The 57446-nt window shown below is 68.4% G+C and carries 46 protein-coding genes and 6 pseudogenes (2 of these 52 running past the window's edge); 17 read left to right on the forward strand and 35 right to left on the reverse strand.

What is annotated here, in order from left to right; genetic code table 11:
- From OG306_RS39585 to OG306_RS39625, 9 genes and pseudogenes are all read right to left on the reverse strand, one after another.
- A protein-coding gene (locus tag OG306_RS39585; RefSeq protein WP_371666188.1) for an alpha-galactosidase crosses the window boundary here: on the reverse strand, positions 1 to 1811 show its 5' portion. It extends 250 nt beyond the left edge of the window; the window shows 1811 of its 2061 coding nt (coding positions 1-1811); the start codon lies at positions 1809 to 1811; its stop codon lies off the left edge, out of view.
- A gap of 222 nt (positions 1812 to 2033) precedes the next feature.
- Positions 2034 to 4097, reverse strand: a complete 2064-nt coding sequence (locus OG306_RS39590) for a discoidin domain-containing protein (RefSeq protein WP_266751477.1) — start codon at positions 4095 to 4097, stop codon at positions 2034 to 2036.
- 449 nt (positions 4098 to 4546) lie between these two features.
- On the reverse strand, positions 4547 to 5083 hold the full coding sequence (locus OG306_RS39595; RefSeq protein WP_323187774.1) for a hypothetical protein: 537 nt from the start codon (positions 5081 to 5083) through the stop codon (positions 4547 to 4549).
- Positions 5084 to 5165: 82 nt separating this feature from the next.
- Positions 5166 to 5621 (reverse strand): annotated as a pseudogene (locus OG306_RS39600) (transposase); the annotation flags it as partial.
- A 476-nt stretch (positions 5622 to 6097) separates the two neighbouring features.
- Positions 6098 to 6517: a DUF6207 family protein gene (locus OG306_RS39605; RefSeq protein WP_371666189.1), complete on the reverse strand. Its 420-nt coding sequence runs from the start codon at positions 6515 to 6517 to the stop codon at positions 6098 to 6100.
- A 194-nt stretch (positions 6518 to 6711) separates the two neighbouring features.
- Entirely contained in the window at positions 6712 to 7338 is a 627-nt protein-coding gene (locus tag OG306_RS39610) for a hypothetical protein (RefSeq protein ID WP_327350248.1), read from the reverse strand.
- Positions 7339 to 8018: 680 nt separating this feature from the next.
- Positions 8019 to 8270: pseudogene (locus tag OG306_RS39615) on the reverse strand (hypothetical protein); the annotation flags it as partial.
- Positions 8271 to 8315: 45 nt separating this feature from the next.
- Positions 8316 to 10100, reverse strand: coding sequence for a reverse transcriptase/maturase family protein (locus tag OG306_RS39620; protein ID WP_266751484.1), 1785 nt, complete (start codon positions 10098 to 10100; stop codon positions 8316 to 8318).
- A gap of 537 nt (positions 10101 to 10637) precedes the next feature.
- Positions 10638 to 11345, reverse strand: a pseudogene (locus OG306_RS39625) (ISL3 family transposase); the annotation flags it as partial.
- An 18-nt stretch (positions 11346 to 11363) separates the two neighbouring features.
- Here OG306_RS39625 and OG306_RS39630 point away from each other — a divergent pair.
- Positions 11364 to 11962, forward strand: a pseudogene (locus OG306_RS39630) (GntR family transcriptional regulator).
- Positions 11963 to 12032: 70 nt separating this feature from the next.
- Here OG306_RS39630 and phnE read toward each other — a convergent pair.
- The 5 genes from phnE to OG306_RS39655 all read right to left on the reverse strand — a co-directional run bounded on the left by phnE (position 12033) and on the right by OG306_RS39655 (position 18166).
- Positions 12033 to 12851, reverse strand: a complete 819-nt coding sequence (phnE, locus tag OG306_RS39635) for a phosphonate ABC transporter, permease protein PhnE (protein WP_266904210.1) — start codon at positions 12849 to 12851, stop codon at positions 12033 to 12035.
- Positions 12848 to 13561, reverse strand: coding sequence for a phosphonate ABC transporter ATP-binding protein (locus tag OG306_RS39640; RefSeq protein WP_266751590.1), 714 nt, complete (start codon positions 13559 to 13561; stop codon positions 12848 to 12850). The genes phnE and OG306_RS39640 overlap by 4 nt, the downstream gene beginning before the upstream one ends.
- The gene (locus OG306_RS39645) at positions 13561 to 14469 is read right to left on the reverse strand and encodes a phosphate/phosphite/phosphonate ABC transporter substrate-binding protein (protein WP_266751591.1); all 909 of its coding nucleotides are present in this window, start codon (positions 14467 to 14469) and stop codon (positions 13561 to 13563) included. The genes OG306_RS39640 and OG306_RS39645 overlap by 1 nt, the downstream gene beginning before the upstream one ends.
- A gap of 224 nt (positions 14470 to 14693) precedes the next feature.
- Complete coding sequence (locus tag OG306_RS39650) at positions 14694 to 16853, reverse strand: alkaline phosphatase D family protein (protein WP_266904208.1); 2160 nt, start codon at positions 16851 to 16853, stop codon at positions 14694 to 14696.
- Positions 16854 to 17086: 233 nt separating this feature from the next.
- On the reverse strand, positions 17087 to 18166 hold the full coding sequence (locus OG306_RS39655) for a zinc-binding dehydrogenase (RefSeq protein WP_266751595.1): 1080 nt from the start codon (positions 18164 to 18166) through the stop codon (positions 17087 to 17089).
- Between the two features lie 300 nt (positions 18167 to 18466).
- Here OG306_RS39655 and OG306_RS39660 point away from each other — a divergent pair, with 300 nt between their 5' ends.
- Complete coding sequence (locus tag OG306_RS39660) at positions 18467 to 19195, forward strand: GntR family transcriptional regulator (RefSeq protein ID WP_266751597.1); 729 nt, start codon at positions 18467 to 18469, stop codon at positions 19193 to 19195.
- A gap of 37 nt (positions 19196 to 19232) precedes the next feature.
- Here OG306_RS39660 and OG306_RS39665 read toward each other — a convergent pair whose 3' ends face one another.
- Complete coding sequence (locus OG306_RS39665; protein ID WP_266751599.1) at positions 19233 to 19988, reverse strand: SDR family NAD(P)-dependent oxidoreductase; 756 nt, start codon at positions 19986 to 19988, stop codon at positions 19233 to 19235.
- Positions 19989 to 20202: 214 nt separating this feature from the next.
- Between OG306_RS39665 and OG306_RS39670 the strand changes: the two genes are divergently transcribed.
- On the forward strand, positions 20203 to 20898 hold the full coding sequence (locus tag OG306_RS39670; RefSeq protein ID WP_266751601.1) for a FadR/GntR family transcriptional regulator: 696 nt from the start codon (positions 20203 to 20205) through the stop codon (positions 20896 to 20898).
- A gap of 77 nt (positions 20899 to 20975) precedes the next feature.
- Here OG306_RS39670 and OG306_RS39675 read toward each other — a convergent pair whose 3' ends face one another.
- The 4 genes from OG306_RS39675 to OG306_RS39690 form a co-directional block, all read right to left on the reverse strand.
- A complete protein-coding gene (locus OG306_RS39675; RefSeq protein ID WP_266751602.1) occupies positions 20976 to 24701 on the reverse strand; it encodes a glycoside hydrolase family 2 TIM barrel-domain containing protein in 3726 nt (1241 codons plus the stop codon).
- A 139-nt stretch (positions 24702 to 24840) separates the two neighbouring features.
- Positions 24841 to 25875, reverse strand: coding sequence for an ABC transporter permease (locus OG306_RS39680; protein WP_266751604.1), 1035 nt, complete (start codon positions 25873 to 25875; stop codon positions 24841 to 24843).
- A complete protein-coding gene (locus OG306_RS39685; RefSeq protein WP_266751605.1) occupies positions 25872 to 27467 on the reverse strand; it encodes a sugar ABC transporter ATP-binding protein in 1596 nt (531 codons plus the stop codon). Before OG306_RS39685 ends, OG306_RS39680 begins: the two co-directional genes overlap by 4 nt.
- A 116-nt stretch (positions 27468 to 27583) precedes the next feature.
- On the reverse strand, positions 27584 to 28624 hold the full coding sequence (locus OG306_RS39690; RefSeq protein WP_371666190.1) for a substrate-binding domain-containing protein: 1041 nt from the start codon (positions 28622 to 28624) through the stop codon (positions 27584 to 27586).
- A gap of 326 nt (positions 28625 to 28950) precedes the next feature.
- Between OG306_RS39690 and OG306_RS39695 the strand changes: the two genes are divergently transcribed.
- The 5 genes from OG306_RS39695 to OG306_RS39715 are packed head-to-tail and all read left to right on the forward strand — an operon-like array spanning position 28951 to position 34050.
- The gene (locus OG306_RS39695; RefSeq protein WP_266904204.1) at positions 28951 to 30711 is read left to right on the forward strand and encodes an IlvD/Edd family dehydratase; all 1761 of its coding nucleotides are present in this window, start codon (positions 28951 to 28953) and stop codon (positions 30709 to 30711) included.
- A gap of 9 nt (positions 30712 to 30720) precedes the next feature.
- Positions 30721 to 31665, forward strand: a complete 945-nt coding sequence (locus OG306_RS39700; RefSeq protein ID WP_266751610.1) for a dihydrodipicolinate synthase family protein — start codon at positions 30721 to 30723, stop codon at positions 31663 to 31665.
- The gene (locus OG306_RS39705; RefSeq protein ID WP_266904202.1) at positions 31662 to 32615 is read left to right on the forward strand and encodes a sugar kinase; all 954 of its coding nucleotides are present in this window, start codon (positions 31662 to 31664) and stop codon (positions 32613 to 32615) included. The genes OG306_RS39700 and OG306_RS39705 overlap by 4 nt, the downstream gene beginning before the upstream one ends.
- 50 nt (positions 32616 to 32665) lie before the next feature.
- Positions 32666 to 33286 carry a bifunctional 4-hydroxy-2-oxoglutarate aldolase/2-dehydro-3-deoxy-phosphogluconate aldolase gene (locus tag OG306_RS39710; protein ID WP_266751614.1) on the forward strand — a complete coding sequence of 207 codons (621 nt, stop codon included), beginning with the start codon at positions 32666 to 32668 and terminating at the stop codon, positions 33284 to 33286.
- A gap of 11 nt (positions 33287 to 33297) precedes the next feature.
- Positions 33298 to 34050, forward strand: a complete 753-nt coding sequence (locus OG306_RS39715) for a FadR/GntR family transcriptional regulator (protein WP_266751615.1) — start codon at positions 33298 to 33300, stop codon at positions 34048 to 34050.
- Positions 34051 to 34552: 502 nt separating this feature from the next.
- On the opposite strand, the gene OG306_RS39720 is transcribed toward OG306_RS39715, so the two are convergent.
- From OG306_RS39720 to OG306_RS39745, 6 genes are all read right to left on the reverse strand, one after another.
- Positions 34553 to 36442 (reverse strand): phosphocholine-specific phospholipase C, encoded by a 1890-nt coding sequence (locus tag OG306_RS39720; RefSeq protein WP_266751617.1) that lies wholly within the window; start codon positions 36440 to 36442, stop codon positions 34553 to 34555.
- Positions 36443 to 36446: 4 nt separating this feature from the next.
- A complete protein-coding gene (locus tag OG306_RS39725; protein ID WP_266751619.1) occupies positions 36447 to 37136 on the reverse strand; it encodes an HAD family hydrolase in 690 nt (229 codons plus the stop codon).
- Positions 37137 to 37269: 133 nt separating this feature from the next.
- Positions 37270 to 38406, reverse strand: coding sequence for an ABC transporter ATP-binding protein (locus OG306_RS39730; protein ID WP_371666191.1), 1137 nt, complete (start codon positions 38404 to 38406; stop codon positions 37270 to 37272).
- Positions 38403 to 39230, reverse strand: coding sequence for an ABC transporter permease (locus tag OG306_RS39735; RefSeq protein ID WP_266751622.1), 828 nt, complete (start codon positions 39228 to 39230; stop codon positions 38403 to 38405). The genes OG306_RS39730 and OG306_RS39735 overlap by 4 nt, the downstream gene beginning before the upstream one ends.
- The gene (locus OG306_RS39740) at positions 39218 to 40150 is read right to left on the reverse strand and encodes an ABC transporter permease (RefSeq protein ID WP_371666192.1); all 933 of its coding nucleotides are present in this window, start codon (positions 40148 to 40150) and stop codon (positions 39218 to 39220) included. Before OG306_RS39740 ends, OG306_RS39735 begins: the two co-directional genes overlap by 13 nt.
- Entirely contained in the window at positions 40147 to 41307 is a 1161-nt protein-coding gene (locus tag OG306_RS39745; RefSeq protein WP_371666310.1) for an ABC transporter substrate-binding protein, read from the reverse strand. The genes OG306_RS39740 and OG306_RS39745 overlap by 4 nt, the downstream gene beginning before the upstream one ends.
- A gap of 214 nt (positions 41308 to 41521) precedes the next feature.
- On the opposite strand from OG306_RS39745, the gene OG306_RS39750 reads away from it, so the two are divergent.
- Complete coding sequence (locus tag OG306_RS39750; protein WP_266751623.1) at positions 41522 to 42280, forward strand: GntR family transcriptional regulator; 759 nt, start codon at positions 41522 to 41524, stop codon at positions 42278 to 42280.
- Positions 42281 to 42728: 448 nt separating this feature from the next.
- Here OG306_RS39750 and OG306_RS39755 read toward each other — a convergent pair whose 3' ends face one another.
- Entirely contained in the window at positions 42729 to 43193 is a 465-nt protein-coding gene (locus tag OG306_RS39755) for a RidA family protein (RefSeq protein WP_266904192.1), read from the reverse strand.
- A gap of 73 nt (positions 43194 to 43266) precedes the next feature.
- Entirely contained in the window at positions 43267 to 44382 is a 1116-nt protein-coding gene (locus tag OG306_RS39760; RefSeq protein WP_266751627.1) for an alanine racemase, read from the reverse strand.
- 240 nt (positions 44383 to 44622) lie between these two features.
- Here OG306_RS39760 and OG306_RS39765 point away from each other — a divergent pair, with 240 nt between their 5' ends.
- Complete coding sequence (locus tag OG306_RS39765; RefSeq protein WP_371666193.1) at positions 44623 to 45216, forward strand: cupin domain-containing protein; 594 nt, start codon at positions 44623 to 44625, stop codon at positions 45214 to 45216.
- A 36-nt stretch (positions 45217 to 45252) separates the two neighbouring features.
- Here OG306_RS39765 and OG306_RS39770 read toward each other — a convergent pair.
- From OG306_RS39770 to OG306_RS39785, 4 genes and pseudogenes are all read right to left on the reverse strand, one after another.
- Positions 45253 to 45938, reverse strand: a pseudogene (locus OG306_RS39770) (IS5 family transposase); the annotation flags it as partial.
- A gap of 16 nt (positions 45939 to 45954) precedes the next feature.
- A complete protein-coding gene (locus OG306_RS39775) occupies positions 45955 to 46959 on the reverse strand; it encodes an IS3 family transposase (RefSeq protein ID WP_266745038.1) in 1005 nt (334 codons plus the stop codon).
- Positions 46960 to 46979: 20 nt separating this feature from the next.
- Positions 46980 to 47363 (reverse strand): hypothetical protein, encoded by a 384-nt coding sequence (locus tag OG306_RS39780; RefSeq protein ID WP_266745039.1) that lies wholly within the window; start codon positions 47361 to 47363, stop codon positions 46980 to 46982.
- Between the two features lie 79 nt (positions 47364 to 47442).
- Positions 47443 to 47616: pseudogene (locus OG306_RS39785) on the reverse strand (transposase); the annotation flags it as partial.
- A gap of 319 nt (positions 47617 to 47935) precedes the next feature.
- Between OG306_RS39785 and OG306_RS39790 the strand changes: the two are divergent.
- Positions 47936 to 48319, forward strand: coding sequence for a hypothetical protein (locus OG306_RS39790; RefSeq protein ID WP_266745039.1), 384 nt, complete (start codon positions 47936 to 47938; stop codon positions 48317 to 48319).
- A gap of 20 nt (positions 48320 to 48339) precedes the next feature.
- Entirely contained in the window at positions 48340 to 49344 is a 1005-nt protein-coding gene (locus tag OG306_RS39795; RefSeq protein WP_266745038.1) for an IS3 family transposase, read from the forward strand.
- Between the two features lie 116 nt (positions 49345 to 49460).
- Here OG306_RS39795 and OG306_RS39800 read toward each other — a convergent pair whose 3' ends face one another.
- Complete coding sequence (locus OG306_RS39800; protein WP_371665020.1) at positions 49461 to 50207, reverse strand: vWA domain-containing protein; 747 nt, start codon at positions 50205 to 50207, stop codon at positions 49461 to 49463.
- A gap of 67 nt (positions 50208 to 50274) precedes the next feature.
- Here OG306_RS39800 and OG306_RS39805 point away from each other — a divergent pair, with 67 nt between their 5' ends.
- Entirely contained in the window at positions 50275 to 51009 is a 735-nt protein-coding gene (locus OG306_RS39805; protein WP_266904186.1) for a DUF6308 family protein, read from the forward strand.
- 32 nt (positions 51010 to 51041) lie between these two features.
- On the opposite strand, the gene OG306_RS39810 is transcribed toward OG306_RS39805, so the two are convergent.
- Complete coding sequence (locus tag OG306_RS39810) at positions 51042 to 52661, reverse strand: TerD family protein (RefSeq protein WP_371665019.1); 1620 nt, start codon at positions 52659 to 52661, stop codon at positions 51042 to 51044.
- A gap of 331 nt (positions 52662 to 52992) precedes the next feature.
- Here OG306_RS39810 and OG306_RS39815 point away from each other — a divergent pair, with 331 nt between their 5' ends.
- Entirely contained in the window at positions 52993 to 53667 is a 675-nt protein-coding gene (locus OG306_RS39815; protein WP_323187897.1) for a hypothetical protein, read from the forward strand.
- Between the two features lie 46 nt (positions 53668 to 53713).
- Here the strand turns inward: OG306_RS39815 and OG306_RS39820 are convergent, their stop codons facing one another.
- Entirely contained in the window at positions 53714 to 53893 is a 180-nt protein-coding gene (locus tag OG306_RS39820) for a hypothetical protein (protein WP_432762225.1), read from the reverse strand.
- Positions 53894 to 54407: 514 nt separating this feature from the next.
- Complete coding sequence (locus OG306_RS39825) at positions 54408 to 55766, reverse strand: MFS transporter (RefSeq protein ID WP_371665018.1); 1359 nt, start codon at positions 55764 to 55766, stop codon at positions 54408 to 54410.
- Between the two features lie 109 nt (positions 55767 to 55875).
- On the opposite strand from OG306_RS39825, the gene OG306_RS39830 reads away from it, so the two are divergent.
- From OG306_RS39830 to OG306_RS39840, 3 genes are all read left to right on the forward strand, one after another.
- Positions 55876 to 56361, forward strand: a complete 486-nt coding sequence (locus OG306_RS39830; RefSeq protein ID WP_266751787.1) for a MarR family winged helix-turn-helix transcriptional regulator — start codon at positions 55876 to 55878, stop codon at positions 56359 to 56361.
- Positions 56362 to 56423: 62 nt separating this feature from the next.
- Positions 56424 to 57356 (forward strand): hydroxymethylglutaryl-CoA lyase, encoded by a 933-nt coding sequence (locus OG306_RS39835; protein WP_266907959.1) that lies wholly within the window; start codon positions 56424 to 56426, stop codon positions 57354 to 57356.
- A 30-nt stretch (positions 57357 to 57386) separates the two neighbouring features.
- A protein-coding gene (locus tag OG306_RS39840) for an enoyl-CoA hydratase/isomerase family protein (RefSeq protein WP_266751791.1) crosses the window boundary here: on the forward strand, positions 57387 to 57446 show its beginning. 711 nt of this gene lie beyond the right edge of the window; only the first 60 of its 771 coding nucleotides appear in the window; it begins with the start codon at positions 57387 to 57389; the stop codon falls past the right edge of the window.

The following is a 57446-nucleotide window of genomic DNA, read 5'->3' on the forward strand; positions in this document are numbered from 1 at the left end:
TACTGGACGCCGCCGTGCACCACGGGCCGGATCCGCTTGTACTGCTCGACCAGCATGCGGGCCCAGGCCAGATCCTCCTCGCTCCAGTTCCGCAGGTCGCCGCCGATGCCCAGCGCCCCCGCCATCGAGACATGGAAGCGGTACCGGACCGAGGTCGGGCGGGCGCTGAAGCTGTGCGGGCTGTCGGTGACCCAGGCGCCCATGGTCCGGGCGGGCAGCAGCTGGCCGTGGCCGTGCTGGATCGCGACCCGGTCGGCGGCGTCGGTGTTGTCCGACGTCCAGACCTGGTCGGCGCGGGCCAGCACGCCCAGGTCGGCCCGGCCGCCGCCGCCCGCGCACGATTCCAGGTACAGGCCGGGACGGGCGGTACGCAGCCGGTCCATCACCTCGTAGACGCCGCGCGTGTGCTCGATCCAGACCCGGTCGGGGTCGGCGGCCCCAGGCTGCCCTGCCTCGCTGAAGGGCCGGTTCATGTCCCATTTGAGGAAGACCACGTCCAGCTCGGTGACGGTCCTGACCAGCCAGTCGACCGCCCATTCCCGGACGTCGCGGCGGGCGAAGTTCAGCACATGCTGGTGGCGGCGCCGGGTGCGGGTACGGCCGTCCTGGCAGAGGATCCAGTCGGGGTGCGCACGGTAGAGGTCGCTGTCGGGGTTGACCGCCTCGGGCTCGACCCACAGGCCGAAGCCCATGCCCAGCGTGCGGACGTGGTCGGCGAGCGGGCCCAGACCATACGGGAAGCGGTCGGGGTTGGGCCGCCAGTCGCCGAGCCCGGCCATGTCGCTGGTGCGGGCGCCGAACCAGGCGTCGTCCACGACGAAGACCTCGACGCCGAGACCCGCGGCCAGGCCGGCCAGCTCGGTCTGCTGCTTCTCGCTGATGTCGAACTCGGTCGCCTCCCACGAGTTGAAGATCAAAGGGCGTTCGGCGCGATGGGCGGGCAGCACCTCGCGTTCGACGTAGGCGTGCCAGCGGCGGCTGGTGCCACCGAAGCCGTCGGGGGCATACAGCCCGGTGAAGACCGGGGTCTCCAGACGCTCGCCGGCGGTCAGCTTCCAGACCAGGCCCTCGTGGCCGAACCCGCCCGTCCAGGAGGCGCGGCCGTAGGTGTCGCGGCGCAGGGTGATCCGGCGACTGCCGCTCCAGGCCAGGGCCGCGCTCCAGACCTCGCCGTGCTCCTCGGCGGCGTCCTGCGCGTCGAGCATCAGCCACGGCCCGGCGTGCTGTCCCGTGATGCCGAGGCGGCTGGTGAACACGGTCTCCCCGACGGGCACCCGGTCGCGCCGGAGTTGGAACTCCCGGCCCCATTCCCCCACCACATGACTGACCCGGTAGTCGTCGCGGGCGGGCAGCGTCCAGGCGGCGGAGTCGAACCGCAGGACGTCAACCGGCTCGTCAGCGGTGAGGACGGCCCAGCGCTCGATCTGGTCATGGCCGTCCCGGAGCCGGTAGTGCAGGTCGAGACCGAGGGAGCGGACACGGTCGGTGAAGGAGAGCGTGAGCAGGTCGTCCTCGACCGTGTGCGAGAGGAACCGCCACTCGAAGCCACGGACACCGTCGTCGAACCGGACGGTCAGCGACGGCGCCCCGAACCGCAGGCCGCCCTCGACCACGTACTCCTCACCCCCAGGGTCGTCGCCGCCGGGGTCCTCGTCGGGCAGGTCGGCCGCGATCACGACGGCCTGCTCCGGGGTCAGCGGCCGGCCCCAGTGCACGTGCCGGGGGACGTCGTCGGCGTCCAGCCGGAAGGCGTACGAGGTGCCAGGGGTGCTCAGGAGCCAGAGGCGGGCTTCGGAGTGGTGAGTGATCACGAAAATCCTCAAACGTGAGTAGGGCTCATGTTCTGCTCATACGTTAGGCATGCGAGCCCGCAACGCCAAGCCCCTGACGGGGGCTATCGAATTTCGCGGCGTGTGGTTCCCTGCGCTCTGCGCGGCTCGGTCGGCGAACGCGCCGGAAAGTCAGCCGGGGCCGGCCGGATCAGGAGAGCTGATTCGGCCGGCCCCGGCCCTGGACACCGCCTCACGGGTGCGTCAGTTGGCGTAGACGCCGACCTCGCGAAGTGAGTAGCCCCACTGGGTGCCGCGCTCCAGCCCCTTGATCCGTATGTAGCGCGCCGGAGTTCCGGCGAAACGCGCCGTGTCCAGGCCACCGTCACCGGCGGTCGTGGACCAGACCGTCTTCCAGGCCGTGCCGTCATCCGACAGCTCGACGCGGTACGACTTCGCGTACGCCGCCTCCCAGTCGAGGGTGACACGCTCGACCGGCTTCGAGGATCCGAGGTCGATCCGCAGCCACTGGTCGTTGTTCCACTCGCTGGCCCAGCGGGTGCCGTTGTCGCCGTCCACGGCCTTGCCGGGCGCGAAGCTGACGAACGGGTTCCACCATTCCGACGAGGACGCCGAGGCGGTGGCGCCCGAGGCCAGGTTCGCCCCGGACGTGTGCTGCTCGGTGTTGCCCCAGGTACGGAGGTAGGACTCGGCGCCCGAGAAGAGGTCGTCCACGACCCCCTGGCCGCCGACGATCCGGATGTCCTCGATCCAGTCCGGGACCATGCCGTAGTGCGCGGCGCCATCGGTGTTGAAGTCCCATGTGCGTTCGCCGGCGGTCTGCTTGTCGATCACCGAGCCGCCGTCCGTGCTGCGGAAGGGGTACTTGACCGGGTTCGGGGTGTCCCCGCCCCGCGGGGCGGGCCAGCCGCCGACACCGTTCATGTCGGTGCCGTAGCCGTAGCCGACCTTGTACTTCTCGCGCAGCGCGTCCGTGCGCTCGGCCTCCGCGCTGAACGCCTCGGAGCCGCTCATGTACTGGGCGGCGAACCCGCCGAGCTTGTAGAGCCGCTCGGTCCAGCCCAGGTCCATCCAGCTGTGCGAGGAGATGGCGCCCGGGTACGACTCGGACTCCAGGATGTCGAAGGCCTGATCCGCTGCCTTGACACTCATGTGGTCGAGCTCCAGCATCATGTGACGTTCCATCATGCCGCGCACCGCGTACGCACCCAGGCCGGTCAGCCCGCGAGTGTTGCACTGCGCGTCCGAGGCGTACGAGGGGACGGCCACCCCCGCCGGCAGCTGCTTCTCCGCCCCGGGTGCCTTCGCGTTGCCGATGGGGTTGTCGTGCTGCGGGCCGCGGCAGGTCTCCGTCTTCCAGAAGGTGCCGGTCGACAGGAACTGGCCCACGTTGATGGCCGTACCGAGGGCGCCGGAGTCGTAGCGCACCCCGCACAGGGCGTTGTCGAACTTGTGACACAGGAACATGCTGCGCACGCCCAGTTGGTGCAGCTCGTCCAGGCCGCGGTCGATGTCCTCCTTGCTGCACTGCGCGACGTCCAGGATCTGCTTGCAGCCGAACGGCTCGGAGGTCTCGACCCCCAGGACGACGGCCAGCTTGCCCTGCTTGATGACCTCGCGGGCCTGCGCGCTGTCGGTGACGATCCGGAACCAGCCCTTGCCCGGGCCGCCGTACATCTTGTCGATGAAGGCCTGCATGTCGTACGTCTTCTGCGCCTCAAGACGGATGGCGGTCATCTCGTCGCAGCTGCGGTCCTTGAAGAAGTAGACCGAGCAGATCACGCCGTTGGTGACCAGGTCGTTGACCAGCACCCGCTGGCCGCCGCGCCAGGCCCGCTCGATCCAGGCGTAGTAGTTCTGTTGGTGGGTCAGCGAGTCGTGGGCGGGCCAGTCCTTGAACGTGGGCCACCCGTTGGGGTCGTGCTTCCCGTCGCCCTTGGTGATGAAGTCGAAGACGGCGCCCGTGCCGTCGGGGTAGTGCTCGGGGCAGTCCTTGAGCGCGTCGGCGACGCCCTGCTCCGAGAACGGCTTGCCGCAGATCAGCCGGCCGCCGAAGCCCTCGTTGGACATGATGTGGTCGTGGGCGTCGACGAAGCCCCTTACACGCCCCTGGGCGTCGGCGCCCTTGAAGGGCTCGCCCGTGACGCCGATCTGCGCGTCGGGTGCGGGCCGGGCGGTCGGATCCCACCAGTTGGGCTCCGCCGCGGAGCTGGGCATCGGGCCGAGTGCCAGGGTCATCACGGCGAGGAGCAGGGATACCACCGTGAGGGATCTGAGTCTGCGGTACGGAGGTTGAACCGTGGTCATCGCATAGATCCTTAAATGTGAGCGGGACTCATGTTCTGGTCATAACTTAGGGATACGAGCCCGCAACGCCAAGCCCCTGACGGGGGCCATCGTCGGGAAATGAGGAAGAGCACCCCACCGGAAACGGGGTGCTCGCACGCCTGCTGTCGAGATCACGGAGCGCACGGGTGCCTCGGACATGACGGGCGCGTACGCAGGCACCTGCGGGGACGGGCGTGACTGCGGCGCGGGCAGCCGCTGCGCCGTGACCCATCGTCCGAGGTCTTCGCCCTACACGAGCCGGGTGTAGTGCAGCCTGTGCTCTTGACCTGCGGCATCACGGCGCGGGACGGCCGGTGTACAACTACGCGCAACCGGCTCGCTCGGGAGCGATCACGGCGTTGCATTTCTTCTGCGCGCGACATGCTGACCGCGTCGCACACGACGACTGTGCCGGAGGCATACGGCCATCAGTTGATCGGCGGAACAGTGCCGTCAACCCATGGCTTTGGCGGCACGGACGACGCGGGCAGGGCGAGTGCGCGCGCGAGCGCGGCGGTGACGGGGGTGAAGTGGTCCGGCAGGTACTGCGACACCCAGTCAGCGGCTAATGCAAGGAAGTTGGTCAGGTCATGCTCGGCACCGTCGAGCAGTCGGCGGAACTCCGTGATGGAGAGCTCGATCACCGGGCTGTCGTCCTGCTCGGCGTCGACGGTCAATCGGACGGTGTCGGCGAGGCGCTCGGCGAACGGATCGGGGTCGTGGCCGAAGGAGGCGTGGCCGCTGCCGTCGACGACCTCGTGCCAGGCACGCCAGTCCTCCAGGCCATTGCAGCAGCCGGGCAGGAAGGTGATGCCTGAGGAGCTGTCCGTGACTCGCGTGCCACCGGCCGCGAAGAGGCTGTCGAAGGTCAGCAGTCCGTGTAGGAACGATCCGGGCGGGTCGGCGTGCCGGGGCGGCCGGTCGTCGAGTTCAGGGTCGATGTCGTTGCAGCCGACGATGCGCATCACCGCTGTCCCGACTTCGGCGGGGGCGAGCTCACCGCTGAGTGGCAGGTAGCCGAACGACTCGATCTCGGCGACGGGCCAGAGGGCAAAGCCGGACCTGGTAGTGGTCGAGGCCGCATTCGTTCTTTGCGGTCTGGAAACACTCCTCGATCGTCCACCGGCGGCCGCCCACGGTCAGTGTTCAGGGCGGTGCCTGCGGGTGCGAAGCACACGTAGTAGGCGATCTCGGTGGGATCGGTGATGCTGCGGCGGGCCAGGACCCACTGCTCGACACCTTCCTCACGCCATGGACGGATCGGCGCCCGGGCCCAGTCGTAGACGCGCTCGCCGTGGGCGCCCCGCCCGCATGAACGGCGCTTCCACGCCTGTCGGGGCAGACCGGCGACCAGTTCGTCCACGGGATGGTCGTGCGTGAGGAGGTGACGACGGTGTCGGTGCGGCGGGTTGCGAGCACGTGGAACACCTCGCGCTGTTCAAGCCAGTAGCGCAAGCCCTTGACCTGCCCGTACGCCTCATCGGCGGTCAGCCACGCGAACGGCACCCCAGGTGGCAGGTGATGTCGGCCTTGGTCTTGGCGGTGACAAGGCAGTAGCTGCCGGCCTGGGACTTCGAGGTGACCGTGAAGTCCAGGTCGTTGGTGCCGCGGGACCGCCCGTAGCTGCTCTTCCTGCCGTCGCCGGAGTCGGCCTTGTCGGTGGAGCCGCTGGAGTTGGAGCCGCTGGTGGAGGGGCTGTCGGTGCAGGAGTTGTCGCTCCCGCCACTGCCGGCGGAGGCGATGGCGGTGGAGGGGCCGTGCAGCTGCCGGTGTCCGTGTCGTCGTCGGGGTCGCAGGCGGTGGTGGTGGCGAGGGCAGTCACGGCCGCGGCGGCCAGGACGAGACGGGCGGAACGGGCGGCGCGACGCGAACGCATTGAGATCTTCAGCGGCTGTCGGTTGCGGTGTTTCCTGCTGACACCGATGGAACCAGGACCGATTCGATCCTGAATTGATCCTGTGAATGTCCGGGTTTTCGTCTCAGTAACTTCGGTTCCGAAAAACGGCGTTGGATTGCACCAACCCCCGCTTGAGGGGCATGTCCGGGACGGTGCGAGTCGCCGGGACGCCCCGAGAGATCCAGCAGCTTTGGCAGCCGCAGCCGCAGCCGCAGCCGCAGCCGCAGTAGCCGCAGCACCCGGGCCCCGGTGACAACCCACCGGCCGTGCCGGGGTCCGGACCCGTGAGCCGTCGGGTGTCCGCGTGCATGTGTGCTTCGGCTCCTGGTTCACGGGGCGCTTTTTGTACGGGCCCGATTCCTGTTGTGGCCCACTGCTGTTCGAGTGCGGTCGTGACGGTGTGGGCGGTTGCTTCGTCGGGTGCGGTGATGTGGAGGTCGGCAAGCCCGGGCTCGCTGAGGTGCTGCGCGTGGATCGGTGCCGTGCCCGTACGGCTGTACACCGCCCTCGTCGACGCCTTCAGGCACCTTCGCGGTCCCGAGCCGGATGTTCCGGGAAGGGATATCCTTGGGCCGGACGAGAATCCCGGCCCGGTTACGGCGGGCCGGGATTCTGTGTTGTGCGCCTGGCCCAAGGGCCCGGGCCCGGTTACGGCGGGCCGGAGTTCTCCAGCATGCGCATCAGGCGGTTGCTGGTTTAGTAATCGCCGAAATCGCCGCCCTCGCCGAATTCGCCGCCCTCGCCGTGGTGGCGCTTGACGACGCGGAAGCTGGCGACGACTCCGTTCTTGACCTTCACGCCGTCATTCATCTTCTCGTGGTGCTTCTTCTCGTGGTGCTCGCCCTTCTCGAAGTCCTCGTCCTCGTCCTTGCCCGGGCGGACGTTGTTGGCGGAGCTGCGGGGGCCGACGGTGGCGATGGGGGCGCCGTTGTCGCACACGGCTCCGCGGAAGACCTCGACCTCGTTGCGGCTGTCGTTGCGGATGTTGAAGCTCTTGGCGCCCAGGCCGCTGACGACGGTGATGCAGCCGTCGGGGCGGCCGGAGAACTCGCGCTCGTTGATGTGGATCCTGCCCTCGTAATGGCGCCTGCCCTCACGCTCGTTGCCCCGGCGCTCGTTGCCTTCGTTGCCCCTGCCTTCGTTGCCCTTGCCCGTGTTGCCGCCCTCCCCGCCCATGGGGGCCTGGGCGAGGACGGAGGCCGGGGCCACCTGGGCCTGGGCCTGGGGGGCGGGGACGGCGGAGGCGTAGGTGATGCCGGTCGCGGTCAGTGCCGCGGCGACCGCGACGGCCGTGGCGATCGCGTGGGAACGGGTCATGATCATGTCGCTTGTTCTCCTTCTCGGACTCAGAGACAGTCCCGCTGTCACAGCCGGTACGTGATTGAACGTACTAACACCCCCTATTCCTGTCATATCGAGCAAATCGGGACCCCCGGCTTCGTGGGGCTGATCGGGTATGCAGAGCCCCCTTACGCCGCTTTGGAGAGGAACTGAGTAACCGTCAACACCACCTGAAACGTGCGAGGTTGAGTGACAGTTAGCCCTTGCAGGTGATCTTCTGACGTCTACTCACCCACTGTGGCAGTGGGGCGCCGGGAAGTATCGGCAAGTCGCTGCTTGACATGTGGCCTGCCATACGTTCCAAGGAGGCCACATGGACGGTGACTGTACGACGAACGTGACCGCGCATAGCAGGGTTCGTCCAGGCCGGACGGCGACCAATACCGGCGGGCACCCCCTGCCCGCCGCGGCCTGGACCGGCCGCCCCGAGGACCCGAGCGGGCAGCACCAGGACCGTCCGGGCACGATGACCATCTGCGGGGACCGACCCGCCTCCTGCCGAGCGCCGCCCACACGATCCAAACGCCCGGGACAGCCCGCTCGGAACGGTGCGCGCCCCTCGGCGGGACCAGCGACGCCCGCCCACCGAGGGGCGCTGAGCGCCTGGTCCTCGCCGCCGTCCCCCGTACCGCGACGTCCTCGCCCGGCAGGTCGGCCGCGAAGACGGCGAGGTTCAGTCTGCGGGAGCAGTCGAGCAGGCCGACGCCTGAGCCGAGGAGGTCGTGGACTTTGTGCCAGCGCTCGCGGGTGGTCTGCTCGCGGACGCCGCCGGGCCGGGGCGGGTTGACGGCGGCCCAGCAGGGAGCGTGGGCGCGGACCTCGGCCAGGACTTTGTCGCACAGGTTCCGCCACAGGGTACTGGTGGGCCGTCGGCGAGGTGCCTGCTGAGCAGGTCCTTTTCCCACGGCCCCCAGCCCAAACGACGCATGCGACTTTCACCGCACGTCGCTTTCCAGTGACTACTCCGTGAGTGCTGGGGCGGGCTTCTTGCCGTGGATGTCCGCGTGACAACTTCCGCAGACCACAAGGGCTTTGCGATGTCGTGCGGCCATGAGATCTGCCCACGGTGGCCGGGTTCCTGATCGTCCGAGGTCTGCGAGCTTGGCGACGTGGTGGACTTCCACCTCGTTGATCTGCCCGCAGGACTCGCACCGTCCGGCGAGGAGCCGGGTGACCAGCTCCTTGCGTTTGGTGTTGACCGGGGCCAGCCGACGGTCATTGATCACCGTCTTCTTGTCCCGTCGCAGCGGGATCCCTCCGAACCGTCCGACCAGTGGCTTCCTGCCGGTGCGTTCGACGCGGGCTTCGAAGCACTTGCGCAGTCCGTGCGGGGTCTCGATGGTGGCCGCGTACTTGCGGGCCATCTTCGACACCGACGAGCGGTGCTTGTTGGCGAGCGTCATCAGCATCGAGGTCTCCATGACCCATTGCAGCCGGGCGAGTCGAAAGACGTCGCCGGCCAGCAGGTAGTACTGGACGATGCCGCGGTACTCCGACCCGTAGGTGCTGAGGATGACGTGATCGTCCTGGTTCAGCAGTTCCGGCCGACGCGCGGGTTTGCCGCGCTTCATGTACTGGGCTTGCTTGGCAGATACCACCGAACGAGGGACGCGCAATCTGATGACCCCATTGACGGAACGACGTCCGCCGGTGATCTTGCGGTCGTTGTGGTGCACGGTGATTTCGTAGCCGAGGAACCTCGCCGCCTGGGTGCGGGCGTGCGTGATGAGGGTCTTCTCCGGCGACAGTTCCAACCTGAGTTCGTCACGGATGAATTGTGCCAGCCGCTCTTTGATTTCCTCGGCTTCTGCCTTCGGTCCGGCGAACCCGAGCAGGGTGTCGTCGGCGTAACGCGTATATCGCAGTCGCCGGTAGCCAGGATCATGAGTATCCATGCTGGGCACACTGCGAAGTTGCTTGCGCAGCTCCCGCACCTCGGTGCGGTCATCGCGCTTGCCTGCGCGTCTTATGGCCGCCCACACCCGATGAAAGGCACGGTTCGGCTGCCTGACTCTTCCCCGGGTGTATTCCGGGATCAGAATATTCTCGACGTACTCATCCATCTTGTGCAGATAGATATTTGACAGGATCGGTGAAACTACACCGCCTTGCGGACTCCCGCTGTGCGTAGCGTTCCAGACCCAGTCCTCCATGTATCCGGCCTTGAGCATGTTGCCCATCAGCCGCAGGAACCGGTTGTCTTGGATTCTTTCACCCAGGATTCGGAGCATGACCGAATGGTCAAGGCGATCGAAGCACTGGGCGATGTCGCCCTCGACAAACCAAACTGTGCCCGTCCAGGTATTGGCCACATCACGTAGTGCGGTGTGACAGCCCCGGCGGGGACGGAAACCGTGCGAGGAGTTGGAGAACGTCGGCTCGTAATACGCCTCAAGCAGCAGACGGATCACCTCGCCGACGAGTTTGTCACTCCAGGGCGGCAGGCCGAGCGGGCGCAGCTTCGTGCTGCCCCGCCCCTTTGGGATATAGACCCTTCTGGCTGGGCTCCACCGGTAGCGTTCGTGACGCAGCGCGTCGATGACGTGCTCGATTTTTCCCAGCGACATGCCGTCCACGGTCTCCCCGTTGACCCCCGGTGTCATTGACCCCTTGTTGGAGTACAGACGGCCGTAGGCCAGCAGATACAACTGCGGATTGAAGAGCTGTCGATACAATTCGCTGCACGGCAGGCCACGCCTGCCGCGTTCACGGAGGACACCCAGCACCGTTTCGGCGCTCTGCATTACGCATACCTCCCGATCCTTGAGTGTCCGATCACCTGGCCCCCTTCGCCCGATGCGGACGGCTTTCCCGTCCTCCTTGGCCGGTCGTGACTCCGGCGACTACTACGGGACCTCCGTCGCCATAGGAAGATCTCACCCCTTAGGCGATCCCATGTTCGTCCTTGTCGTACGTAATAGCGTGAGGTAGGCGCCCCATTCATCCCCTTGAATGCCCTCACTGGGCATCGCTCCGCGCTCCGGAGGTTGCGTCGGCCATGGCACAAAGCCGTCGCAGGGCGCGGCACCGGTTTCAGGCATTTTTCCGGTGGATTCGACCTTCAATCTTCTGGGGATTGGGATTCAGGCAATCCAGCTTTCGCCATATCACGCGGGTCCCACGACGCCCCGTCTCCAATGCCTGAGCCCGGCCGTCGCTTTCCTGGCATGCTGCGGTCCCCTCACCGTTTCCGGATTAGGTAAGCCATCAGACCCAAGAATTTCCTTCCGAATTCTTCCCGACTGAGTCGGGGATACGACAAGGCGCCTCATGGCGCACTGCCACCGGTCGCTGACCTGCACCGCGGCGGGCAGGGCCCGGCGTATGGCCTCGCCGTAGGCGCCTGAGCCGTCCCGGCAGACGATCTCAGCGCCGGGATGCTCGCGCAGCCACGCCTCAAGGGTGTCCGCGCTGCGGTCGGGGAGTACGTCGATCCGCTCGCCGGTCTCGGCGTTGATCACGATGGTGGCGTACCGGTGGCGGCGCTTGAGCGCGAAGTCGTCCACGCCCAGCACCCGCGGCACCCGGCGCGGAGGCAGCGGCAGTCGCATGAGCATCCGCAGGGCGGTCGAGCGCGACACCGCGGTGGCCAGAGCCCGGGAGAGGCGGGCGCCCGCCCGGCCCGCTAACTCCTTGACTACGCTGCCGAGTTGGTCGGTGAGCCGGTTCGTCCGGCGCTGGTAGCGCCCCAGCAGGCCGGGCACCTGCTCACGAAACGTCTGCCGCGGACAGCCCAGCACCGGGCACACCAGGCGCCGCACCCTCACCGACACCACCACCCGCCTGCCGTCCACCGCCACGTCCGCCACCGTCCGGCCGTGAAAGCCGTGCACCCGCCCGGTCGGCGTCCCGCACACCGGACACGGCACCGGATCATCACGGGTACGCGCCACCACCCGGACCAGCTCACCCTCATCCGCCACACCCTCGATGACCAGGGCAGACAGACCCGAAAACACCACACCCACAAGGGCATTGACCTCAAGCACGCCCCAGCCTGACACACAGTGACGTACGGTCACCACCGACTACGGGACAGGGCCGGTTACCGTACAGACCCGAGCCTGGAAGCGTCGCCGACACCTGTGCGTGAGGCTCTGGCCCGCCTCGAGGCGGACGGACTGGTGGTGAAGCGGTCCCTGTCGGGCTACCGCGCGACCGAGTTGCTGACGCGGCACGGGCTCGAGGAGCTCTTCGAGATGCGTCTGCTGCTGGAGCCCCGGGCCGCGGCCCTGGCCGCGACGCATGCCACCGAGGAGCAACTGGACGCGATCGAGCGGATCGTGGAGGAGATGCGGACGGTGCCTGGGCCGACGGGCCGCTACGCGGACTACCGCGACTTCGCCGCCCTGGACCAGCGCTTCCACGATGCGACCGCGTCCGCGTCGCATCGACCCTGCTCGCCGATGCGGTCGAACGGCTCCACTTACACCTGCATGTCTTCCGGCTCAGCAACATGAAGGTCGCCGAGGACCCGACGCTGGCCGAGCACGAGCGGATCGTACGGGCCGTGCTCCGCAGGAAGGCCGACCGCGCGGCCGAGGCCATGACGGAGCATCTGGCCCTCAGCCTCCGGCGCCAGCTCGCCCGTGAGACCGAAGGCTGAGCCACGTACCGAAACTCGACGACCGTGCCCGGACCGCGGGCCCGGGCGCCGCGGCTGCGGTTGCCGGCGGTCAGGCCAGGCGCAGCCGCACCCATGCCGACAGCCGGTCGACAGCGACGATCAGGACCAGCACCACCATGATGTGGGTCAGCATCTCGTCGAACTGGAACAGTTTGATCGACTGGTTGATCAAGAAGCCGATCCCACCCGCGCCGACGAGGCCGAGTACCAGGGACGCGCGCACATTGACGTCGAGCCGGTACAGCAGCAGTCCGATCAGCTGGGGTGTCACGGTCGGCAGCAGGGCGTGCGCCGCTACCTGGATGCGGCCCGCGCCCGCCGATTGCAGGGCCTGCACCGGACCGGGGTCGGCGTCCTCCAGCGCCTCCGCCCACAGCTTGCCCATCACACCGACGTTGTGGAGAAGCAACGCCAGTACGCCGGGGAAGGGCCCGAGTCCGACAGCGGTGACGAAGATCAGGGCGAAGACCACGTCGGGTACGGCACGCAGGAACGACAGCAGGGAGCGCGCGGCCTGGTAGACCGCCGTCGAGGGGGCGGTCCCGCGTGCCGCGAGCAGAGCCAGGAGAAGCGAGAACGGCATGGACAGGGTCGTGCCGAGCAGCCCGATCCATAGCGTGACCAGGGCGCCGTTCAGGCTGGGTTCCAGGACCTCCCAGCTCAGATCGGGCGGAATCGCGTCGCCCAGGAAGTCGACGATGCCGCCCCAGCCCTCGGTCAGTGCGCCGAAGGACATGTCAGTGGTGTTCCACGCGACGACATGGGCGGTGACCAGCACGGCGGTTACCGCGGCCCCCACCGCCGTGGCGCGTGGCCGGGCGGGCTTCGCCGGGACGGGAAGTCTCCGTACCTCGTTGAGATCGATCACGACACGGCCTCCACAAGCGCGGACTGGTACAGGGTGTCGACGTTCTGGCCGGGTGGGCCGTCCAGGATCACCCGGCCGCGTAGCAGGCCGACCATGCGGTCGGCGTGGCGGGCGGCGAGCGAGGGCTGGTGCAGGACGGCAAGGACGGCCAGGCCCGCGTCGTGGGCGAGCTCGGCCAGCAGCGCGAGTACCTGCTCGGAAGCGGCCGGGTCCAGTGCGGACACCGGTTCGTCGGCCAGCAGGACGCGGGGGCGCTGGCACAGGGCACGGGCCACGGCGACGCGCTGCTGCTGGCCGCCGGAGAGGCGGCCCGCGCGTTCGTGCGCACGGTCGGCGAGACCGACCCGGTCCAGGCAGGCCATCGCCTCCTCCCGCAGCGCGCGTGGGAACAGGGCGGGAACCAGCGAGTGCCGCAGCGGCAGCCGGCCGAGGGCGCCGGCGCACACGTTCTCCAGGACGCTGCGCCGGCGCACGAGGTGGATGTGCTGGAAGACCACGGCGATGTCCAGCGGTCCGCAGGCATTGCCGTCGATGTGTACGCTGCCCGCCGCCATCGGCTCCAGCCCGGCGGCGGCCCGCAGCAGGGTCGACTTGCCGGAGCCGTTGGCCCCGAGCACGGCGAGCAGTTCTCCGCGGGCAACGTCCACGTCCACCCCGTGTAGCACCTGCCGGTCTCCGTACCGCACGGTGACCCCGGACAGTGCGAGCATCAGACGTCCTTCTCGGTCAGGTGCAGCGTCGCGGCGAGGTCGAACAGCGGCTGGTACGTGGACTTGTCCACGGCGACCAGGGGCGCCGGCGGGTCGACGTCGAGGAGGGCGCCGATCTTGCCGACCTTGTCCGGCGGCAGCTTCAGCAGGGCGTCGGTGACCGCCTTCTTGAACTCTGCGTCGAGGCCGCCGCGGACGGTGATCGGGTCGTTCGGGATCGGGTCGGAGCCCCACACCTTGCGGAACCCGGCCGGGTCGAAGATGCCGGAGGCGGTGGCGCTCGCCAGCTGCTGGGAGTTGATCTCGGCGGCATCGACCGTGCCCTTGGCAAGGGCGAGCAGCGCCTCCGGGTGGCCTCCCGCGTAGTTGACCTTGACGTCGTCCTTCTTCAGGCTGGCGTCGAGCATCGCCTTGCGCGGCAGGGCGTCGCCCGATGTCGATCCGACGGACGCCAGCGCGAGGGAGTGCCCCTTGAGGTCCCCGACCGACGTGATGCCGGAGTCCTTCGGCACCCAGATGCCGGCGGTGTAGCCGGACACCTGGCCCTTGCCGTCACCGAACGAGGCGATGGCCTCGGCCTTGGCCCGCCCGCTGGCGAAGACATAGCCGAGGGGGCCGAACATGGCGATGTCGAGCTTGCCGTTCTCCATGGCGAGGACCTCGGCGGAGTAGTCCTCGGTGACGGTCAGCTCCACCTCGCAGTCCAGGCTTTCACCGAGGGCGTCGGCGAGGACCTTGGCGGCCGGGGTGAGCTTGGCGGGGTCCTCGAAGGGCTCCACACCGAAGCGGATCTTGCCCCCGGGGCAGGTGGCGGACTCGGCCGCGTCCGAACTGCCGCCGCAGGCGGTCAGGGTCAGCGCGGCGACAACGGCGAGCGAGGTGGCAAGGGTGAAAGGGCGGACGGGCACGGTGAACTCCGGGTTCGAGGGCAGCACGGGGGAAGGACGCGGTGTGTGTACGGGGTGGGGGAGTCGCTCGCCGGGGCGGCTGTGGCCAACGTGTCAGGCACAGCCACCCCGGTCAACACTTGTATCGACAGGTTGCCAACTGTTCATCTGTGAGTCGGCAGGGGGTTGTCCGGCCTCCTGGCGGAGGGCCGGGAGGGACGGGGGCGGGGGCAGTGGTGACTGTGTCAGCGACCGTCGCCGGAGTGCTTCTCGTCCCGGCCGTGGTGGGTGTGCGCGGGACGCCTCGGGTAGGAGGTGTGACCGAGTTCGGCCGCGGTGCGGGTCACCTCGAAGAGGCGCTCGCCGTCGCGGTTGATCCAGGTCGCCGTGAGGGTCGGCATTTCGAGCGTCGTATCGGCGACCAGTTTGAGGAAGACGTGCGGCTCGACGGCACTGTGCACCAGGTAGGGGCTGGGCACGTTGAGGCTCGGGATGGTGCTGTCGTGCAGCGGACTCACGATGAACTGCCACAGGTCGTAGCCGACACGGGGGCCGTAGCTCAGGGCACGGGAGACGTGGATGTCTCCGCCGACCAGGAAGCAGCCCGGGATCTCCTCCGCGGCGATGAAGTCGTAGATCGCGTCCCGCTCGTAGGAGTAGGTGGCCCAGTCGTCCTTCTCGGCGTTCTGCTTGTCGTCCCAGATCATGCCGGTGGCGATGGCCTTGAACGGGGCCGTGCTCCTGCGCAGCTGCGTACGGAGCCAGTCCCACTGCACCGTGCCCAGGCAGGTCACCTGGGTGCTGTCGGCCCAGCTCGGCGCGGTACGGCTGAACCAGCGCGGGTCCAGCAGGAAGACCTCGATCGGGCCCCGGCGGAAGGATGTATAGACACCCTCTCCGTCCGTCCGCTGCCGGAGGATCTTCCCGTCCGTAGTCTGCCCGAAGGTGGGGTTGGCGCGATAGTTGACGAAAGCGGTGCGGTTCTGGCGTTTGCTCTTGTAGTCGCCGTGGAAGTCGTTGCCGCCGAAGTCGTGGTCGTCCCAGGTGGCCCAGACCGGCATGGAGGAGACCAGCCGGGAGATCTCTGGCTGCACCAGGAACGTACGGTGCTTCCGGCGGGCAACCTCGAGGTCGGAACTGTCGACGTACGGAGTGTCGCCGAGCATCACGAAGCTGTCGCAGCCCTCGTCCATGATCGCCGTCCATACGTGGTCGGGGACCGACGGGCCGCACGAGCCCATCCCCATGGTGACCACGGACGGCTTGTCCGGGTCGGGCGAGGTGGTGAAGGATCCGGTCATCGGCGTGAAGCCGGCCGCTTCCTTGACCGGGGTGAGGGCGAACTCATACGCCGTGTCCGGAGCCAGGCCCCGCAGCTGGGCGATCAGCGTGTCGTCGTTGCCGGGTTCGACGCTGGTGGTGACGGTGCGCCAGGTCCTGTTCACCTTCCCGCCCAGCTCGCGGTAGGCGCAGTTCCAGCGGGAGTAGAGCGAGGGGTCGAGGCCGGGGCGGGCCCAGATCCGGGCGTTGCCGGGTTCGGTGTGGCCGACCATCGGCCCGACCGGCTGCTCGGGCGGCATCGGCGTCGGCACCACGGCGGGCGCCGTACCGGTGCGCACCGACGCGACGTAGCCGGCCAGCGCGGCGAAGAACGCCTCACTGTCCGCCACCGCCTCGGCCGGCTGCACCACCGCACCCGCACTGTTGCGGATCTTGTCCACGGTCAGGCTGGTGACGAGGAACCGGCCGGCCCCGAACTGGCCCTCCAGCAGCGCGGGCGGGAACCCGGAGGCGGAGCAGGCCATCAGCACCCGCATCGAACTCCACCGCTGAACCGTCTCGTAACTCACCCGCGGACTGGCGTTCCGGCCGGTGAACAGTCGGCCGTTGCTGACGCGCAATCCCTTGACGAGCGGGTGGCCCGCGTCGACCGGGTGGATCGTGTCGTAGTCGGCATCGGTGCGCACGGCGGACAGACCGCTCGGCAGATAGGCCACTGCGGCGCCGTACTGGTCGGACTGCGCCAGATCCAGCACGACCCGGCGGTCGGCGACGAACCGGCGCAGGGAGTCGGCCTGGTCGGCGACGTAGTCGAGATAGTCGTCGCTGTTGTTCGTGAAGGTGCCGAACGCGATCAGGTCGACCTGCTGCGGCTGCTCGTCGGCCGCCAGCGTCAGGTCGAGCGGCACGACCTCGAAGCCCGCCTTCCGCAGCAGTTCGGCCAGCCCCAGGACCTTCGTCCAGGGGTCCTCGTACTCCAGGACGGCGGCGCGCAGCAGGGCGGTGTCGTCCGCGGCGCGCGGCGCGCCGTCCGCGGCGGACGCCGGTCCGGCGACACCGACCGTGAGAGCTGCGGCGACACCGCCCGTCAGTACCTTCCGTCTGTCCAGACCGTTGTCTGGCATGTGTCTCTCCTTCGGAACGCGGCGTCCGGTCCGCCTTCTGCGGATACGGAGACCGAGCGGTGGGTGCCCGTTTCGGGGCCTGTGCCGCAGACGCTGGCAGAGCGAGCAGCGGGCGGCAATAGCTTGTATCGACAAGTCATTCGGAGTTCACGCAGACCTTCGACGTGCTGCGCGATGTTCACCCGCGCCGGGATGACGCGTTCCGTGTCCGGCGGTCGCGGGTGAGGGCTGGTTCAGCCCAGGCCCGGCAGAACGGCCTGGCGTGGGGCATCCGCTCCCTGCGCAGCGCACACGGCCGTGCCGAGATCTCCCAGGCAATGAGCCCCTTCCACCAGGTCGGCGAAGGGGTGGGCGGTGTGGCGGGCCGCGAGGAACGCGACGGCCGTATGGAGGTCGGCGGGCCGGTAGTTGTGCACACCGGTGACCGTGCGCAGGCCCCGCACCAGCCACTCGGGGTCGACGGGGACGGCGTCCGCCGGGGAGACCGAGCCGGCCAGCACGGCGATCCCGCCGATGTCGAGGGCGGACAGACACGCCCGGACCGCGTCCGTGCGGCCCGACAGTTCCAGGGCGATGTCGGCCGGGCCCGTCGGGTCGTTCACGTCCAGCACCCGGGCGGCCCCGAACTGTCCGGCGCGCGCCCGCCGGGCCGGGGACGGATCGACGGCGGTCACGCGGGCGCCCCCGAGGGCGGCCATCGCCACCGCCGTCAGGCCGAGCATGCCCGCGCCGGTGACCAGCACCTCGCGCCCCTCCAGGGGGCCGGCGGCGGCGATGACCGCGGCCACGGTGGCGGTCGCGCAAGACGCCGGGGCGGCGACCGCGTCCGGCAGTCCCTCGGGTACCGCGACGACGGCGGTCCCCGGCAGCAGTACGCAGTGAGTGGCGAACCCGCCCGTCAGGGGGGCCTGTTCGTCCAGCGGTTCGTGCCCGTACTTGCGCAGCTCCCGGCACTTCTGCGGGTGGCCGCGCAGGCAGCGCGGGCAGGCCCCGCAGGAGGCGGTGACCGACCACACCACCCGCAGCCCCGGCACCACTGGAGTGCCGTCCACACACGACGGCGCCCCCGGACCCACCGCCAGCACGGTGCCCACCTGTTCGTGCCCCAGCAGCGCCGGAACTGGGGACGGCCGCTTGCCGTTCACGGTGTGCAGGTCGCTGCCGCACACCGTGGCCAGGTCGATGCGCACCAGCACCTCGCCATCGCCCGGCGACCTGGGGGTGGTGGTGGACACCAGCGTGAACGGCCGGTCGACCCCGTCCCAGCGGGCGTAGCGGACGTCGAGAAGTTCGTCGGAGATGGTCCCAGGCATCGCGTCAACCCAATCCGTCACGATTACTTGTAAGCGAGTAAGCAACCTATATAGACATCTTTTCGAGGCTGGAGCGAAACTCTGGGTGAACAGAGGATGCAGAGGCTGTTCGCCGACGACGCCCAGGTGGTCGTACCCGAGGTCCGCGGTCGGCCATACGACCGGTCGAACCATGCGTGGCTGGCGGGCAGTCCGGTCCAAATCACCTGGAAGCGCCCGAGGTGGCAGCGCCGGGAGGACCCGCACGGCCGGCTGACCGGGGACCGGAGGAAGGTGAGCGAGACCTGTAAGGTCAAGTCTATGGCCACCCCTCTGCACCGGACCATCGCAGCCGAACTCCGTCATCGGATTCGTTCCGGGAACCTCGCGGTCGGTGGGTCGTTGCCGTCCGAGTCCCAGCTCTGCGAGGAGTTCTCGGCGTCGCGAGGACCGGTCCGGCAGGCCCTCGCCACCTTGCGTGACGAGGGGGTCATCGGTGGCGGGCAGGGCAAGCGGGCGGTGGTGCTGGACACTGTTCCCACCCAGCCGTTCGAGTCGTTCCTGTCCTTCACTCGCCGTGCGGAACTGACCGGCTACTCCCCGGGTCAGAAGCTGCAGGAGATCGCGCTGCGCCGCCCCGAACCGGAGATCGCCGCGGCCCTGCAGATCAACCCGGATGACCTCGCGGTCCAGCTCGTCAGGCTGCGCCTGCTCGATGGACGCCCCGCGATGCTGGAACGCATGACGTACGTCGAGTCGGTGGGCCGCCCGCTGATCTCCGCAGATCTGGACGCCGGTTCCATCTACGCCCTACTGACCGAGCAGGGAGTGGATCTGCACTCGGCCCGGCACACGTTCGACGCCGTACCCGCCAACGCCCTGGACGCGAAGCTGCTGGACGTCCCCAAGGGCTTCCCGCTGCTCAGGGAGCGGCGCCTGACGACGGACTCCCAAGGCACCCCCGTCGAATGGTCCGAGGACCGCTACCGCTCGGACACCGCGACCGTGACGGTCACCAACACCCGCAGCTCCCGCACCGCCATGCTCTGAGCGCCACCGCACCGCGGCGGGATCCGGCATCCGCTTCTCAGGCGAACCGGGCGGACACGCCTCCGTCGACGGCCCAGTCGGCACCGGTGACGAAGCCCGCGGCGTCGGACAGGAGGAAGGCGACCACGGAGGCGACCTGGTCGGGGGTGCCGAGCCGGCCGAGGATGTGTTTGGCCACCGCCTCCCGGCGCACCTCGGGCTTCTCCTGGTCGAAGTACTCGGCCAGCAGATCGGTCTCGATGTAGCCGGGGCTGACCGCGTTGACCCGGACTCCCCTCGGTCCCACCTCGAGGGCCATGCTGCGGGTCAGGCCGACCAGGCCGGCCTTGGCCGAGGCGTAGGGAAACATGCCGGGGCAGGTCATCGTGGCGTGCATAGAGGCGATGTTCACGATCGCGCCCCGTCCCTGAGCCGTCATGGCGGGCAGGACGGCCCTGGCCATGAGCCACGCCCCCTTGAGGTCGACCCCGAACACCTCGTCCCACTGCTGGGTGGTCATGGTGACCACGTCGGCGTAGGAGTTCCGTCCCGCGTTGTTGACCAGGCCCGTAGCCGGGCCCAGTTCCTCACGCAGTGCGGTCACCGCGTCATGGACCTGGTCCTCGCAGGTGATGTCGCATGCCGCCCAGGCCGCTGCCGGACCGATGAGGGCCGCGGTCTCCCGCGCGCCCCCGCCGTCGATGTCCAGCACTCCCACCCGTGCGCCGGCCGCCGCCGCCATGGTGGCGACGGCCGCACCGATGCCTCGGGCAGCACCGGTCACCAGTACTACTTCGCCGGTCAGATCAGTCATGTCGGTCCTCCGTTCCGCGCGTGGCGCGCGGTGCCGTCGAGGTGGGTCACGAAGCCCGCAGGGCGGCCGGGCGATTCCCCGCCGCGGGGCCTCGTTCGGCGTGTCGCTCGGATGCGGGCACGACCGAACTTAGCAGCTAAGCTGCCAAGAGATCAGGGGTTCGGAATCGGAAGACGGCCCGGACCGTGTTTCCGGAAGGTGAGAGAGTGAGCGCATGACGATCGGGCGGACGACACTGAGCCACCACGTGGCGCAGGAGATCATCGGCGAGATCACGCTGCGCGGTCTGCGCGCGGGTGACGAGATCCCGGCCGAGGGTGAACTCGCCGAGCGGCACGGCGTCAACCGTCTTGCCGTGCGTGAGGCGATCCGCACCCTGGTCGCCCGCGGTGTCCTCGTCTCCAGCCAGGGCAGGCGTGCACGTGTGGCGGTCCCCGCTCCCGCTGTCCTGGAGCAGATCATCGACTTCCGCCTCAGCCAGAACTCGATGGACATGGTGGACCTGCTCGACACCCGGCGCGTGATCGAGGCGGAGCTCGCACGGCGCGCCGCGGTGCGGGTCGCCACGGGTGAGGGCTCCATGACGGACGTAGTTCGCGCACTGGACGCGATGGGTGGCGCGGCCGGTGACCGGGAGGCGTTCATCGCCGCGGACCTCGCCTTCCATCAGGCCGTGGCGGAACTGGCGGCATCCGGCCTCTTCTCCTTCGTCCTCACGGCGATGAACGGGATCCTGCTCGACTCCCGCAGGGCGAGCTACCACGGCCGGGAGCGCCGGGGCGCGGGGCAGGAGGCCACGGTCGAGGCGCACCGGCGCATCGCCGACGCGATCGCCGCCGGCGAGGGGGACCGTGCGGCCGAGGCCATGACCGCCCACCTCGCGGAGACCGGTCACGACCTCGGACTGTGAGGCGTCCCGGACCGCTCACCCGGGTCGGTTGCGACCCGGGCGGTGGTCCGGGACGGTTGGCGCCGCCCGGACAGCTGTCAGGGCAGCAGTCGCACCCGTGCCGTGCCGCTCCAGCCGGCCGGCAGCGTGATCGCGGGATCGATGTAGTTGCCCCAGGCCAGGTCCGGGTAGTTGATGCGGGCGCTGACGATCAGGGCGACTCCGGGAGCCCGGTGCGGGAACAGGTCGCTCGTCAGCGTCTCGAACGCGTCGAGGACCACATGGGCATCCGTGGCAGCGGCGTTCCTGCGGCCGGTCACCCGCACGCGGACGATGTGCTCGCCCTCGGTCAGACCGGTGCGCTCGAACGCCCGTTGCTGGAACGGCTTGCCCGGTGCGTAGAGGTCCACCTCGGTGGCGGGACCGCCGTCGACGGAGATCTCCGCGATGCCCTGGTTCGGTCCCTTGGGACAGACGACGCGGACGCCCGTGCCCCAGAACCTGACGGTCGCCGTGTCACCCGCGCTTCTGCTGAAGGATTCGGTGCTGCCGAGGTCGTCGTCCGACCTTGTCCCGGTCGAGTCCGCATGGGTCCATGACCCCTTGTAGACGACCTTCTCCGAAGCGTTGTCGATGACCGGGTCCACCACCTGGAACGCGTCAATGAGCGCGAACGCACCCTTGGACGCGGCGTTCCTGGTGCCGGTGCACTCCACCCTGACGGTGTGCCGGCCGTACGCCAATGATGCGCTCCGGAAGACGAGCTGGGCCGGAACCTTGCCCGGTCCGTAGAGGTCGACGGTCTCCGCGGGCCCACCGTCCACCGAGATCTTCACGATGCCGAGGTTGTCGGCCCGGGCGGAGTAGAGGCCGACCGCGGTACCCGTGAACGTCAGTTCCGCCGTCGCTCCCGCCGCGTCGGTGAAGGACTCCGTGCCGAACAGGTCTCCGGCGGTGTAGCCCGCGCTCGCGTCCGCGTGGGTCCAGGCGCCGGTGTAGACGATGTCCGTGGAGGCGTCGTCGATCAGGGCCGGCTCCATCGGTGCGAGCCGGACCGAGTCGTCGCCGTCCGACTCGACCTGCACTCCCGGGCCTGCCTTCCCCGTGGTGGCCCTGGCTACCCTGACCTGCGCCTTGGTGCTGCGGAAGTCATTGGTCCAGTGTGCGGCGCTGTCCTTGCCGAACAGGAAGTAGCTGTGGGTGTCCTGGGACCACGACCAGTCCGGCTTCGTGCGGTATCCGTCGGCACCGGCGGACCGGCCGCGGGTCGCGGTGCCGGAGGCCCGGCCGATGTGGTCATCGGGGTACACCGTCCACTGGGCGTCCCGCTGCCAGCTGAGGGTGTCCGTGCCGTCGGCGAGGACGTACCGTACGCCGACGTCGCTGACCTGGCCGGAGGGCGGGTTGGCGATCGTGTAGGTCGTGGTCAGCAGGCCACGGGGGCTCACAGCCATCCTGATCGTGGTGCCGATGGTGCCGAACCTCCCCGTCAGGGTGACGGTCACCTGACCGTCGGCGGTGGCCACGCTCGCCGACTCCCCCACCCACTGACCGGGTACCGTACGGGAGATCACCAGCTCCGGCCCCCCGGTGAGGACCACGGTTCCGTCAGCGGTCGCTTCGGTGAGCCGTGCGGTGTGCTTGTCGAACACCACCGTGAACGGAGCGTCGACACCCGTGACCGTGATCGTGTCCGCGCTCTCGCCGACCGTGGGCACTGTGCCGTGGTCGGACGGGAACGACGGCTTCGCCCGGGCGTTGAGCGAGAAGCGGTAGTCGTCCACGAGCGCCGTGCCGCGCCGGAAGGTGAGCCGCAGGGTGTCGCCCGGGGACCAGGCACCGGCCGGAACGGTCAGCGTGCCGCTCTTCCGGGGCGCGATGTCGACCCCGCGGAGGGTGCCCGACCGGTTGCCGACCCGCCAGCTCACCGTCAGTTCGCCGAGGTTGCTGTGGTCGTGCCAGTTCATGACGGGGACCCGTATCGGCCTTCCGCGGGTCAGACCGGTGAGTACCCCGTCCGCGATCTGGACCGGAGAGTAGGCCTTCTTGGTGAGCCAGAACTCGGGCTTGCGGCGCCGCCAGAGGTCGATGATGCCCCATTCGCCATATCCCACCGGCCCGTCCGGCAGATGGAACACCTCGTCGATGGCAGCCCAGATGGCGCCGCCCACGACCCCGTCCGTGGCACGGAACTTGGCGGCCAGCTTCGCGATGCTGTGGCCCCAGTAGTCACGCACCCCGGGGTCTTCCTTCAGGGTCCCCACGTTGTAGCACGGCACATGGGCGAACTCGCCGTACTGGATGGGCTGGCCCGCGTTGCCGTTGGCGTTCTGGAGGCTGGGGTAGTGACCGCTGTAGATGTCGGTCTGGTCACCCCCGTTGTGCTGCTGCATGTCCTCGAAGAGCGTCGGGCGTGAGGGGTCCGTCTCGTGGGCGTAGGTGTTCTCCGAGGCGAAGTTGCGCCCCATGCCGCTCTCGTTGCCGACGGACCACTCGATCACGCTGGCGTGGCTGCGGTCACGTTCGATCATCTCGGCGAACTGCGTCATGTACTGCTCGGTATAGGCGGGGTCGTCGACCGTGCTCTGCTGGAAGCAGACGGGCGCCTCGACCTCGACGTAGAGCCCGAGGCGGTCGGCCCAGTCGAGCAGGGCCGGCGTCGGCGGGTAGTGCGAGGTCCGGATGAAGTTGCAGTTCGCCTCCTTGTAGAGCCGGGCGGCCCGCTCCTCCATGTCCGGGGTGGTCGAACGGCCCTGCTTCTCCGTGATGCTGTGATGGCAGACGCCCAGCAGGTGCACGGGCCTGCCGTTGACGATCAGTTGGTTGCCCTCGACCTTGACCTGGCGGAATCCGACCGCCCGGGTCACCGTCTGTGAGACGCCTCCGGCGGTGAACGTCGCCTTCAAGGTGTACAGGTGCGGGTGTTCCGCGTCCCATTTGAGCGGGGACCTGACCGGAATCACCGCCTGCCGCTGGGTATCCGTGGCGGTCAGAGTGATCTTCGAGGGTGCGATCGCCACCGACCGCCCCGCCGGGTCGGTGAGGGTGACTTTCACCGTTCCGCTCTGCCCGGGCTGGATGGCGGCGGCCGCGGTCACCGTGAGCGTCGCATCCTTGTACGCGCTGTCGAAGGTCGTGTCCGCATGCAGCCTGGTGAGATGCGAGGCGGGGAGGGCCACCAGGGTGACCTCGCGCAGGATGCCGCCGATGTTGTGGTGGGCGTAGTCGGACTGGCCGGCGATGCTGGTCGGCCGGTCGGTGACGCCGAGCGTGACCACGGCCTTGCGGCCCGGTGTCACCAGGGAGGTGATGTCGGCGTACCACGTGGTGAAGCCGCCGTCGTGGGTGCGTACGGCCGTCCCGTTGACCCACAGCCGGGCATAGCTGTAGACGCCGTCGAAACGGAGCATGACGCGCTTGCCCGCGAAGTCCGCCGGGACGGCGACCTCGACCGTGTACGCGCATTCGGTGTCCGAGGGTACGGGTTCGATCTGGAGCGCGGGCTCCCCCGGTACGTCGAGCGGGTGCCACGAGGAGGTGTCGGTCCCGGACGTCCAGAACGATGCCGGAGGACTGGACGTCCAGCGCCATCCGGAGGTGACGGGAACGCGCGGAGTGCGTACTCCGGAGACCGTCTCGGGCAGGGGCGGGATCACGGGCGGCGCCGTGGCGGCATGGGCGGGTGCGGCAAGGAAGACGTCACCTGCGACGGCGAGGAATCCCGCTGCCGCCAGGCCCTTCAGCGCATTGCGACGAGTGAGGGCACCGGTCTGCGCTGCGGTGTCCGTGCGGTCCGAAGGTGTGCGGCGGTGAGAGAACGTCACGTCAAACCCTTCTTGGCAACTAGGCTGCTAAGTAACTGGACGAGTGTGGGGCGTGGAATCTCCGGGGCTTCCTCCTCCCTTCGCGAGGACCGAGGTGAATCCTGGGGGGCGGGCGGCCGGCGCGGCTTCGCCGGGTTGGTCAGCCGGGAAGCCCCACCGCGCGTTCGCCGCTGCGGCGTTGCTGGATGACGACGGCGATGACCAGGAGGGCTCCCTGGGCGACGTTCTGCCAGAAGGAGTTGATGCCCTGGACGGTGAGTCCGTTCTCCAGGGCCCCGAGGAGGGCGACGGCCAGGAGGGTGCCGCCGATGCCTCCCTTGCCGCCCTTGAGTGCCGCGCCGCCGAGTGCCGCGGCGGTGATCGCCTTGAGTTCGAGGCCCTCGCTGCCGGACGTGGGCTGGCCGGACCCGGTGCGGGCAGTGAGAAGGATGCCGGCGATGGCGGCGACGACGCCGATCAGCGCGTAGACGAAGATCAGGTACTTGTTGATGTTGATGCCGGCGAGGCGGGCGGCGGTGTCGTTGCCGCCGATGGCGTAGATGTTGCGGCCGATGTCGGTGTAGCGGAGCAGGAGATGAACGGCCAGGGCGACGACGACGAGGATCCAGACCATGACGGGCAGACCGGCGATCTTCCCGCGGCCGAGGAAGATGAAGATGTCGTCGTTGAGGACGTACCCCTGGGCCCGTCCGTCGGACAGGAGTTGGGCGAGGCCCTTGTAGGCGGCGAGACCGGCCAGGGTGGCGATGGTGGGATTGACCCGGCCGTACACGATGACCAGACCGTTCAGGGCGCCGATGAGCAGGCCGACCGCGACGGCGGCCGCCATGCCGAGAAAGGCGTTGGTTCCGGTACTGGTGAAGACCATCGCGCTGACCACGGAGGCCACACCGGCCTGCGAGCCGACGGAGATATCGAGCCCTCCGCAGATGATCACCACGGTCTGCACGATGGCGAGCAGGCCCGTGATGGTGGCCGCCTCGGCGATCACCTGCATGTTCGACATGCTGAGGTAGTTGTCGTTGAGCGCCCCGAACAGCACGAGGACGACGACGAGCGCACCGACGAGGCTGATGTTTTGTCCGCTGATACGGGCGAGCAGCTTCGGCCGGAAGGCGGCAGGAACCTCCGACGGCCCCTTGACGGCCGGGGAGGGAGGGCTGGTGAGGGTCATGAGGTGGCTCCGGGGGTGCTGACGCCGATGATGTCGTGGGCCATCGCGAGGGCGAGGATGGATTCTTCGGTGGCTTCGTCGTGGCTGAGTTCGCCGGTGATGCGTCCTTGCTGCATGACGACCACACGGTCGGCGAGACCGAGGAGCTCGGGCAGCTCCGAGGAGATGACGAGGACGGCGACGCCCTCGGCGGCGAGGTCGGCGATGATCTGGTAGATCTCGGCCTTGGCGCCGACGTCGATGCCGCGGGTCGGCTCGTCGAGGATCAGCACCTTGGGTTTGTGCGCCAGCCACCGGGCGAGGACGACCTTCTGCTGGTTGCCGCCGGACAGCTTGCGTACTTCGTGATCGGCCGAGGGTGTACGCACTCTGAGCCGGTCGGTGTAGTGCTGGGCGAGCTCCCGCTCGGCGGTGCGGCGTACGAAGCGGAAGCGTCGCAGCCGGTCGAGGACCACCAGCGAGATGTTGGCCCGGACGGACTGCTGCAGGAACAGCGCCTGTGCCTTGCGTTCCTCCGGCGCGAGCCCCAGGCCGGCCCGGATCACCGCGCCGGGCCGGCCGCTTGGCAGGGGGACGCCGTCAACGGTGGCGTTGCCGCTGTGGACGGGCTGATCGCCGGCCAGAGCCAGGGCCAGTTCGGAACGCCCTGCTCCGATCAGGCCGGCCAGGCCGACGACTTCGCCGGCATGGACCTGGAGCGAGATGTCGTGCACGTCGTCGGTGGTGAGGTTCCTGACGTCGAGAACGAGGCGGTCGGTTTCCACGCGCTGTCGTACGAACATGGCGGACAGGTCGCGCCCCACCATCAGGCGTACGAGGGCCGCTTCGTTCGTCGTGCTCGCCTCCTGCACGCCGACCAAGGTGCCGTCGCGCAGCACGGCGATACGGTCGGCGAGCTGGAAGATCTCCTGCATGCGGTGCGAGACGTAGACGATCGCGATGCCCTCGTCGCGCAGCCTCCGGATCAGGGCGAACAGGGCCTCCACCTCGTGCTCGGCCAGGGAGGAGGTGGGTTCGTCGAAGGCGATCAGCTTCGCGGTCGTGCTGCCGGTGAGGGCGCGCATGATCTCGACCAGTTGGCGTTGGGCCGGGGTCAGCTGTGAGCCGAGGAGGTCCGGGTCCAGCACGTCGGCGAAGCCGAGCCGGGCCAGGTCCGCATCGATCCGGCGGCGCAGTTCGGCTCGGTCGAATCGTCTGCCGGCCTTGCGCGGCAGCGCGCCGGCGTAGACGTTCTCCGCGACCGAGATGTGCGGGATGATCTCGGGTTCCTGCGGAATGATCCGGATGCCCGCCGCCCGCGCCCTGGCCGGGGAGTCGAGCACCACCGCTTCGTCGCCGAGGACGACGTTTCCCTCGGTCGGCTGGTGGTCCCCGGTGAGGATCTTGAGCAGGGTCGACTTGCCCGCTCCGTTCTCGCCCATGAGCGCGGTGACCTGCCCGCGCGGGAAGTCGAGCGTGACGCCGCCGAGCGCCCGCACCGCTCCGAACCGTTTGGTGACGTCCGCGATGCCGAGGGACGGGGACGCCGGTGCTGTGGTGGGCTGTGTCGTGGAAGGGCCCCGGCCGGGGGGCGGTTGGGAGGCTCTGGTCATGTTTCGGTTCACCTCGAAGGCATGGCGCGCGGTGTGGTCATGGGTGTGGGGCCGGTCTGCGGGACTGCCGTCGGCCCGCGGCGTCAGCGGCGGGGGCAGCCGCGGGCCGGAACGGTTCAGCTGCAGGTGAGGCCGGAGTCCTTCCAGGAGGAGGCGTCGACCATCGTGGTGGGGGCGAAGGCCTCCTGCGGGAAGGCCTTGCCGTTCTTGAGCTTGTCGTACATGGTCTGGACGGCCAGGGCGCCGACATCCTTGCCGTTGATGAAGAGGGCCGCCTTCATGCCGCTCTTCTTGTCGGACTGCCACTCCTTGCAGGCGAGGTAGGCGCCGAGGCCGACGCCGATGACGTGGTCGGGGCCGATGCCAGCGTTCTGCAGGGCGGTCACACCGCCCATGGCGTTCTCGTCGTTGCAGCCCCAGACGACCCAGTTCTTCACCTTGGAGTTCGCGGTGATCGTCGCGGCGATCTTGTCCTGGGCACCGGTGGGGGTGTTGTCGGTGGCCACGTTGATGGTCTTCACGCCGGGCACCGCGGCGTCGAAGGCCTTCCTGGCGGCGTTGACCCGGTCGCCGCAGACGGTGACGTCCTGCTTCCAGGCCGAGATGACCCGTGTGTCGGCGGCCTTCCAGCCGGCCTTCTCGTACTCGGAGGCGGCACGCTTTCCGACCTCGCCGCCCATCTGCGCGCCGCTGAACCCGATCCGGGGAACCAGGCCGTCCTTGCCGCAGGAGGCCGGGGCAGGGCCGTTGGTGCAGATCTGGTCGTCCGAGGTGAGCAGGGCGACGTTGCCGTCCTTCGCGGTCTGGACAACCTGCGGCCCCACGGCCGGGTCGGGGACGACGATGATGATGCCCTTGGTCTTCTGCGCGACGGCGGACTGCACCTCACTGACCGTCTTGTTGGCGTCATTGCCCAGATTGACCACCTTGAGATCGATGCCGAGTTCCTCGGCCTTCGCCTTGGCACCGGCGGCCTCGCCCACGAAGTACTCCTGATCGCCCTGCTTCTGCAGATAGGTGAGGGAGATCTTGCCGTCGGCCTTCCCGACCGCGTCGCCGCCCGAGGACTCCTTGCCCGAGGAGCATGCCGTGGTGAGAGCGAGGGTGAGCAGCAGTCCGGTGGCGACGGCGATGCGCCGACGGGACGAAGTATTCATGGGGAACTCCTTCTGAGCCGGCCGCGACCGTCGCGTATCGCGCTGCCGGGGTCGAGTGGTGAGAACGGGTGGGGTGGTGACGGGTCGCGTCGGCACGTTCCGTCGGCTGAGCGGCCGGCCGCACGCGGAAGGGCTTGCTCCGCCCATCGACCTGCGTCCACGAACTACCCCTCCGGCGCCGGGGACCGACCTCTTCCGGCCCATCCACACGCGATCGTCATTTGATAGCATCATTAAAATCCGTCGGCAGGGCAAGCCCCTGCACGGTCACAGCGCGGTCTCGGGCGTCAGCCCCTCGTCGCCGCACCCCCATCGGAGGGCCACCCATGACAGAGCCAGAGACACCGTCAGCCGCAGATCCCGCCACGGGCGGAGCGGGGCTCAGGAGCCGTGCGTGGTTCGGCGACGGGGGTAAGAACGGTTTCATCGCCCGCCACCACCTGCGGGCCATGGGGCGCGGAGGTCACAACTTCGACGGCCGCCCGGTCGTCGGCATCTGCAATACGTTCTCCGAACTGACGCCGTGCAACGGACACCTGCAGATCCTCGCCGACGCCGTGAAGCGCGGTGTGCTGCAGGCGGGCGGCTTCCCCCTGGAATTTCCCGCGATGTCTCTCGGCGAACCGTTCCTGCGGCCGACGTCGATGCTCTACCGCAACCTGGCCGCCATGGAGATCGAGGAGCAGATCCGGGCCAATCCGATCGACGCCGTCGTGCTGCTCACCGGGTGCGACAAGACGACGCCGGCGGCTCTGATGGGCGCGGCCAGCGCGGGCGTACCCGCCATCGTCCTCACAGGCGGCCCCATGCTCAACGGCCGGTTCAAGGGCCGGAACGTGGGATCCGGCACCGACATCTGGCGGATGACGGAGGAGTTGCGCGCCGGGACGATCTCGCAGGAGGAGTTCACCGAGTTCGAGTCGTCCCTGAACCGTTCCGCGGGTCACTGCATGACCATGGGCACGGCCTCCACCATGGCCTGCCTGACGGAGGCCCTGGGCATGATGCTGCCCGGTGGTTCCGGGCTGCCGGCCGTGGACGCCCGGCGTGGCACGCTGGCAGAAGAAACCGGCGCACGGGCCGTGGCGCTCGCGGGGAGCGATCTCACCCCGCGGCGCATCATGACGCGGGCGGCCTTCGAGAACGCGGTCCGGATCAACGCGGCGATCGGCGGGTCCACCAACGCGGTGGTGCACCTGCTCGCCCTGGCCGGACGGCTGGGGGTGCCCCTGGAACTCGACGACTTCGACCGCCTGGGCGCCGAACTTCCCCTGCTCATCGACCTGATGCCCTCCGGGCGTTTCCTGATGGAGGAGTTCGCCTACGCCGGAGGACTGCCGGCGCTCGTCAACGACCTGCGGGACGCTCTGCACCAGGACACGGTGACGGTCACCGGCCTTTCCCTGACGGCCAATTGCGTGGGTGCGCAGGTGTACGACCGCGACGTCATCCGGGCCTTCGACAACCCGGTGCTGCCCGCGGGACGGGGGACGGCCGTGGTTCGCGGCAGCCTCGCCCCGGACGGTGCCGTCATCAAGCTGTCGGCCGCCGCGCCGCACCTGCTGGACCACACCGGCCCCGCTCTCGTCTTCAACTCCATCGAGGACTACCTCGCCGTTGCCGAGGACCCCTCACTCGATGTCCGCGCCGAGACGGTGCTCATCGTGCGCAACACCGGCCCGCGCGGTTACCCGGGCATGCCCGAGGTGGGCAACCTGCCGCTGCCGAAGAGGCTGCTGGACGCCGGGATCAGGGACATGGTGCGGGTATCCGATGCCCGCATGTCCGGAACGGCCTTCGGAACGTGCGTTCTGCACGTGGCGCCGGAGGCGGCGGTCGGCGGTCCGCTGGCGTTCGTCCGCACCGGCGACCAAGTCAGGCTCGACGTCCCCGGCCGACGGCTCGACGTGCTGATCGACGAGACCGAGATGGACCGGCGGCGCTCCGCGTGGCAGCGGCCGAAACCGCCCGTCACCCGTGGCTGGACCTACCTCTACACCGAACACGTCACCCAGGCCGACACCGGCGCCGACCTCGACTTTCTCGTCGGCGCGACCGACTCGCCCCCGCCCCGCCAAGCCTTCTGAGGAATCGACATGTCCGCACCTGTCCACAAGGATCTCGACACGCTGGTCCGCGGCGTCTCGCCCGTCCTGGAAGTCCCGTTCCACGATGACGGAGAGCTCGACCCCGACGGGTTCACCACGGTGGTGGACCGGGTACTCGCGGCTAGGGTCGGTTCGCTGATGTTCCCGGGCTTCGCGAGCGAGTTCCACAAACTCGACCCAGAGGAGAGGGCACTGCTCACTGGGCTTCTCCTGCGGCGGACCCGGCAGCGCCACGATGTGGCCGCCATCGTCTCCGTGCCGGACCACGCCACCCGGTCCGCGGTCCGCCAAGCGCTCCGGGCCGCCGAACTCGGGGCCGACGCCGTCAACCTGCTCCCGCCGCACTTCCTCGCGCCCTCCAAGGATGCCGTCACGGCCCATCTGCGCGAGGTACTCACCGCCGTCGATCCACTGCCCGTTGTGGTGCAGTACGCCCCGGCGCAGACCGGAACGGCGCTGGACGCACCCACCCTGCACCGGCTGGCCGCCGAGCACCCCAATCTGCGCTGGGTCAAGGTCGAGTCCGCCCCGCCGGGCCGGCTGATCGCGGCTCTGGCCGCCGGGCCACGTCCGCTGCCCTCGCTGGTCGGCTACGCCGGTCTGCAACTGCCGGACGCCCTGCGGCGCGGGGCGGTCGGCGTGCAGCCGGGCTGCTCCTTCACCGAGCTGTACGTCGAACTCTGGGAGCGCTGGGAGCGCGGCGACGAGGCCGAGGCCGTCGCCCTGCACACCCGGATGCTGCCCTACCTCTCGTACTGGATGCAGAACGTGGAGCTGATCATCGCCGTGGAGAAGGAGATCTCCGTGCGCCGTGGCTGGTTCGCGTCCGCGCACTGCCGGGTGCCGGGATACCTGCTGGACGAGGAGGAGCTGAGAATGATCGACCGCTTCTGCGCGGAGTTCGCCACCCTGGTACCGGAGCTTGCTCGATGAGCGCCGAAGTCGTCGTGTGCGGCGAGACCATGCTCCTGATGCTGGCCGAACCAGGGGTGCCGCTGGTACACGCGCTCTCGTTCCGCCGCTCCATCGCGGGCGCCGAGAGCAATGTGGCGGCGGGCCTGGCCCGGCTCGGACATGGCGTCCGCTGGCTCGGCCGCGTCGGTGACGATCCGGCGGGGCGGGCCGTGCTGGCCCAACTGCGCGCGCAGGGCGTGGACACCTCGTACGCGGTGACGGACCCCGAGGCTCCGACCGGGGTCCTCATACGTGACAGTCACCCTGCGCGCGCGATCGACGTGCAGTACCTGCGTGCGGGTTCGGCCGCGTCCCGGCTGTCGCCACACGAACTGGAGCCCCACATGTTCGAGGGGGCACGACTGGTACACATCACCGGGATCACCCCGATGCTGTCGGCCTCGGCGAACCGGGCGACATGGCGTCTGGTCGAACTGGCCCGAGCCGCCGGAGCGGTCCTCTCGTTCGATCCGAACATCCGCCACAAGCTCGGCTCACCGGACCGCTGGCGCGAGGTCATCAGTCCGCTGCTGGCCCACGCGGACGTGGTGCTGGCAGGCGAGGACGAACTGGAGCTACTGGGCGTTCCAGACCCGGCCTCCCTTCTGGGGATGGGCCCTGGAACGATCGTCGTCAAACACCGCGACAAATCAGCGACCTGTCTCATGCGCGAAGCAAAAGCGTGCCGCCAGCCCGCCTTCCAAGTCCCGGTCGCCGACCCCGTGGGAGCGGGAGACGCCTTTGCCGCAGGCTTCCTCTCCGGCCTGCTGCACGGTCACGGCCCGGATCAGTGCCTGCGCCAAGCCGCCGCTGTCGCGGCACTGGTAGTCCAATGCCCAACCGACACGGACGGCCTGCCCGACCGCGTCGGCCTCGACCGCGCCCTGGCTGCCCTCACCAGCACCAGCGGCGAAACCGTCATCCGCTGACGCCACCCACCGGCGGCGCACCACTTCAGGAGCAGGAGAGTACGAACATCATGTACCAATGGGAGACCACCCAGGCCGTCACCGCACAGCGCGTGTTCGGCATCATCCGCACCGCAGGACCGAAGCAAGCCGTCGCCGCAGCGGAAGCCGTGCTGAACGCCGGACTGCACGCCGTAGAGATCGCCCTCACCACCCCACGTGCCCTCACCGCCCTGGCCCGCCTCGCCGAGACCCACCCTGATGCGCTGCTCGGCGCGGGCACCGTCATCGACACGGCCGCCGCACGCGCCGCCGTCGAAGCGGGCGCCCGCTTCCTCGTGTCACCGAGCCTCCACCCGGAGGTCATCCGCACCGGCCACCGCTACGGAGTCCCGGTCTTCCCCGGCGTCGCGACACCCACCGATATGGTGCGCGCCCTGGAAGAAGGTGCTGACGCGCTCAAGCTCTTCCCGGCCTCGGCCGTCTCACCCTCCTGGCTGCGCGATGTGCGTGCCGCGCTCCCCCAGGCGCCGGTGCTACCCACGGGAGGTGTGACAATCGACAACGCGCCGGAATGGATAGCCGCAGGTGCAGTGGCCTGCGGCATGGGCTCGGCCCTGACATCGGGGGGTGCCCGCAGCGCCGGTGAACGGGTGAGCACACTCCTGCGCACACTCGCCGAGGCTCGTTGACAAGGAGTAGCGTGGAACTGCACGGGCTGCATGGTCAGGTGGTCGAGCGGATCGGGGAATCCCTCGCCGCGCAGGAGATCCGTGCTGGCCAGGTTCTCCGTCTCGAAGACGTACAGGACCGGTACGGAGTCTCCCGAACCGTGGCACGCGAGGCCGTCCGGGTCCTGGAGTCGAAGCGGATCGTCACCAGCCGGCCCCGTGTGGGCATCACCGTGCGGCCGATGGCCGAATGGAACCTCTACGACCCCCAGGTCATCCGATGGCGGTTGGCCTCCCCCTTCCGCAGCGCGCAGCTGCGCGAACTCACCGAACTGCGGGCCGCCGTGGAACCGTGTGCCGCTGCCCTCGCGGCAGTGGGCGCTTCGCCTGACACCCGCAATACGCTCGTCGAACTCGCCCGGACGATGGAGAGCATCGCCCATACCGATGACACCCAGGGCTTCATAGCGGCAGACCTGGCCTTTCACCGAGCTCTGCTCAACGCGTCGGGAAACGGCATGTTCGCCCAGCTCTCCGAAGTCACCGAGGAACTGCTTGTTGCCCGCCGCGACCTTCCTCTGATGCCGGACCACGTGGACACGGACGCAGTACGCCGCCATACAGAGGTGGCCGAGGCCATCGCCGAGGGACGCCCGGACGACGCCGCGCAGTGCGTCCGCGCGATCGTCGACTCCGCCCACCGCGAGGTAGAACAACTACTGGAAGGGGGCGCACACTGCGCGCTCAGCAGTCGCCCCATGCCCGAACGTGGTGACGCCACTTGACCGATCGCGGCCCCACCGGTCACCAGTTATGTGTTCGCTCATCGTCACAGCTCCTCACGGGACGCTCCGGTACGGCGGCGCCGGTCTCCTCGGCGTGGTCGCGGTAGTTGAGGCCGATGCACACCACCTTGCCAGGACGGGCGACCGGTGGGCCGATGGGCAGCCCTGTGGCGTCCAGGACGGGTAGCGTGCCGGCCCGCAGGGCCGTTGGGACCCGCTCGATGCCGCACGATGCCCGCGCCCCTGGCAGCTTGGTTCGTATGCTGTGGTGCCTGCCGCTGCGGTGTCGGAGGGGCGGGCACCACAGGGTCCGTCAGGTCGGCAGGAGTGCCGTGGTGCATGAGTCACATACGAGCACAGTACCCGTCTCGGCGTGTTCGAACCGGTGCTGCCGGATGGGGCGGCTCCTCGGATGCGGGGCGGGGTGCGGCGGCTCTCTGCCAGGCGGTGCTTGCCGAGGACGCAACCTGCTGGACGAGCAGAGCGTGCTGGAATCAACGGATCACGAGACATCAGCCGTAATCGTGTTCGGGGCCGCGTGTACTGTCCCCGCGTACCGCCGGGCGAAGCCCGTGCCTCCGTCCGCCGTGACGGTCATGTCGTACCGCCCGCTGTCCGTGGGCCAGTTCAGGACCGCCTTCTCGCGCGGGCCGAGCAGTTGCGTGTGTTCCGTGCCGCCGAAGTCGTTCGGGGCGACGGTGAAGCACACCTCCGAACCACCGTCGTTGGCCAGCAGCAACTCGACCGAGGCGTTCTCCGGCTTGCCGCCCCGCAGGACCCCTGTCACCCGAGGAGCGGCAGCGTCGTTCTGATCAACTCCGGTCACCGTTCCGGCGAATCGGCAGACGAAGCCGTCGGCGCCGTGAACGGTGAAGTCGTAGCGCCCGTCCGTGCGTACGGCATCCCACACGTAGGTGGCAGTGCTGCGCGGCGCGACAGTGAACGGCGTACCGGCGAACGGCCGCGCGATGTTCGGGAACACCGTGAAGTGGAAGGAGACCGTTCCTTCGTTGGCGAGTGTGCAGGTGACCTTGCCGGTGGCGCGGTCCACAGCGACGTCGGCCCATGGGCGGTACGGCAGCGCCCGGTGAGGACGCGCACCGCCCGGTTCCTGTGTCGGCATGACCTGTGTGCCCGGTGCCGGGAGCTCCACCGGTGGCAGTTCCATCGCCGCGTCGGCCTGCTCCACCAGCGCCCGGGTGTCCGGCAGTGCGGGGATCGAGAAGTCGGGCAGGGCGAAGTCGAAGCAACTGGTGAGGTCGCCGCATACGGCGCGACGCCACTCCGAGATGTTGGGTTCCCGCACGCCGGTGACGACTTCCAGGAAGCGCAGGACGGAGGTGTGGTCGAAGACCTGGGAATTGACCCAGCTGCCGCGCGACCACGGTGATATCACCCACAGGGGTACGCGGTTGCCCAGCCCGATCGGCTGCCCGTCCACGAACTCCTCGGGGGTCGCGGCGGGCGGGGACGGCGGCACCATGTGGTCGAAGTAGCCGTCGTTCTCGTCGTACATGACGAGGAAGACGGTGTGCCGCCACACGTCCGGGTTGGCGAAGACTGACTGAAGGGCGGTGTTGACCCAGTGGGCGCCGTAAGCGGGGCTGGCGGTCGGGTGTTCGCAGAACAGATACGGAGAGACCAGCCAGGACACTGTCGGCAACGTGCCGTCCTTGCAGTGGGCGTCGAACGCCGACAGGTCCCACTTCGTCATCGCATTGATGTAGCGCGGGTCGTCCTTGTCGAAGGTGTGGAACCGGGCGAAGTACTCCAGGGCGTTGTCCTCGTAGTTGCCGTGGCGCTCGTCCAGTCCGGGAGTGTGGTAAACGCGCCAGGTGACGTTGGCGGCCGACAAGCGTTCTGCGTAGGTGGTCCAGTCGCAGACCGGGTTGTCGGGAAGCGGGGTGTTGTCGATCCACGGGCCGGTCGTGCCGTCCCGGCCCGGGCCGACGGTGCCGGTCCACAGGTAGAGGCGGTTGGGACTGGTGGGTCCGGCCATTGAGCAGAAGTAGGCGTCGCAGAGTGTGAACGCGTCGGCCAGCGCGTACTGGTAGGGAATGTCCTCACGGGTGAGGTAGCCCATGCTCTGCTCACCCTTGGCCGATGTCCAGCGGTTCATCGCGCCGTTGTTGTTGGCATCGTGACCGGATTCCCAGTCGTGCGGCAGGCCGTCGGCGTTCTGCGCGTTGAACTTCGTGGAGTCCATCCGGTAGGGCAGCAGGAAGCCGCCGTCGGTCCGGGAGAGGGCGGGCTGACGGAAGACGCTGTCGCCGTTCGGGAACGTCAGAGCCTGACGGTCGTCGAACCCGCGCACGCCGTTCAGCGTGCCGAAGTAGTGGTCGAAACTGCGGTTCTCCTGCATGAGGATCACGACGTGGCGGATGTCGTCCATGGAGTCAGTTCCTTTCCGCGGACGTGAACAGGGATACGAGCATGGTCACATCGGCCCGCTCCAGGGAGTCGAGGACCGTCCGCCGTGCTGCGGACGGGATCGGTACGGTGGAGGGCACGGCCAGCACCATGCACCCGGCGGCCTCGGCCGCGGCGACACCCGTGGGCGTGTCTTCGACGACTACGCAGGCGCGCGGATCGACGCCGAGGGCTGCGGCCGCGGCGAGGTACGGATCAGGCGCCGGCTTGGTGTGGACCGTGTCCTCGACGGCGATTGTCAACGCGAACCGCTCCTCGCCCAGGGCCTTGCGCACGAGGTCGACGACATGGCGCGGCGACGCGGAGACGATCGCCGTGGGGACCCCGGCCGCGGCCAGTTCGTCCAGCAGGCGCAGCGCGCCCGGTCGCGGGACGACCTCGCAGGCGACTCGGGCGGCGAACGCCGCATCCAGTTCGATGGCGAGCACGTCAGGGGCGGGGACCGCCGGCCCGCCGGTGCGGTGCAGGTGATCTGCGGTGTGTGCGGCCGGCCGGCCCAGCACATGATGCGTGTCGGCGTCGGTCAGCTGCCGCCCGATCCCGTCTGCCACCTGTTCCACGGCCGCCCACCACAGCCTCTCGGTGTCGACGAGTGTGCCGTCCATGTCGAACAGCACGGCAGCGGGAAGGCCGGGTGTGGCCCTGCGATGGTTCATGAGGAGTTTCTCCGGTGCGTGGCGAACGGGCGGAAGCGGAGGCTCTCTGCGTCGAAGGCCGGACAGGTCGGTTGGTTCGGTCTGAAACGACGGCTTCGTACGGCGTGGTCGGATCGAGAATCGGCCGGAGCCGTCAGCTTCCATTGCGACCGCCGTTTCCCCAGCTGTGGCGATCCACCAGCACCGGGCGGTCCGGAAGGGTCAGCGTCACCTTCGCACCGACGGGGAGTCCGGCCGTCGAGTGAGTCGCCACGTCCGCCATCACCTCCGCGCCTCCGGCCAGCCGTACGGTCAGCCTCGTCGTCGCGCCCAGGAATGTCGCGCCCACGACCTGGGACGTGCCATCGCCATCCGCCGTGACCCCGATCGCTTCCGGGCGTACCAGTACGTCCACGTCGCCACTTCCACCGTCGGTCCCGACGGGGCCTGGTAGCGTCCCGTGGACCGGTAGCGTGCGGCCGAACGCGCCCACGGTCGTGCCGTCCGCCCCCGGCCGGGCCGGTATCCGGCTCATCACCCCCACGAAATTGGCGACGAACGCGGTCGCAGGGCGTTCGTACAGCTCTGCCGGAGGCGCGCACTGCTCCAGTCTCCCGGAGCGCATCACGGCGACCCGGTCGGCCATGGAGAGGGCCTCCTCCTGGTCGTGTGTCACGAACAGCGTCGTGATGCCCAGTTGTTGTTGGAGGCGACGGATCTCCTCGCGCAGCGTCAGCCGCACCTGAGCGTCGAGCGCGGACAGCGGTTCGTCGAGCAGCAGTACGCGTGGCCGCAGTGCCAGAGCCCGGGCCAGCGCGATGCGCTGCTGCTGGCCTCCGGAGAGCTGGCGCGGGAAGCGGGCGGCGTGGTTCGCCAGCCCGACCAGCTCCAGAAGTTCCGCGGCGCGGGCCCGCCGCGCGGCTTTGCCCGTCCCGCTCATCCGCAGCCCGAAGGCGACGTTGTCGATGGCTGTCATGTGCGGAAAGAGGCTGTACGACTGGAACACCATGCCCGCTTCGCGGCGGTGTGCGGGAACATGCGTGATGTCCTCGCCGTCCACGAGCACTTTGCCCGTGTCGGGCCGCTCGAAGCCGGCGACCGTGCGCAAGGCGGTGGTCTTTCCGCAGCCGGACGGGCCGAGCAGTGCCAGGAGTTCGCCGGGGCGGACTTCAAGGTCCAGTCCGTCCAGCGCCGTCGTGGTGCCGAAGGTGCGGCGCAGCCCACGGAACTCCACGGTTGAACCGGCCCGCGTCGGCCTGACGGTTTCGGGATCGGTGAGAAGGTCGGTCATGAGTTCTCCTTGGGGCGGCGAGTACGTCCGGCGGCGCTGATCATCAGCAGCAGCATCCAGGTGACGAGGAGGCCGACCATCGAGACGGCCACCGACATCTGCGCCTGCGAGCCGCTGGTGGCGACGATCCACACGGCGAACGGCTGATAGCCGAGGACCGCGGCGACGGTGTACTCGCCGAGGACGAGTGCGAGGGTCAGGAACGCCGTGTTGAGCAGGGCCCCGCGAAGGTTGGGCAGCACGACATGGATGAGGGTGCGCGGCCACGGCGCCCCGCAGGACCGTGCAGCCTCGACGAGCACGCGCAGGTCGATGGCGGCGAACCCGGCGTCGAGTGTGCGGTACGCCAGCGGCAGCGCCATCAGCGTGTAGGCGAGCACCAGAACCATGGGGAACTGCGGGTTCTGGAGCGCGACCATGGCTTGGAAGAGCGGGGTGCCGGCAAAGTGGTCCGGTCCCCAGCGCAGCACCGCGCTGATTCCGGCGACCAGGGCGACAGCGGGTACGACCAGCGGCAGCATGCACACGATCTCGACGAGTGTGCGTAGACGCGGCGCGGCCAGCCGCACCGTGACCAAGGCGGGCACCAGCAGCACCAGAACCAGCGCGATGGTGGCCGCGGCCAGTTTCAGGGTCAGAGTGAGGCTGTCGGTGAAGCCGTCGGCACCGAAGATGCCGGTGTAGGCCTCGAAGCTCAGGGCCTGGCGGGGGGCGCCGATTCCGATGCTGAAGGCGATGGCGCATGCGATTGGGACGAGGAAGTACGCACCGGTGAGCAGCAGTACGGCGCTGCGCCCGTATCCGGTCCTGTTCAAGCGAGCCATCGTGTGCTCCTACGCTGCAACGGCACCTGGACGGCCATGACAAGCCCCGCGACCAGCACCATGTCGACGCCGAGCGCCAGGGCGACGTTGTCCTGGCCGACCAGGACGTTGCCGGACAGCGCGTCCGCGATCTGCATGGTGACCAGCGGTACCGAGCTGCCGACCATCGCGGCGGCCGTCGCGTACGCACTGAACGCGGTGCCGAACAGCAAGACATAGCCGCCGAGCAGCGATGGCATGAGAATCGGCAGGGCGACGTGCATCCAGTACCGGAAGGTGCTTGCGCCGTTGTTGTGGGCGGCCTCGCGCCACTGCCGCCGCAGTCCCTCCAGAGCGGGGGCGAGCGTGAGGACCATGAGCGGAATCAGGAAGTAGAGGTAGACCAGGGTCAGGCCCCAGAAGCTGTACAGATTCCAGCCGTGGCCGAGCAGGTGGAAGCGGGTCGTCAGCACCCCGGCGTTGCCGAGCGTCGCCACGAAAGCGAACGCGAGTGGCACACCGCCGAAGTTCGCCAGAACGCCCGCCCCGGCCAGGACCGCCTCGCGCAGCGCGCGGAATCGCGAGGTCACGACCGCGTGGGCGACCGGCAGACCGACGACCGCGGCGATCAGCGCGGAGACGGCGGAGAGCTTGACGCTTCCGATGAGCGCGGTCAGGTAGGGGCCGTGCAGTGAGGCGCTCATGTTTGCGCCGGTGAAGCGGGCCCCGCCGGGCACAGTTTCGGGCGTCGTGAGCGCGCCGAACACCATCGTCCCGGCGGGCAGGCCGAACACCAAGGCGGCGAAGAGGAGCAGCGGCACGGCACCCAGCCAGCCTGCCGAGCGAGGAAGGCGCCACCGCCGGGCGGCACCCGCACGAGTACTGCTTCCGGAGGAGCGGGTCGGGTTGTCGCCTCTGGCGACTGTTTGGAGGGTACTCATACGCCGGCGCCCCGGCCCCAGCCCTGGACGACGTCCTGCTTGGCCTTGCTGACCTGATCCTCCGTCGGGAAGGCGGTCTTGCCGCCGGGTGCCTGCGGGAGCTTGGCGGCGACGGTGGTGTCGAGCGTGCCGGCCTTCTGCATCGAGGGCATCAGCACGGGGCGGGCGTGGCCCTTGACCCACAGGTTCTGGCCTTCGGGGCTGTAGAGGAACTCCTGCCACAAGCGGGCAGCGGCCGGGTGCGGTGCCCACTTCACGATGGCCTGCGAGTAGTACTGGGCGTACACGCCGTCGGCCGGGACGCTCACCTTCCAGTCGACGCCCTTGGCGCGGAGTTCGTCGACGTATCCGGCGTTGAGGTAGTCCCAGTTGATGCTGATCGGCGTCTCACCCTTCTGGATGGTCGCAGGGCTCGACTCGACAGGGTTGAAGTTGCCGGAATTCTTCAGGCGGGCGAAGAAGTCCAGGCCGGGCTTGATGTCGTCGAAGGAGCCCTTGTTGGCGAGTGCCGCCGCGTATACGGCACCGAAGGCCGAGCCGGACTTCGTCGGATTGCCGGTCAGCGCGATCTGGCCCTTGTACTGCGGATCGAGCAGGTCGGCGAAGGTCTTGGGGCACTTCTTGACGCGGGCCGCGTCACAACCGATCGAGACGTAGCCGCCGAAGTCGTTGTACCAGCGTGCCTGAGCGTCCTTCTGCTCCTGCGGGATCTGGTCGAAGGCTGAGACGCGGTACTGCGCCAGCAGGTTCTGCTGGGCCGCGCTGATGGCGAAGGCGCTGCCCACGTCGATGACGTCCGGAGACCGGTCCTGTCCCTTGCGGGAGGTGACTGCGGCGATCTCGTCCTGGCTGGAGGCGTCGGGGTTCTCGACCTCGACCTTGATCCCGTACTTCTTCTCGAAGGTGTCGATGATCTCGCCGTAGTTCGCCCAGTCCCGAGGAAGGGCGATGGCGTTCAACTTGCCCTCCTTCTTCGCGGCTGCGACGAGAGTGTCGAGACCGCCGGCATCCTGTGCCGAGACGGCGGTCGCGGCCTTGCTCCCGCTATTGCTTGCCCCATCTGCGCTGGTCAGGCCGCATGCGCTGAGTCCCAGCGCGGCCGCGGCAAGGACACAGAAAAGGCCTGCCGAGGGAAAGCGGTGCAGTCTCAATGGAATCTCCCAGTGGAATAAGTTGGCTGTACAACTTGACTCATTACCTCGGGAGGCGGTGTACGGATGATGAACGCCGGCGAACGCGCGGAGAAGCCTCTCGGGAAGAGATCGCGGGCTGTGCGGCGGGAGGGGCCTGATCGGTGAGCCACGTTCGGGAGCGGATAGGCTCACGTTCCACAGCAGCGGCGATGGGCGGCTGAGGGAGAAGGAGAGCGGAATGGCGGTCGCGGGGGGCGGCACCACCGGAGCCCGGTACCGGCGGCTGGCGGCTGACCTGCGCGAGGCCATAGTTGCCGGCACCTACGGGTCGGACGGCCGGCTGCCCAGCGAGGAGAAGCTCGCCCAGCAGTACGGCGTCTCACGCGGCACCGTCCGTCAGGCACTGGCCGTGCTGCGCGCCAACGGCCTGGTCACTTCCCGACGTGGCACGCGCCGCGTCGTGCTCGGCACCGCACGTACGCAGAGTTTTTTCGAGTTGCTGAGTTTCACCCGATGGGCACGCTCGCTCGGAGAGGAACCGGGCAGCCGCACGATCGACATCGAACGCCGTCCCGCAGAACCGTTGGAATGCGAGCAGCTCAGCCTCGCTCCGGGGTCGCAGATATACCGGGTGCTCCGGCTGCGGACACTGTCGCGTGTTCCAATCATGGTCGAGAGGACTCTCTACCCCGAGCGGATCGGCGCCCTGATCAAGCGCCTGGATCCCCACGCGATCTCGCACACCGATCCACTGGCGGAGGAGGGAGTGGTGTTCGCGGACACGGAACACACCATTGACCTCGTCTACGCCGATGCCAACGACACGCGCCTCCTCGGCTGTGCTCCGGACGCGCCGCTGATGCGGGAGCGGCGGCGGGCCACGGACCAGGCGGGCAGGCCGTTGATGTGGTCGGACGACCGCTTTCTGCCGGGCACGATTGCTTTCACGGTGCACAACTCAGTGGCGACGACGGCGCTGTCGCGCCGACGCGGCTGAGCTGACTGGCCGTCATTGCCGTCGTTGGCCGTGCGAGGGTGGTCGGCTCATGTCCGGTGGCGACCGGCGAACTGGGAGCAGCCTCGGCGCACGCGATCCGATGCCCCGGTCCAAGGATGCACAGACGGTACAACGGGCGGGCAACCATCCCGTCACATACTTACCGGGAACTGGCTGAACGCTCAAGCAACGGCATTGCGGCGGCCCCGCAAGTGACGCCCGCGACAGCGGACGGCAGGATTGTCTGCGATGTGCACCGGAGGTATCGCCTTCCGGACCTGGCGTCATCGCGGGAGGGCGACACGTCTCCCGCACGGCAGAATTGGGCGTGATCACGTCGCGCGCCGCGGAAGCGTCAGACGGCGGAGGTTGCCTCGCCATGGTGCCCGCTCGGGCTTTCCCTGGCGGGCGTTCAGGTCGGCACAGCTCCGCCGCCTGGCTGGCGGTGTCAGTCCATGAGCTCGACCTGGAGCTCGACCGCGACCGGAGCGTCCAGTGGGAGGACGGTGACTCCGAGGGCGCTGCGGGCATGGATGCCCTTGTCGTCGAGGACTTCCCCGAGCAGCTCGCTGGCGCCGTTGATGACGCCGGGCTGGCCGGTGAAGTTCGGTGCGGAGGCGACGAATCCGACGACCTTGACGGCGCGCTTGATGCGGTCCAGATCACCGGCGACCGACTTCACCGCCGCTGGGGTGTTCAGCGCACAGGTACGGGCCAGGTCCTTGGCCTGCTCCGGGGAGATTTCGGCACCGACCTTGCCGGTGAGCGGCAGCTTGCCGTCGATCAGGGGGAGCTGTCCGGAGGTGTGGACGTAGCGTTCCGACTGGATGGCCGGGACGTATGCGGCGAGCGGTGCGGCGACCGCCGGCAGAGTCAGACCCATCGACTCGATCTTCTTCTCAGTGTTGTGCATGTCTGCATCCCCTTGAAGGGCCCCTGCTGGGGCTCACGATGTGAGTCCGCGGAGTGGGACTTCGTCATCACGGTCATCGGAACTGGGGGTGCCACTCGTCGTGGTTGTGGCCTTCGTCGTCGACCACGGCAATGTCGGGCCACCGGTCGAAGGCGGAGCACGGGTGGGAGATCCCGAGGTCGACGGTGTCGCCTACCCGCAGACCGCGTGCGTCCGTGAGGATCAGGTGGTGGTCGTAGATGTGGGCTGCCGTGGCCTTGGCGGCCGGTCGCGGCGCTCCTTGTGCGTCGTAGGCGCTGATGAGCACTGGTAGCCCCGCGTCGTAGGGCAGTTCACGTTTCCCGGCGCCGACGATGACCCGTCCTGGTTCTGGCGTGGAGAGCACGACCGCCCGGACGGTCAGTGCTGCGCTCAGCTCTGGCAGAGGGGAGACGTGTTCGTACGTGCCGTGGTCATGGGTGACGTAGCAGCCCGATCGCAGGACGGGCAACATAGGCAGAGCACGTTGTTGCTTCATGAGCTCTGACAGGGCGTCAACGACGCGGTCGGGGAAGGCGGAGCCGCCCATGCTGAAGATGGGCTGTGGGGTCTGGAACAGCGGTGTCAGGCTGCGGAAGACCGCGATCGCTTCCTGGCAGTGCGCGTCGACGTCCGCCAGTGTGGCGGAGTCCCGGAGGTTGGGCCGGACGCCCTCGTAGCCCGCGACGCCGGCCAGGAGGAGTCCAGGTGACGCCTGGGCGGCCGTGCCGAGTTCATACGCTGCGGCGGGCTCCCGCACCCCGGTCCGGCCTCCGTCCGCACCGACGTCGATGAGGACGCGCAGGGGATTGGGCGCGCCTTCCATGGCCGACCGGGCGAGGTCCAGCCCGGCCATGGAGTCCACGAAGCAGTAGAGCTCCAGCCCCGGTGTCTCGTCGAGCCATTGCCGCACGAGGGTGAGGTCAAGGCGGTGGATCACCTCGTTGGCGATGATCATGTGCCGTACGCCCCAGTCCAGGGCTATGCCGGCCTGCCTCACGGTGGCCACCGTGACGCCCCATGCGCCAGCAGCCATCTGCCGCTCGACGATGGGGCGCGTCATGGTGGTCTTGATGTGCGGGCACAGCGCGACGCCTTGATCTCGGCACCAGGCCGCCATCAGCTGGACGTTGTGCTCCATCGCGCGCAGGTTGAGCCGGAGCTCGGGCATCTCACGAGTTCGGCCTCTGCCTGGTGGCGTGCCGTGATCCATTGGTCCTCCAGATCGCCGGGATCGCCGGCGATGTCGTGCGGTACTCGGCTCACAGGGCGATGGCTGCCGTCCTGGCCTGGCGATGAAAGCAGACGCATTGCGGGAGTGGCATGTATATGCGACGGAGCATAGATTATATGCGACGAAGGTTGCAAACACTATGCTGGATGGCGCGTTGCATTTACTAGAGGAGAGCCTGTGTCCACCGACGATCACGCGCCCGCATCACCCGCGCCTCCGCGCAATGACGGAATCGGCCAGCACCTCCGCCGAGAGCGCCTGGAGCGGGGCTTCACGCTGGAGAAGCTGGCGGAGAAGACGGGCTTGTCCCGCAGCTATCTCAGCAACGTTGAGCGTGACGTGAACAGCCCGACGATCAATACGCTGCGCACGATCGTCGACGCCCTCGGTACGACGCTCAGCCAGCTGTTCCATGCGATCGACCGCGAGCGCCGTGTGCTCACGCGTCCCGATCAACGCGTTGAGCTCACTCGGGCGGGCGTGGAAGGGGTTACGTACACCCTTCTCAATCCCAAGCACGGTGGCAAGCTCGAAATGATGACACTGGAGGTGGCCCCAGGAGCATCCTCCGGGGACAACCTGCACAGCCATAGCGGCGAGGAGGTCGGTCTCCTTTTGAGCGGGGAGCTGGATTACTGGGTCGACGGCGTGCGCTACCGCCTGCAACCCGGCGACTGCGTCAGCTTCGACTCCTCTGTGCCGCACCGATACAGCAACCCGGGTGATGTCCCAGCAGTCTGCGTCTGGTCAGAGACCCCACCGGGCTTCTGAGAGGGCGTTTGATGTAGACGAATTGCCGCTTATGCCCTAGTAGGTTCCTCGCCAGGTTGGTGTGGTCTCGTCCGTTATGCGCTTGGTGAGGTTGTCGATCGAGGCGACGTGAATCATGGCTTCGGAGCTGGTGGTGAGGGTCTCGTAGTCGCGGGCGAGGCGTCGGTGCATCATGAGCCAGCCGATGCTCCGCTCTACTACCCAGCGCCTTTTCACGACGTGAAAGCCGCGAACTCCGGGGTTTCTGTTGACGATTTCGACGTCGATTTCGAGTTCCGCGCCGTGCTCGACAACGGCCTTCTTGAAGCCGGTGTCGACCCAGCTCTTGGCGATGGTCGGGTACGTCTTCTTGGCCTGGTCGAGGAGGCGTATTCCCAGGACGTTTTCGGAGAGGCTGGCGGCGGTGACGGTCACGGCGAGGCTCAGGCCGATCGTGTCGGTGAGGATGCTCGCTTCCGGCCGACGATCTTCTTGGCGGCGTCCGTCCCCTGGCTGGTCACGGGCACATTGGTGGAGGTTTTGATGCTCTGAGTGTCGATGACGGAGCCTGTGGGTTCAGGCTTGCGGCCTTCCTTCACGCGAGCCAGTGCGGTGAGGTCGTAATTGAGCTGGGTGAAGATTCCCTCGTCGCGCCAGGCTGCGTAGTAGGCGTAGACGGTGCCGTGGCTCGGGAAGTCGTGCGGGACGTATTTCCAGGGGATTCCGGAAGATTTCAAGTCCAGTGAGACGGTCGTGACGCTATGAGGTTTGTGGTGCGGGTTCCCTGCGTTTGGCCGGGTCGTTGATCCAGGCCGTCTGGGGTATCTCGGGTGGTCTGGGGCGGCGGCCGAAGCGTTCGGGGTGGCGGGCGTATGCCTCGGCGAGGGTGACCGCGCGCTGGTCACGGACCTCCTCGGCGGTCCCGAAGTGGACGGAGGCGGGTGTGTGCCAGCCGATACCCGAGTGCCGGTGCTCATGGTTGTAATACGCGAAGAACGCGTCGAACCACTCGCGGGCGTGGGCCAGCGAATTGAACCGTTCGGGATAGTCCGACATGTACTTCGTGGTCTTGAACTGGGCCTCGCTGTAAGGGTTGTCGTTGGAGACCTTCGGCCTCGAGTGCGACCGCGTCACGCCCAGATCGATCAGTAGTTGGGAGACCTTCTTCGACGTCATCGAGGTGCCGCGGTCCGCGTGCACGGTCTGGGGCACGATGCCGTTGCGGGCGATGGTCTCGCGGATCAGCTCCTCGGCCCGCACAGCTGATTCGGCTCGCTCGACGGTGTGGCCGACGATGTACCGGCTGAAGATATCGATGATCACGTAGGCGTGATACCAGACGCCCTTGACCGGTCCGGCCGCCTTGGTGATGTCCCAGGTGAACACCTGCGACGGGCCGGTGGCGACCAGCTCGGGCACCGCCTTGGCGGGATGGGTGGCCTGCCGTCGGCGCTCACCGGACTGATCCTGCTCGCGCAGGATCCGGTACATCGTCGAGACGGAGCAGTGATAGCGCCCGGCATCCAGCTCGCGGGCCCAGATCTGCGCAGGCGCCAGCTCGGCGTACTCGTCGCCGTTCATCAACTCCAGTACCGCAGACCGCTCTTCGGCCGTCAGGGCCGACGGCTGCACCTGCGGGGTACGTGTTCTGCGCGGTGGTGCCGGCCGGAGCCGACGGTAATGCGTGGCGCGGGAGCGGCCGGTCAGCCGACAGGCGGCCGTGATGCCCAGCTGAACCTCGACGCCGGTGAACGCCTCGTCCACGACAGGGTCGGCGGCAGGCTTCAGTCCGCGCTCTCGGAGATCATTTCCAAGAGCGCGGAGGCTTTTCCCATCACCTCGAGTGCGGCCTTGTTCCGTGCCAGGTCCTTCTGCAACCGCTCTACCTGCTGTCGCAGCTTTTCGTTCTCCACCTCCGCGGCGGACTTCTTCGCCCGGGCGGGGCTGGTCCGGCGGTCGACCAGGTTTTCCAGGGCCCCGGCATCCCGGGCGGCCCGCCACTCCTTGACATGCGAGTGGTAGAGGCGTTCCCGGCGCAGGACCGCGCCCTTCTCGTTCCTGGGCGCGGCGTCGTACTCGGCGACGATCCGCATTTTGTACTCCGAGGTGAAGGTACGGCGCTTCGGCCTCGGTGCCGGGTCGGACCCGACGGGCTCTGTACTGGGCATAAGGGACGGTTCTCCTGTCGTGCCCTCTCAGGCTAACCCCGCAGAACGGGATGTCTCACCCAAGGCTGACAGAGAGGGTTCCGGTGCGGTTTACGTAGAGGATCGCGTTGAACACGTCGCGGAGTTCGACTTTCGCCGGCTGTCCGGTGGGGCGACGGTCGAGCCGGACTTTCCGCTATGCCGTCAGGGTCGGCTCGATCAGGGCCCATCGGGCGTCGGACAGGTCGCTCGGGTACGGCTTGCGCTGGCTCACGCCGTAGCGTTGCCACGAGAAGGCCGGAAGGTACCGTTCCGCTGTTCAGCCGGGGGGTGCGCTCGCCGAACTGGCCTCCACGTGGGTGCTCCCGCGCTCCTGGCGCCTGCTCGGCAGGCCGGGCAGGCATTGGTCCACAGCGGCCTCGCTGGGCAGCGGGCCGCTGTCTATCCGGTCCTTGACCATGACTGGCACATGGAGGAGCTGTACGAGTCGTTCGCTGTTCAGGCATTCGCCGAACCCCTCTCTGTCAGCCTTGGGTGAGACATCCCGTTCTGCGGGGTTAGCCTGAGAGGGCACGACAGGAGAACCGTCCCTTATGCCCAGTACAGAGCCCGTCGGGTCCGACCCGGCACCGAGGCCGAAGCGCCGTACCTTCACCTCGGAGTACAAAATGCGGATCGTCGCCGAGTACGACGCCGCGCCCAGGAACGAGAAGGGCGCGGTCCTGCGCCGGGAACGCCTCTACCACTCGCATGTCAAGGAGTGGCGGGCCGCCCGGGATGCCGGGGCCCTGGAAAACCTGGTCGACCGCCGGACCAGCCCCGCCCGGGCGAAGAAGTCCGCCGCGGAGGTGGAGAACGAAAAGCTGCGACAGCAGGTAGAGCGGTTGCAGAAGGACCTGGCACGGAACAAGGCCGCACTCGAGGTGATGGGAAAAGCCTCCGCGCTCTTGGAAATGATCTCCGAGAGCGCGGACTGAAGCCTGCCGCCGACCCTGTCGTGGACGAGGCGTTCACCGGCGTCGAGGTTCAGCTGGGCATCACGGCCGCCTGTCGGCTGACCGGCCGCTCCCGCGCCACGCATTACCGTCGGCTCCGGCCGGCACCACCGCGCAGAACACGTACCCCGCAGGTGCAGCCGTCGGCCCTGACGGCCGAAGAGCGGTCTGCGGTACTGGAGTTGATGAACGGCGACGAGTACGCCGAGCTGGCGCCTGCGCAGATCTGGGCCCGCGAGCTGGATGCCGGGCGCTATCACTGCTCCGTCTCGACGATGTACCGGATCCTGCGCGAGCAGGATCAGTCCGGTGAGCGCCGACGGCAGGCCACCCATCCCGCCAAGGCGGTGCCCGAGCTGGTCGCCACCGGCCCGTCGCAGGTGTTCACCTGGGACATCACCAAGGCGGCCGGACCGGTCAAGGGCGTCTGGTATCACGCCTACGTGATCATCGATATCTTCAGCCGGTACATCGTCGGCCACACCGTCGAGCGAGCCGAATCAGCTGTGCGGGCCGAGGAGCTGATCCGCGAGACCATCGCCCGCAACGGCATCGTGCCCCAGACCGTGCACGCGGACCGCGGCACCTCGATGACGTCGAAGAAGGTCTCCCAACTACTGATCGATCTGGGCGTGACGCGGTCGCACTCGAGGCCGAAGGTCTCCAACGACAACCCTTACAGCGAGGCCCAGTTCAAGACCACGAAGTACATGTCGGACTATCCCGAACGGTTCAATTCGCTGGCCCACGCCCGCGAGTGGTTCGACGCGTTCTTCGCGTATTACAACCATGAGCACCGGCACTCGGGTATCGGCTGGCACACACCCGCCTCCGTCCACTTCGGGACCGCCGAGGAGGTCCGTGACCAGCGCGCGGTCACCCTCGCCGAGGCATACGCCCGCCACCCCGAACGCTTCGGCCGCCGCCCCAGACCACCCGAGATACCCCAGACGGCCTGGATCAACGACCCGGCCAAACGCAGGGAACCCGCACCACAAACCTCATAGCGTCACGACCGTCTCACTGGACTTGAAATCTTCCGGACGGGCAATCACGTTAACGGGCTCTTTGGTGTGCCTGTGAACAGAGGCCAGCCGGTACGGGCTGGCGCCGTCCTGAGCGTTCACTGCACGATGTGGGCGGTGTGGGCGGCGGCCAGCCAGTCGGGGAATTCGTGGAGCAGCCGGTCGAAGAGCTGGTGGTCGCCAGTGGCCTTCGGGGTGCGGTCGGCGTGGAAGAAGCCGGCGTTGTCGACGACGCGGCAGGCCGGCACGGCGAGGGTATCCAGCCTCCGCAAGAACGCGAACTCGTTACTGTCGGGGTCACCGAAGCCAACGAACTGCCAGAACAGGGGGAGTCGTGCTGCCTTGCATAGGTAGCGTTCGGCGGCGAGCTTGCTGGTGGGCCCGCCGTCGGTCTGGAAGATGACCAGGGCCGGTGACCGGCTGCCGGACTCCATGTAGTGGTCGATGACCTCGTCCATGGCCCAGTGGTAGTTCGTGCGCCCCATATGACCGAGGTTCTCGTGCAGCTTGTTGATGCGGCCGCGGTGCCCGCCGAGCGTCAGGTCAGTGGACCCGTCGACATCCGTGGAGAAGAACACCACGGGCACGATCCCGTCGTCGTCGAGATGAGCCGACAGCGACAGGACCTGCTCGGCCAGATGCTGCATGGTCCCGTCCCGGTAGTAGGGCCGCATCGACCCGGACCGGTCCAGCACGAGGTACACCGCGGCCCGCACGCCCTCCAGCCCATGCCCGCGGATACTGTCGCCCGCGACCTTGTACAGGCTGACCAGGTCGGGCGCACGTTCTTGCACCTTGGACAGGCTGATAGCTGGTGCTCGCTGCATGCCGTTCGTCGCGGTCATCCCCTCATGGTGACGCCTCGCTGCTGACCAAAAGCAGCGTTTACCCAATGCGACCGTTGCGAAAGAGATGAAGTGGCTCCGAGTACTGCCTGTCAACCTGCCTGACCTGGAGCCGCTGGTGTCCTTACCTGATCTTCCCCATCCTTTTGCGGAACGGCTCCATGCCCTCGTCACCGACGCGGGCTCCGTCGCGGACCTGCGCCGCTACTTCGGCTTGGACCGAAGCCCAGGGGCCGCTGCGTTCACGGGAGCCCGATTCGAGGCTCTGGGCGGTGGAGGTGACCACCCAGCAGTCGCCGACGCGGTAACTGCTGAGGACCTCATCGCAGTGCAAACCCTGTCAGTCACCGTTCCCGCGGCTGCCGCACTGGATCTTCTGGAAGGCTACGCCGGGATACAACTTTCCACACTGCTTCGTGCCATTCCCCGGGACATAGACATGGCCGACGCCACGGAAGCCGACCTGGCTCCCGGTTCACCGGCACACAAAGCGTGGCACCTACTCCGTGACCAGCCAGGCATCGGATGGGCCACCGCCGGCAAGCTCCTCGCCCGCAAGCGACCCCGACTACTGCCCGTCTACGACCGCGTCGTACGCTGCGCCGTCGGCCAACCACGCTCCTTCTGGCACGCCCTGCACAGCGCCCTACGCGCCGACGACTACGCCCTCCAACGCGAGCTGCTGACCCTGCGGCAGGCTGCCGGACTACCCGAAACGGTCAGCGTGCTGCGGGTCTGCGACGTCGTGGTCTGGATGCGGCATCACACCGATCACCAAGACGCTGGCTGCGCCTGGGAGTGATCTCGCCAAGGGAGTGGTGGCGCGGTGAGGACCTACCGGGTGTCGTCGATCCTTCGCTTGGGCGTCGGGGAGGACGGCTTCGGGCGTCCCGACGGTCGAGCGGGGTTGGTTACTCGATCGACTCCGTGTGCGCGGGCGAGTCCGTCGAGGCCGTCAGCCCATCCCTGGCCGATGGCCCGTAGTTTCCATACGGGTTGGCCGTCTGAGTGGTGCCGGTAGAGCTCGGCGATGGCCATGGCGCGGATGTGGGGATCGGCTGGGGGCTGGAATGTCCAGGCGGCGCCGGTGCCACAGTCCATGTAGAGCGCCGCGTGGGTGAGGGCGGCGCAGGTCAGGCCGGTGTCCACGTCCATGTTGATGGAGACGACGACGCGTTGGACGTGCTCGGGCAGGGCGGTGAGGTGTACGGCGGCCTTCTCGGTGACGTGGGGACCTTCGGCCTGCTTGCCCAGGAGGCGGGACGCGCCGTTGGCGGCAGAGGGCTGGTTGTAGAAGACGAAGTCCTGGTCGTCGGACACGCGGCCGTCCGTGCCCGTCAGGAAGAGGGTCAGGTCGGCGTCCGCTCCGGCGAAGGTGAACGCGATGAGCATTCCTTGCCAGGCCTCTTTCGGCAGCACCACTGTCTGGCCGGGGGTGAGAGACGTGGGCGGCTCGCGGTGTGGTTGCGGGGCCGGGTTCGGAGGATGGGGTGAGATTGGTGAGGTTGCCATGTCGCTCTGCCATTCCGCGAAGGTGCGGATCCGGTACGGATCGGATCCCGTGGTCGGCGTACGACCACCTGGCGTGCTGTTGGCACCGAGGCCGATGTCCAGGTCGGCCAGGGAAGTTTCCGGTGTGTCCGGGTCCTCTTGGGCGTGGTCGAGGAGGTCCTGGAGTCCGGTAGTGCGGCTGATGTCGAGCGGCTTGACCGTGCTGGAGAAATTCCCGGAGGCCGTCGTGGTGACCGAACACGCCACGTCCTGCCCGATGTCCAGGAGCCGAAGGGCGTCCTCGGGTTCGTGCCAGGGTGCCGACTCGACGGCCTGGCTGGTCCAGCGCCCGTAGGCCACGAAGCCGAGGAGCTGGGTGTCAGGGAGGCGGGTGAGAACAGCGAGATCGACGGCAGTGATGCCGGGTGCGGTGGCGAATCCTTCCTTGAGGGTGGCGATGATGTTGGAGCCCATGGAGGTGAGCCACCACAGGGTCCGGTCTCGTTTGGTGAGGTTCTTCAGGGTGGGGCGCCCACTGGGAGTGAGGCCCGGAGTCTGGGTGGGCATCGCGTCGAGATCCTGCTGGCGCATGACGACCGACAGCACCGAACCGTCGACACCGACCGCGCACCCAGCGGCCGGATTGTCGGAGAACGCGGTGTTCACCGCCTCGCAGACGGTCTCCTCGTCGTTCGCCGCGAGTGCCTGCCACCAGTGCTCCGCCTCGGCGCACAGCGATGCGTGCGCGGCATGCAGACGTGCCTGTTCGGCGGCCAGAAAGGAGGGCGCCTCCAAGGCCGCACGGGACTTGGCCGCGCTGCGTTCGGCACGGGCGAAACGGCCCACTCCCTGCAGATGGAACGCCTGAGCCTCGGCTTGCGCCCAGGGCAGGCCCAGCGGGGGAGGCCCAGGCACGACGGGCTGGCGCGCCATCGGGAAGGACTGCAGATGCACGCTGGTCATCTGCCGACGAAGCTCCGTCAACTGGGCAATAGCTGCATCCCGCTGGGCATCCTGCTGTGCCCGCTCCGCCTGCCGACGTGCCCGGTCGAGCTGCGCCGCCGAAGGCGCCACGGACCTGGGGCGCGAGGCCGTGCGGCGAGTACTTGTCCCGCGGCGGCTGCCTCCGCCGCGCAGCGAGCTGGAGGCGTAGAAGGGGCCGAGGCCGGACGAGATACGGGCTCCTCCGCTGCCGACGCTGATGCGTGCCGCGCGGGGACCGACCGACGTACGTACACCTCGTGTTGAGACCCGCACACTCATTCCCGGCACACCGACCCGGAAGCCAAACCCCATGGCAACTCCTTCTCTCCTCAAGGAGTCTGCCACCGAACCCGCCCGCACCGGATGGGAACGCCGCCGAGCCAGCCTTGACGAACGGCAGCGCACCCTGACCGTCCTCGCCGCTCTCGAACTCGACGGGGCGACAATCGCCTTTACCGCTGTCACCCGCACAACCGGCGTCTCCACGCGGCATCAGCAGCACTGTGCCATGGAACTCGACCTGGGTCGCCAAAACTTCCTGTGCCCGCCATCCCCGGGGTGGACCGCAACGGCGTTGACGACGGAGGCAGGCGTCGGTGTATTCGGCCAGCTCGATGACAGTGATGCCAGCGTTATCGAGGAGTTCGGCGCGTCGCGCCGGGGGCGAGGTGTCCGCCTCCCGCCGGGCGATGAAGACGCGCCGGATCTTGGTCTCGCGGATGAGCCGGGCGCAGGAGCAGGGTCGGGAGGTGCGCTTCGCACACGGTTCGAGGGAGCAGTAGATCGTGGCGTCGGCGAGGCGCGTCTCGCCGCCCTGGAGCTTGCCGGGGGCGTCTTTCTCTGCGGGCTCGTGAAGGTTGATTTCGCGGGAGTAGCCGCGGGCGAGCTCGGTACCGTCGGCGGCGAAGAGCCAGGTCGGGTACCCCCTCGGTCACGGCATCCCGGCGTCCTCACCGCGCCGTCCATTCCGGGGCACACCATGTGAGCATGCCCTCTGACCTGTAACTCGCAGTGGCAACCGCAGATGTTGCTCAAATGGGATTGCCCCAGGGGACACGGCGGAAGAATTCCCTCGAAGTCCTGCGACGCAACCGTTCGGACACGCCGTACGGGTGGGACCATTTGGCAGTCAGCTCGGCGAGCGTGGCGAGGGTGTGCTCCAGAGGCGCGCCACGCCGTACGAAGGCGTCGTCGAGCATTTTGTCCATCACGGCGACGGCGGTGCGCCTCGCCGGGCCAGGCGGCTCTTGGTGATCAGAAACGCTCGCTCGCAACCGGCAGTGCCAGCGCATCAAGAAGCCGACCAAGAACACTTTCGAGGTCAGGAAACGCGACCAGCCCCGCACGCCGAGTAACGTCCGCTACGCACTCAGAGTTACCCGGCACCCCATCCGACCTGCGGAAACACGAAAAATCACCGGCATTGCAGGCATGCCAGCCAACGTGACAAGGCCCCGGCCGACAGTTCCTGCGGGGTGACCGCGGCTTTCCGGTCTTCCGTCGGCGCCAAGGCGGACCACGTCGACGGCGTCGACATCACATGGTGGCCGTGTGGGCTGCCACAGGCCGGCCGCCGCGCCTCCGGGTCCCCAAACCCGGAGGCGCGGAACCCGACAGGCGCCGGCGGCAAGCACATCAACCGGCTTACGTGAGGAGGCGGAGACCCCCGCGGCCACCCCGCGTCCTCGTCGTCCTCGTCCGGCCCGGCAGCTCGCTTCCGGCGCGTCAGGAGGGGCGTTGTTCTCGCAAGTCCTTCGCCTTGACCCCGACCAGCAGCAGGACGACGGCGAGCAGCACAATCCCGGCGCTGATCTGCAGGCCGAGCGACAGGCTGCCGGTGCTGGCCTGGATGAATCCGAGCAGGGATGGCGACGCGGCCGCCGCGAAGGACCCCATCGAGGTGACGAGCGCGATTCCGGTGGCCGCCGCGCGTTCGCTCAGGTAGATGGAGGGGATGGAGTAGAAGACGGTGAGGCCCGAATAGTGGGCCGCGGCCAGGATCGCCAGGAGCACCACGACCACGGCGACATCGTCTCCGGACACCGAGATCGCCACCATGGCCAGGGCCGCGACGGTCCAGCTGAGGGCCGCGTGCCAGCGGCGTTCCAGGGTGCGGTCGGAGTGCCGTCCCACGATCAGCATGACGACGATGCCGAACAAGGGCGGCAGGGCGGAGAAAAAGCCCAGGTCGAGGACATCCCCGACGCCCGCGTCGGCAATGATCCGCGGCGTCCAGAACGACACGGCGTTGGCGAGCGTGTAGGCCCCGCAGGCGCAGAGGCCGATGATCCACACCTTGGGGTCTCTCAGGGCGAGCAGCAGCCCGCCGTGTCCCTTGCCGGCCGTCTGCTCGGCCTTCTTGCGCTGCTGGTCCGCGTCCAGGTCCAGACGGACGGCCGCCCGCTGGGCGGGAGTCAGCCAGCGTGCCTGCTCGGGTTCGTCGACGAGCCACAGCAGGACGGCGCCGGCGAGCAGGATCGGGGGAATCCCCTCGATGATGAACAGCCACTGCCAGTCCGCGATCCGCGTGCCGCCGTCGAAGGCCTTCATGATGGCGCCGGACATGAGGGAGCCCAGGACACCGGAGACGGGGACGCCCGCGAAGAACACCGCGGTCATGCGCGTACGCCGTGCGGAGGGGAACCAGCGCGAGAGGAAGTAGAGGGCTCCGGGGAAGAAGCCGGCCTCCGTGACGCCGAGGAGGAACCTCGCGACGTAGAAGGTGATCTCGTTGTGGACCAGTGAGGTTGCGAGGGTGACGACGCCCCAGGACACCATGATGCGCACGAGCGTCTTGCGGGCCCCGAGCCGGGCCAGTAGAGCGCTGCTCGGTACTTCGAAGAGGATGAAACCGACGAAGAACAGGGTCACGCCGAGGCCGTAGACGGCGGAGCCGAAGCCGAGGTCCCGCTCGAGCCCGTGCTGGGCGATTCCGATGTTGGTGCGGTCGATGAAGCTGACGATGTAACAGATGACCAGGAGCGGCATGACGCGCCAGGCGATGGTGCGATAGGTCGCGGCGCGGTCGACTGCGGAGGCGTCGACTGCGTCCTGTGGTGCGGTGGAGGTCGAGGGGTCGGCCACGACGTACGACTCCTTTGTCGAGGTATGTCGCCAAGAGCGGCGGGCATGGCGAGTTTCCGACGCTCAAGTTGATAAAGTCAACACCCTCGGCAGAGATACCATGCCGCCCATGGTGAAACGTGACGACGGCCGAGACCTTGCGCCGATCTCCGAGCTGCTGTCTTACCGGCTCTCGCGGACGTCCTCGGCCCTGTCGCGCAGTGCGGCGCTCAGGTACCGCCGCGAGTTCGACGTGAGTCTCGGTGAGTGGCGCACCCTCGCCCTGATCGCGGCCGATCCGACGCTGACGCTCAACCGGCTGGCCCGACGGGCCGGTCTGGACAAGGCCCAGATGAGCCGCGTCGTCCGCGGCCTGGTCGAACGCGGCCTCGTGAACCGCACCGAGGGGGTGGGCCGCAGCCGACAGTTGGCCCTCACTAATTCCGGGGTCGAGGTCTACCGGGGCCTCATCGAGGCCGCGAACGAGCGGGACGCGGCTTTCGCTGCGCTGCTCTCCGACGAGGAGGCGCAGGTCCTGGGGCGCGCCCTGGAGAAGCTGGCCGACCTGGCACTGTCCCTGGAGCGGCGGGAGCGGGAGCACCTCGATGAAGATTAGGTGTTGACGTTATCAACAGCTGGGGGGTAGTAGTTGTCGAGTCATCCTGAGGAGGTGGCTCGATGACCGACACGGTCACCATCTGTGAGTGCTTCGCCCGGGACGGGCTGCAACACGAACCCACGTTCGTGCCGACCACAACAAAAATCGCCCTGCTGGAAACATTTGCCGATGCGGGCTTCCGCCGTATCGAGGCGACCAGTTACAGCCATCCGAAGTGGGTGCCCGCCTTCGCCGACGCCGGTGAGGTCCTGGCAGGTGTCACCCACCGACCCGGCGTGGCGTTCAAGGCGACGTGCCCCAATCCAAGGGCGGTCGAACGGGCCATGAGCGACCTCGACCGCGGCGTGGGCGCCGAGGAACTGAGCCTGCTGGTATCGGCCAGTGAGAGCCACACGCAGAAGAACCTGCGCACCACACGGGCGCAGCAGTGGGAGCGTGTCGAGGAGATGGTCGCCCTGGCGGACGGCCGCTTCCGGCTGGTGGGCGTGGTGTCCGTCGCGTTCGGCTGCCCCTTCGAGGGGCGCGTCGATCCCGGACGCGTCGCCGAGGACGTCGCCCGCTTCGCCGACCTCGGCGCGGACGCCGTCACCCTGGGGGACACCACGGGCGTCGCCACCCCCGCCGCCGTCGCCGCCCTCTTCAACCGCCTGGACCGGGCCCACCCCGGCCTTGCGGTGATCTCCCACTTCCACAACACCCGCGGAACGGCCATTGCCAACGCGGTCGCCGCCCTGGAGGCCGGCTGCCGCCACTTCGACAGCGCCTTCGGAGGCGTCGGCGGCCATCCGTCGAAGATCGGCTACGGAGCCGGCCTCACTGGAAACGTCTGCACCGAGGACCTGGTGTGCCTGTTCGACGCGATGGGCGTGGACACCGGTATCGACCTGGACGCGCTCGCCGCCGCATCCCGGGCCTGCGAGGAGGCACTGGGCCGCCCCCTGCACAGCATGGTGGCCCGCGCCGGATTCCGGCGCTCCGCCGCCGCAGCCTGACCCCCACCGCCCGACCGAGGAGAACCTTCCGTGACTGTCACGACCAGCGGGCAGCCGACCGACGCGGACGCAGCCGCCACCGACGTACTG

The organism is Streptomyces sp. NBC_01241 (genome assembly GCF_041435435.1).
In the GTDB taxonomy this organism is placed as follows: domain Bacteria; phylum Actinomycetota; class Actinomycetes; order Streptomycetales; family Streptomycetaceae; genus Streptomyces.

Bases quoted from the DNA above. Each gene is read 5' to 3' on its own strand.
- OG306_RS39590 (WP_266751477.1), bottom strand. From the start codon at position 4,097: ATGACCACGGTTCAACCTCCGTACCGCAGACTCAGATCCCTCACGGTG.
- OG306_RS39595 (WP_323187774.1), bottom strand. From the start codon at position 5,083: ATGCGCATCGTCGGCTGCAACGACATCGACCCTGAACTCGACGACCGG.
- OG306_RS39610 (WP_327350248.1), bottom strand. From the start codon at position 7,338: ATGATCATGACCCGTTCCCACGCGATCGCCACGGCCGTCGCGGTCGCC.
- OG306_RS39620 (WP_266751484.1), bottom strand. From the start codon at position 10,100: ATGCAGAGCGCCGAAACGGTGCTGGGTGTCCTCCGTGAACGCGGCAGG.
- OG306_RS39640 (WP_266751590.1), bottom strand. From the start codon at position 13,561: ATGCTCGCACTGTCCGGGGTCACCGTGCGGTACGGAGACCGGCAGGTG.
- OG306_RS39650 (WP_266904208.1), bottom strand. From the start codon at position 16,853: ATGCCAGACAACGGTCTGGACAGACGGAAGGTACTGACGGGCGGTGTC.
- OG306_RS39655 (WP_266751595.1), bottom strand. From the start codon at position 18,166: ATGCCTGGGACCATCTCCGACGAACTTCTCGACGTCCGCTACGCCCGC.
- OG306_RS39660 (WP_266751597.1), top strand. From the start codon at position 18,467: ATGGCCACCCCTCTGCACCGGACCATCGCAGCCGAACTCCGTCATCGG.
- OG306_RS39665 (WP_266751599.1), bottom strand. From the start codon at position 19,988: ATGACTGATCTGACCGGCGAAGTAGTACTGGTGACCGGTGCTGCCCGA.
- OG306_RS39670 (WP_266751601.1), top strand. From the start codon at position 20,203: ATGACGATCGGGCGGACGACACTGAGCCACCACGTGGCGCAGGAGATC.
- OG306_RS39680 (WP_266751604.1), bottom strand. From the start codon at position 25,875: ATGACCCTCACCAGCCCTCCCTCCCCGGCCGTCAAGGGGCCGTCGGAG.
- OG306_RS39685 (WP_266751605.1), bottom strand. From the start codon at position 27,467: ATGACCAGAGCCTCCCAACCGCCCCCCGGCCGGGGCCCTTCCACGACA.
- OG306_RS39690 (WP_371666190.1), bottom strand. From the start codon at position 28,624: ATGAATACTTCGTCCCGTCGGCGCATCGCCGTCGCCACCGGACTGCTG.
- OG306_RS39695 (WP_266904204.1), top strand. From the start codon at position 28,951: ATGACAGAGCCAGAGACACCGTCAGCCGCAGATCCCGCCACGGGCGGA.
- OG306_RS39700 (WP_266751610.1), top strand. From the start codon at position 30,721: ATGTCCGCACCTGTCCACAAGGATCTCGACACGCTGGTCCGCGGCGTC.
- OG306_RS39705 (WP_266904202.1), top strand. From the start codon at position 31,662: ATGAGCGCCGAAGTCGTCGTGTGCGGCGAGACCATGCTCCTGATGCTG.
- OG306_RS39710 (WP_266751614.1), top strand. From the start codon at position 32,666: ATGTACCAATGGGAGACCACCCAGGCCGTCACCGCACAGCGCGTGTTC.
- OG306_RS39720 (WP_266751617.1), bottom strand. From the start codon at position 36,442: ATGGACGACATCCGCCACGTCGTGATCCTCATGCAGGAGAACCGCAGT.
- OG306_RS39725 (WP_266751619.1), bottom strand. From the start codon at position 37,136: ATGAACCATCGCAGGGCCACACCCGGCCTTCCCGCTGCCGTGCTGTTC.
- OG306_RS39730 (WP_371666191.1), bottom strand. From the start codon at position 38,406: ATGACCGACCTTCTCACCGATCCCGAAACCGTCAGGCCGACGCGGGCC.
- OG306_RS39735 (WP_266751622.1), bottom strand. From the start codon at position 39,230: ATGGCTCGCTTGAACAGGACCGGATACGGGCGCAGCGCCGTACTGCTG.
- OG306_RS39740 (WP_371666192.1), bottom strand. From the start codon at position 40,150: ATGAGTACCCTCCAAACAGTCGCCAGAGGCGACAACCCGACCCGCTCC.
- OG306_RS39750 (WP_266751623.1), top strand. From the start codon at position 41,522: ATGGCGGTCGCGGGGGGCGGCACCACCGGAGCCCGGTACCGGCGGCTG.
- OG306_RS39755 (WP_266904192.1), bottom strand. From the start codon at position 43,193: ATGCACAACACTGAGAAGAAGATCGAGTCGATGGGTCTGACTCTGCCG.
- OG306_RS39760 (WP_266751627.1), bottom strand. From the start codon at position 44,382: ATGCCCGAGCTCCGGCTCAACCTGCGCGCGATGGAGCACAACGTCCAG.
- OG306_RS39780 (WP_266745039.1), bottom strand. From the start codon at position 47,363: ATGCCCAGTACAGAGCCCGTCGGGTCCGACCCGGCACCGAGGCCGAAG.
- OG306_RS39790 (WP_266745039.1), top strand. From the start codon at position 47,936: ATGCCCAGTACAGAGCCCGTCGGGTCCGACCCGGCACCGAGGCCGAAG.
- OG306_RS39800 (WP_371665020.1), bottom strand. From the start codon at position 50,207: ATGACCGCGACGAACGGCATGCAGCGAGCACCAGCTATCAGCCTGTCC.
- OG306_RS39805 (WP_266904186.1), top strand. From the start codon at position 50,275: ATGAAGTGGCTCCGAGTACTGCCTGTCAACCTGCCTGACCTGGAGCCG.
- OG306_RS39810 (WP_371665019.1), bottom strand. From the start codon at position 52,661: ATGACCAGCGTGCATCTGCAGTCCTTCCCGATGGCGCGCCAGCCCGTC.
- OG306_RS39815 (WP_323187897.1), top strand. From the start codon at position 52,993: ATGGCAACTCCTTCTCTCCTCAAGGAGTCTGCCACCGAACCCGCCCGC.
- OG306_RS39830 (WP_266751787.1), top strand. From the start codon at position 55,876: ATGGTGAAACGTGACGACGGCCGAGACCTTGCGCCGATCTCCGAGCTG.
- OG306_RS39835 (WP_266907959.1), top strand. From the start codon at position 56,424: ATGACCGACACGGTCACCATCTGTGAGTGCTTCGCCCGGGACGGGCTG.